Raw genomic sequence first — 57,671 nt, forward strand, 5'->3', positions numbered from 1 at the left:
GGCGTGGGCCTGCCGTACGCCCTGACTGTGTCGATCTTCGGCGGCACCGCCGAGTACGTGGCCTTGTGGTTCAAGAGCGCTGGCATGGAAAGCGGCTTCTACTGGTACGTCACCGCCTGTATCGCCTGCTCGCTGCTGGTTTACGCGACCATGAAGGACACCAAGCAACACTCGCGGATTACTACCGAGTGAATGTGAAGCTGCTGAAATGAAGAAGGGCGCACCGTTCCAGGTGCGCCCTTTTCATTTGTTCGATCAACACTCATCTCGCTGTGAGCCGATTAAACATCCTATTCGGCTCATCCTGTGAGCCGAATAGGATGTTTAATCGGCGCACTCGTGCCTCAGAGCCTGTTCAGGACATCTCCAACACCTGGCGCGGTTCCCGACGCTGGTACCAGGTTGCCATCAGCACCAGCACCAGCAGCACCCCGCCCAGCACGGCCGACGAACCGATTGTGCCGAAGTCCAGGCCGCCCTTTTCATGAGGTTTGGTGAGGAAGTCGCCCAAGGTGGCGCCGAATGGGCGTGTGAGCACGAACGCCACCCAGAACAACACCACGCCGGGGATGCGCGTCCAGTAACGGGCCACTACCACCAATGCGATGGCACTGCCGATCAGCAGCGCGCCGCCGGCAAAACCAAGCCCCGAATCATCGGCCAGGTAATCGCCAAGGGCAGTGCCAAGCGTGTTGGAAAACAGGATCGCTACCCAGTAGAACAGCTCGCCCGAACGATTCTTGATGCGGGTGACGTCCAGTGGGTTGCCGCTCAGGCGCCAGACCAGGAAGGTCAGCAGCAGGATCCCGATGAGCAGGGCCGAACCCGTGGCATAACCCAGACCCAGGGTGCGGTCCATGAAATCGGACATGGTAGTGCCAGCAGTGCTGGTGGAGAGGATCACCAGCCAGTACAGCATCGGATGGTAGCGGCGGGAGTAGAGCTGGCCGACCAAGGTTAGCAGGAACACGCTGATCAGCATCAACGAGCTGAGTGCATAGCCGATGTTCAGCGTCATCGACAGCAAGTCGCCGGCGGTTTCGCCAAGGGTGGTAGCGCAGATCTTCATGACCCAGAAGGCCAAGGTGATTTGCGGGAGTTTGTTCATTGTTGTGCCGCTCCAGTTTGAGGTGCGGCGATGGTGCTGAGCAGCGTCTGAAAAATCGGTTGGTGATGTATGAAAAAAGCGTTGATTGAACTTTGAAACAAGACATTTCGTTCTTAACGCCCCATTAATTCCCGCCCCTCAAGCTGCAAGGGCTGATGAAACGATACGCGAGAGCTTACGGCGAGTGATCGACACCGCTACCTGACTCACGCGAAGTGCGCCCTGACACATCGATATATTCGATTTTTATACGCTGTTATTTGCGCTTTTTAATCAAATTAATCAGCGTAGGATGAAACCCATAGAAACAAACAACCTCTCGCACAGATGGAGCACCGACCATGAAAAACAAACTGATCCTCACCCTGGCCCTTTCGGTTTTCGCAGCTGGCGCCTTCGCCGAAGATGGCTTCGACCGTACCAGCGCTCACACCTTTGCCGCGGCTCAAACACAGTCCGCTAGCTACGCTGAAGATGGCTTTGACCGCACTGGCGGCCAACGCTTTGCCGAAGACGGCTTCGACCGCACCGGTGGCCAGCGTTTCGCCGAAGACGGCTTCGACCGCACCGGTGGCCAACGCTTCGCCGAAGACGGCTTTGACCGCACCGGTGGCCAACGCTTCGCCGAAGACGGCTTTGACCGCACCAACGCCCACCGCATCAGCTGATACCTGATGCGAGCAACCAGCCCGGCTTTGGCCGGGCTTGATCATTTGCAGGCGAGCACAGGCTTGGCACACTAGGCACCTTGTCCATCAGGAGGTAGGGCCAACAAGCCCAGCACAGATGTATTACTACGAACCTGCCAAAGGCCACGGCCTGCCCCACGACCCGTTCAACGCCATCGTCGGCCCCCGCCCTATCGGCTGGATTTCCTCGCACGACCGCGAAGGCCGCCTGAACCTGGCGCCCTACAGCTTCTTCAACGCCTTCAACTACATCCCGCCGATCATCGGTTTCTGCAGTGTCGGGCGCAAAGACAGCCTGAACAACATCGAGCAGACCGGCGAATTCGTCTGGAACCTGGCCACCCGCCCCCTGGCCGAGCAGATGAACCAGAGCTGCGCGCCGGTTGCTGCCGAGGTAAGCGAGTTCGAATTGAGCGGCCTCACCGCCACGCCCTCGCGCATCGTCAGCGTGCCGCGTGTAGGCGAAACCCCGGTGGCGTTCGAATGCAAGGTCAGCCAGATCGTCCAGCTCAAGCGGGCCGACCAGAAGCTGGTGCCCAGCTGGCTGATCCTTGGCGAAGTGGTGGCGGTGCATATTGCCGAGCACCTGCTGAAAAACGGCATCTACGATACCGCTGCTGCCGAACCGATTCTGCGTGGTGGTGGCCCGGCGGACTATTTCGAATTGGGCAACCTGTTCAAGATGGCCCGCCCGCCGGCCTGATCACCAGATCAGTTCGCCCTCTTCGCTGACGCCTTGCAGGCGTTGCAGCTCGGCCGTGGCCGCTTCGTCGGCAGCCACGGCGCCTTTGAATACCTGCCCGTCGAGGACCTTGTGAAAGCGCGGCGCGCCGCCCATGCTCAAGGCCTTGACCGCAATGGCGGCGCTGTAGCCGCCACCTTCCACAGGCACCATCGCCGATACCGCTTCGAAATGAGTGAATTCCCTACGTGCCATGTTGCTATCCGCTTGGTTGAACAAGGGCGTCACTTTACCTCATCCACCCTCAATCGAAGGTATGCAAGTCCAGGCTGCTGACCACTTGCGCCTGCACCAGCTCGCCAAACACGTCCAGGGTCGGCGAAGCAAAGTAGCCACTCATCGCCTGCTGATCCTGCCAGCTGCCACTGAGCAACCACAGGTCGGCATCGGCCTGGGAGCGCTGCACCGTGAAACTCAGGCAACCCGGCGCACGCCGCGAGGGCTCGAGCAGGTCGCGCAGGCGCGCGCCCAGCTCTGCCGAGCGCCCGCTGCTGGCACGGATGAAAGCAAGATGGGTGACCGGTTGTTTTAGGGTCATTGCACAATCTCCTTGAAGCAGGCGGACGGAAAAGCCAGGTTGCCAAGGTTAGGGGCTCACCCGCGCGGCGCGTTAGGCCAATACTGCTCGCCGATTGCCTGATCCTGCAGCGCGGCAGGATCAGGCAATCGACGTGCAGCTTTCGACTAGCGCCCGTCTTTGCCCAAACCTATGCTGCGTCGGTCAGTAGAGGAACGCCATCATGACCACCGCCACGTCCATCGACCCGCCCCTGGAACTGCAGCGCCTGGAACTGGCCGAGCTGATCCGCCGCCACGCCGGCGACCCTCATGGCCCGGCATCCGCCATCGATGACCTGTACCTGGTGCGCTACACCGAGAACGTGCGCTCGGTGCCGACCTTGGCACAACCCGCACTGTGCATCCTTGCCCAAGGCAGCAAAACCCTGTTCCTCGGGGACGAGCAATACGCCTATGACCCACTGCATTACATGGTTGTCTCGGTGACCTTGCCGCTGAGTGGCGTGAGGCTCGACGCCAGCCCGGAGAACCCAAGCCTTGGCCTGCGCATGGACCTGGACCCGGCCGAGATCAGCCAGCTGATCGCCGAAAGCGGGCCGATGCTGGTACCCAACCGGCCCTCAGGCCGTGGCCTGTATGTGGAAAGGACCGATGCCGCATTGCTCGACGCCTTGCTGCGGCTGCTGCGCCTGCTGGACACCCCGCGCGACATCGCCATGCTCGCGCCGCTGTTCCGCCGCGAGATTCTCTATCGCCTGCTGCGGGGGCCGCAGGGTTGCCGGCTGTATGAAATTGCCTTGGCCAACAGCCAGACTCACCGGGTTTGCCAGGCCATTACCTGGCTCAACAACAACTATCAGTTGCCGCTGCGCATCGAGGATCTGGCGCGGGAGGTCAACCTCAGCACCTCGACCTTGCACCATCGCTTCAAGGCCGTGACGTCGATGAGCCCGCTGCAATACCAGAAGCAGCTGCGCCTGCAGGAGGCGCGGCGGTTGATGCTCAACGACGGGCTTGAGGCGGCGGTGGCCGCCTATCGGGTGGGGTATGAAAGCCCGTCGCAGTTCAGCCGTGAGTACAGCCGGCTGTACGGCGCACCACCGATTCGGGATGTGGCGCGGTTGCGGGCTACTGCTGGCTGAGTCCTGTTTTTCCTGTACCGGCCTCTTCGCGGGCTTGCCCGCTCCCACAGGTACAGCACAACTTCAGAGTATGTGCAGCACCTGTGGGAGCGGGCAAGCCCGCGAAAGGGCCAGTACAGGCAATAGCTTGACTTCAACCCGCCACGGTTTCCTGCCACTGATTCTGGTCAACCTGAATCAAGGTCGGCCCGGTGCGCTCCACCGCCTGCCCCAGCGCCGCTTGCAGCTGCTTCACGTCCGTCACATGCTCCGCCGCAGCCCCCAACGCCCGCGCCACGCCGAGGAAGTCCGGGGTATGGATATCCACCCCGACCGGCTCGATCGCCCGGTTGACCATGTACTTCTTGATCTCCTCGTACCCTTGGTTATTCCACAGCAGCACGATCAACGGCACCTGCGCCTCCACCGCGCTGGCCAGTTCTGGCAGGGTGAACTGCAAACCGCCGTCACCAATCAGGCACACCGCAGGCGCGCGCTGGCCGATTTGCTCCGCACTCCCCAGCCAGGCGCCCATGGCCGCAGGCAGGGCGTAACCCAGGGTGCCGTACCCGGTGGAGGCATTGAACCAACGGCGTGGCTGGTCCATGTCCAGGGTCAGGTTGCCGGTGTACACGGGCTGGGTCGAATCGCCCACCAGGACGGCATTGGGCAGTCGTTCGAGAATCGCGCTCAGCAAGCGCGTCTGGCTCAGGGTTGGCTGGTCCCAACCTGCCGCCAGAGCGTGGCGCAGGCAGGCTACGCGAGCCACACCCCAAGTGCTTTCACGCACGGGTTGCGGCAGGGCCTGCAAGGCACCGAGCAATGCATCAGCAGCCAGTCCGGCATCGGCCACCAGCGCAAGCTCGGGCAAGTAATTGCGCACGGTCTGGTCCGGGTCGATGTCGATGCGCAGCAGGCTGCCCGGGATCTCGAAACCACCCTTGAAGGTCACGTCATAATCGGTTTCGGCCAATTCGGTGCCGATCGCCAGCACCACATCGGCCTCAGCCACCAGCGCACGTGTGGCCGGCAGCGACTGGGTCGAACCGATCTGCAGCGGGTGGCTGGCCGGCAACAAACCTTTGCCATTGATGGTCAGCGCCACCGGGGCCTGAAGGTGTTCGGCCAGGCGCGCCAGCGCAGCCCCCGCGGCCAACGCACCACCGCCCGCCAGGATCAAGGGCCGCCTTGCACCTGCCAGGCGCTCGGCCATCTGCGCCACGGCCTGCGGCGCTGCCCCTGCCCGGCTGCCACGCACCGGGCGGCCCGGCAGCAGGAAGTCGGCCGGTTCGACCAGCACGTCGAGCGGGATTTCGATATGCACCGGGCGCGGCCGGGCGCTCTCGAACACGGCAAATGCTCGCGCCAGCACCTGCGGCAGGTCTGCAGCCGTCATCAAGGTGTGAGAAAACGCGGCCACACCCGACACCAGTGCCGCCTGGTTGGGCAGCTCGTGCAGCTTGCCGCGGCCACCGCCCAGCTGGTCACGGGACTGCACGCTGGAAATCACCAGCATCGGGATCGAGTCGGCATACGCCTGGCCCATGGCAGTGGTGATGTTGGTCATGCCCGGGCCGGTAATAATGAAGCACACCCCAGGTTTGCCACGGGTGCGCGCATAGCCATCAGCCATGAACCCGGCACCCTGCTCGTGGCGCGGAGTGATGTGGCGAATGGACGAGCCTGCCAGACCACGATAGAGCTCCACGGTATGTACACCGGGAATGCCGAAGACATGGTCGACGCCATAGCCTTCAAGGAGATTGACCAGTACTTCGCCGCAGGTTGCCATCGGTTTTCACCCTGAATATTGTTGGATTATGCCCTTATTGGACCCAAGCCACGGCTACCGCCACAATGCAAAAAAACACATACTAGCCATGTCCTGTCATCATGGCTCAGCACGATGAAACGCTTCCCGCCCCTGCCCGCCCTGCACACCTTTCTGGTCACCGCCCAGCACTGCAACTTCACCCGTGCAGGGCAACAGCTGCACATCACCCAAGGCGCCGTCAGCCGGCAGATCGCTGCCCTCGAAGCGCACCTGGGTTATGCGCTTTTCCAGCGCCAGGCCCGCGGGCTGAGCCTGACCCGCGAAGGCCAGGACTGGCTGCCTCGTGTACAGCAGGTATTCGCGCTGATTGAGCAAGGCGTGCGTGAGGTCGGTGGACGCAGCACTACCTTGCAGCTCAAGGCCCCAACCTGCGTGATGCGCTGGCTGTTGCCGCGCCTGATGGAATGGCAGGCACTGCGCCCGGACGTACCGGTGGAGCTGACCACCACGGTGCAGCATGGCGTGGATTTTCGTCGCGAGGGCTTCGATGCAGCAGTGGTTTATGGCGATGCGCCAAACCACGGGCTGCATGTGCGCAAGCTGTTCGATGAACAACTTACGCCCGTGTGCGCCCCCTCGTTGCGTGAGGGACCGATACCGTTGCAGCAGGTGGAAGACCTGGCGCGGCACATGCTGCTCCACCCGTCGCGGGATGAACATGACTGGCAGTTGTGGCTGCAGGCAGCGGGGGTGACGTTGGCCACTCATGGGCCGAAGCAGCATTTCGAGACACTGGACATGGCGATGGCCATGGCCTCGCAGGGGACGGGTGTGGCCATCGGCGACTGGTCGCTGATTGGCGATGACTTGCGCGGGGGGCGGCTGTGCATGCCGTTTGCGCTGAAGGTAGTGACCGGGAAAGGGTATTACCTGGTAAGCCAGGCCAGAAGCTTGCCGCCAGGGTTGATGGAGTTACTGGACTGGCTGGAGAGCCAGGCTAGCCAATAAGTGCCTCTTCGCGGGCGCGCCCGCTCCCACAGGTACAGCATGGGCCTTGGGAACTGTGCTGTAGCTGTGGCAGCGGGCATGCCCGCGAAGCAGGCGACTCAGTAGCCCACTGTAAACCGCTGCCGCGAATGCGCCGGCTTTTCCAGCTCGTCGAGCATGGCAATGGCATAGTCGGCAAAGGTGATCCAGCTTTTGCCATCCGCACCGATCAGCAGATGATCCTTGCCCACTTTGTAGCGCCCGCTGCGCTCACCTTCAACAAACTCCGCCGACGGCGAGAGGAATGTCCAGTCCAGGTCTGGGTCGCGCTGCAACGCTTCCAGAAAACGCACCCCGGCAGTGGCCTCGGCCTTGTAGGCCTCCGGGAAGTCCGGGCTGTCGATTACCCGATGCCCCGACGGCAGCAGCAAGCTGCCGGCGCCACCCACCACCAACAGGCGCTTGACCCCGGCACGCTTGACCGGCTCGATGATGGCATGCGGCTCGATCGTCGAGAAATGCGCCGCGCTCAACACGGCGTCCAAGCCTGTTACCGCCGCTTGCAGGGCCGCACTGTCCTTGGCATCCAGCGCCTTGACGGTCACCCCTTCACGGCCCTGCAATCGCGAAGGGTCGCGGGCGATGGCCAACACACTGTGGCCACGGCGCAGGGCCTCCTCCAGCAACTGGCTGCCAGCGCGGCCAGTGGCACCGATAATTGCGATCTTGCTCATGGGAACACTCTCCATTGATTGAACGGAATTACCACTTCATCTCGCCCTTGGCGACCTTGGCACCGAGTTCCAGCGAGCTTTCATCGGCCAGGCCCGGGTAACGCTGCTTCATGGCCTGGATCAACGCATTGGCGTCTTTCGCCTTGGCGGTTTCAGCGTCAAACCCACGAATGTAGTTTGCCGTGAAGCGCACGGCCTGCAGTGAACGGCTGCTGTCTCCCAGGTAATGCCCGGGGATGACCGTGCGTGGCCCCAGCGCCTCGATGTGCGCCAAGGTGCCAAGCCAATCGGCATGGGACTTGGCCGATTGAGTGTCGGCCATCCACACATGAATGTTTTCGGACACCACCACGCCACCGACCACCGCCTTGATCGAAGGGATCCACACAAAACTGCGGTCTGGTTGCGGGCCGTCCAGGCCGACCACGTCCAAGGCCTGCCCCTCCAGCGTCAGGCGCTGCCCTTCGAGCACTTGCGGCAGCACCAGCCGCTGCGGTTTGTCTGCCCCCATCTGCGGCCCCCAGTACGCCAGCTTGGCATCCCTGGTCTGGCGGATATGTGCAACCGTGGCGGCAGAGGCCAGCACCTTGGCGTTGGGGAAGGCCTGGGTCAGGGTGTCCAGGTCAAAGTAATAGTCCGGGTCGCCGTGGCTGATGTAGATGGTGGTCAAGTGTTTGCCGCCAGCCTGCAGGCGCTTTACCAGTTGCTCAGCCTGGGCTTTGCCAAACTGGGCGTCGACCAGCACGGCATCGTGCTCGCCACTGACAATCACCGAACTGACCGGAAAAATGGCCTCGTGCCCGGGGTTGTAGACCTCCAGTTGCAGCGGTTCGGCGGCCAGCGCAGGGCCGGCCAGGGTCACGCAGGCCAGTAGCAGGCCTCGCAGGGGGGTGAACAGGGACATGGGCAAGGCCTTCAGTTGAACAATGCCTAACAGCTTAGTTGCCCGATCCGTGACAAAAAATGCCATGCTTGAACATAGTTTGTTTCTAAAAACGGGCAAATCATGGACCGTCTCAACGCCATGCGCGTTTTCGTTACCGTCGTCGACCTGGGCAGCCAGTCGGCAGCGGCAGACCACCTGCAGCTTTCTCGCCCCGTGGTGTCGCGTTACCTGGCAGAGCTGGAGGACTGGGTTGGCGCGAGGCTAATGCAGCGCACCACTCGCAAGCTCAGCCTCACCGCGGCCGGCCAGGAAACCCTGCCCCGCTGCCGGCAACTGCTGGAACTGGCCGGCGACCTGCAGGCCGCGGTGCAGCAGCCGGATGACGCGCCGAAAGGCGCGCTGCGCATCAGCGTCAGCACCTCTTTCGGCCAGGCGCAGCTGGTGGACGCGGTGGCTGCCTATGTGCGGCGCTATCCTGGGGTGAAGGTGGAACTGCAAATGCTCGATCGCACCGTCAACCTGGTGGATGAGCGCATCGACCTGGCCATCCGCACCAGCAACGAGCTGGACCCCAACCTGATCGCCCGGCGCCTGAGCGTGTGCCGCTCGGTGGTGTGCGCGGCCCCGGCCTACCTGAGCGAGCACGGCGTACCGCAACGGGTCGAGGACCTGAGCCGGCACAACTGCCTGACCCATGCCTATTTCGGCCACAGCCTGTGGCATTTCGAGGTGGCCGGCCAGCAGGTCGCCGTACCGGTGGCGGGAAACATCAGCGCCAACGAAGCCATGACATTGCAAAAGGCAGCCCTGGCCAGCGCAGGAATCGCCATGCTGCCAACCTACCAGGCCGCCGACGCCCTGCGCAGGGGCGAACTGGTACGCCTGCTGCCCGAAGCGCAGCCACGTGAACTGAACCTGAATGCGGTGTACACGTCACGCAAGCACATGCCGGCGACCTTGCGCAGCATGTTGGATTTCCTGGTGCAGCGGTTCAAGGACGAGCCGGAGTGGGATCGGGATCTGTAACGCTGAAATTGGCCTACGCTGGAAGGTATCACCTATTGCTGTAACAGGAGGTGAGCACCATGGGCATCAAATCCAGAAGAGTCGCCCTTGCCATGGCCCTGACTGCGGTCGCAGGGCTGTATGGTTCAGCGTGCTGGCGCGCCGAGCTGCTACGCAGTCAGCCCAGCGCCGCAGCCAGCTGCGAGCAGGCACATTGCGTGCCTCACACTGCAACCTTGAGCGCCGTCCGTTGAGTTGACGGCGCCCTGCCGGTCACTCTTCGACGCTCATGTATTCCTTGGCCCAGCGGATGTAATCCTCGGGCTGGGTGTAGGTGTGCGAGAGTTCGGTGGCGCTCAGGTTCTGCGACTTGTTCTGCTGGCCACGCTGCAAGCGCAAGCAATCGTAAGTGGCCTTGATCGCAGCAAAGTAGGCGCCATGGCCATCGACTGCGATACGCACGCCCAGGCTCGCCAGGCGTTCATCGTCATGCAGGTTGGGGTTGCCATAGGTGACCAGCATCAGCGGCACTGTCAGGTGCTCGGCAATCTGCTCGAGGTGTTCGAAGTCCTTCACGCCTACCATACAGATACCATCGGCACCGGCCTTCTGGTAGCTCTGGGTGCGCACGATGATTTCTTCGGTGGTGAGCACACCAGCATTGGTACGGGCAATGATCGACAATGACGAGTCGACACGCGCCTCCAGGGCCGCACGAATCTTGCCGACGCCTTCCTCAACCGGGATCAGGTCGGTGGACTTGCGCCCGAACTGGGCGGGCAGCAGGGTGTCTTCGATGGTCAGCCCGGCCACGCCGGCGCGCTCCAGTTCGATAACCGTGCGCATCACGTTCAGCGCGTTGCCGTAGCCGTGGTCGGCATCAGCCAGCACGGGCAATTGCGCTACCCGGCCAATTCGGGTGGCCTGCTCGACAAATTCACTGAGGGTGATCAGGGCGAAGTCCGGCGCAGCCAGTACCTGCAACGAAGCGACAGAACCGCCCAGGATGCCGACCTCGAAGCCCAGGTCTGCGGCAATGCGTGCCGACATCGGGTCAAACACCGATGCAGTGTGGTAACAGGAACCTGAAGCGAGCAGTTCGCGGAAGGCAAAACGCAGATCTTGATGGGAAGCCTTGGGCATGATCACTCCGCAAATAAGTTGAAATTTGAACGGTAACTACCGACCCCTGTAATCGGGTCTACCTGACCTGTTCCAACCGTCGCCATCTGGGCGGTCATGCTCGACATGCAGGCAGAGGAATAAAAGGTGTGGGAGACAGCGGCCTGAAAAACCTGCGGCATATTGCTGCACCAAGCTGGTGCAAGCCCCGGTTTTCAGCCCCTGTGGCATACCAACGATATCACGCAGCCATGCATCACTGAATGAATGCGCCAATGCCGATTCGGCATAGGGGATGCAGATAGTACATAGGAAGCTACCTAACTCAGGTTACAATCCGACTTGCCCGCGAAGAGGCCGCCACACTTAATCAAGGTATTCCCGTGACCGCCGCCCTGCCCCCCACCACCCTGCGCAACGTGCTCACCGCCCTGATGCTGGCGATCTTCCTCGGCGCACTGGACCAGACCATCGTCGCCGTCTCACTGCCCGCGATCTCGGCCCAGTTCAACGATGTCGGCCTGCTGGCGTGGATCATTTCCGGCTACATGGTGGCGATGACCGTGGCCGTGCCGATCTACGGCAAGCTGGGTGACCTGTACGGGCGGCGGCGGATGATCCTGACCGGCATCAGTCTGTTCACCCTGGCGTCGATCGCCTGCGCCTTGGCCCAGGACATGCAGCAACTGGTGCTGGCGCGGGTACTGCAGGGCATTGGTGCGGGTGGCATGGTGTCGGTCAGCCAGGCAATTATCGGCGACTTTGTGCCACCCCGCGAACGCGGCCGCTATCAGGGCTATTTCAGCAGCATGTATGCAGTGGCGAGTGTCGCCGGGCCAGTGCTGGGTGGAGGGTTGACCGAGTACCTGTCATGGCGCTGGGTATTCTGGATCAACCTGCCGCTGGGGCTGGTTGCCTTGTGGGCGATCCACCGGGCCCTGGGCGGCATGCCGGCGCAACGCCGCGAGGCGCAGGTTGACTACCTCGGCGCCGTGCTGCTGATCCTCGGCCTGGGCAGTCTGTTACTGGGCATCACCTTGGTCGGCCAGGGCCACCCTTGGGCCGACCCGGCCGTACTGGCCCTATTCGCCTGCGCCGTGCTGGGCCTTGCGCTGTTCATCGCTCATGAGCGCCGCTGCCCGGAGCCGCTGCTGCCCTTGGGCCTGTTCGGCAACCGTGTCGCGGTTTGGTGCTGGGGCGTGATCTTTTTCGCCAGTTTCCAGTCCATTTCCCTGACCATGCTGATGCCGTTGCGCTATCAGGGCATCACCGGCGCCGGTGCCGACAGCGCCGCCCTGCACCTGCTGCCACTGGCGATGGGGCTGCCCCTGGGTGCCTTCACCGGCGGGCGCATGACCAGCCGCACCGGGCGCTACAAGCCGCAGATTCTGGCCGGTGCCCTGCTGATGCCAGTGGCCATTTTTGCCATGGCGCTGACCCCGCCACAGTCTGGGTGGTTCAGTGCATTGTTCATGCTGCTGACCGGCATTGCCTGCGGGTTGCAGTTCCCTACATCGCTGGTAGGTACGCAAAGTGCTGTGGACAGCAAGGACATTGGGGTGGCCACCAGCACCACCAACCTGTTCCGGTCGCTGGGCGGGGCCATGGGCGTGGCCTGCATGTCCAGTCTGCTGCTGGCACTGCTGCACCAGGGCGGGTTCGAAATGCTGGGCAACCCGTTGCTTGGGAGTCTGAAGGCAGGGGAGGTGGACCTGGTTACGCAGGCGCGGTTGACGGAAACATTCCGGCAGTTGCTGATGGGAAGTGGGCTGATTGCACTGCTCGGGCTGATTGCCGCAGTGGCGCTGCCGGATCGGCAACTGCGCGGACGCTAGAGGCAGCTCCCGCACCCTGCGCTTAATACTCTGCTAATACATAAGGGAAACAATCCCTCACAATCCTTAACAAAGTGTCATTTGCGCAGAGCCGGGCTCAAGCGCAGCATATCCAGCCCGGTGTCGACCCATTTTTCGACATCACCCAACAGATCGACACTGTCAGGCAGCAACAGCCAGCGCCCGATCAGGCCATCGACATAGGCAAACATGGCCACCGCCGCGCGCTCGACATCCAGCTCGCCAGGCAACTGGCCCCGGCGAACGGCATTGGCCAACGCCAGGGCAATGCCCTTGTGGCAATCCAGCACCGCCCCCTGGCGCTGCTGGCGAATTTCACACATGTCATCGGTGAACTCGCACTTGTGATGCAGGATTTCATTGATACGCCGGGTTCGGGCATCGAGCACCAGCTCGTTGAACACTTGCAACAGCAGCTTGCGCATGCAGCCGAGCGGGTCGACTTCGTCCTCGCTTTCGCTCGCCCGTGCCAAGTGGTCATGGGTTTCGTGCAAGCTGTCGAGCAGCGCCTGTACCAGCTCCGCCTTGTTGTTGAAGTGCCAGTAGATCGCCCCGCGCGTGACTCCCGCCAGCTCGGCGATGTCGGCCAGGGTGGTTCGCGCAACCCCGCGCTTGTAGAAGGCCTTTTCCGCCGCCTCAATGATCTGGGCGCGGGTTTCCTGGGCTTCTTCTTTGGTTCGACGGACCATGGCAGTACAACCTCATCTGGCCCGAACGCGCGGCGCGTACGGGGGACGCTTCGGGGGCACCTCTGCAGGGAGCCTCACGGATAAGCTAATCAAGAGCTGTGGCAGTACCTGAGTACAACCCAGCGGTATTTACAAACAACCATGAATGTAAGTATATTCCTTAGCAAGCTATTTATCCACCGGATAGCAATTTTTCCAGATCAAGAACTCTTCCATTACTCTTGAGCGTCTCCCTGCTCCAGCGACCCGAGGATCCTCATGCAATTCAAGCCAGCCGTTACCGCTCTGGTTTCCGCCGTCGCCCTGGCAACCCTGCTCAGTGGCTGTAAGAAAGAAGAAGCAGCGCCCGCGGCGCAGGCTCCTCAGGTCGGCGTCGTGACCATCCAGCCGCAAGCCTTCACCCTGACCTCGGAATTGCCGGGGCGCACCACTGCCTACCGCGTCGCCGAAGTGCGCCCACAGGTCAATGGCATCATCCTCAAGCGCCTGTTCAAGGAAGGCAGCGATGTCAAGGAAGGCCAGCAGCTGTACCAGATCGACCCTGCCGTGTACGAAGCCAACCTGGGCAATGCTCAGGCCAACCTGCAGGCTACCCGCTCGCTGGCCGAGCGCTACAAGCAGCTGATTGACGAACAGGCCGTCTCCAAGCAGGAGTACGACGACGCCAATGCCAAACGATTGCAGGCCGAGGCTTCGCTCAAGAGCGCACAGATCGACCTGCGCTACACCAAGGTCCTGGCACCGATCAGCGGCCGTATCGGCCGTTCTACGTTTACCGAAGGTGCCCTGGTAAGCAATGGCCAGACCAACGCCATGGCGACCATCCAGCAACTCGATCCGATCTATGTCGACGTCACCCAGTCCACCGCCGAGCTGCTCAAGTTGCGCCGTGACCTGGCGAGCGGCCAGCTGAAGAAGGCTGGCGAAAATGCAGCCTCGGTGCAGTTGGTGCTCGAAGACGGCAGCCTGTTCAAGCAGGAAGGCCGCCTGGAGTTCTCGGAAGTTTCGGTTGACGAAACCACGGGCTCGGTCACCCTGCGTGCCCTGTTCCCTAACCCCGATCACACCCTGCTCCCAGGCATGTTCGTGCATGCGCGGCTGAACGCCGGGGTTAACGCCAACGCCATTCTGGCACCGCAACAGGGCGTGACCCGTGACCTCAAAGGCTCGCCAACCGCCCTGGTGGTCAACCAGGAGAACAAGGTCGAACTGCGCCAGCTCAAGGCCAGCCGTACCTTGGGCAGCGATTGGCTGATCGAGGAAGGCCTCAACCCAGGCGACCGCCTGATCACCGAAGGGTTGCAGTACGTGCGCCCGGGCGTCGAGGTCAAGGTCAGCGAAGCCACCAACGTCAAGAAGCCGGGCAGCCCTGATCAGGCCAACGCGGCGAAAGCAGACGCCAAAGCGGAGTAAACCATGTCGAAGTTCTTTATCGATCGCCCGATCTTCGCCTGGGTGATCGCCTTGGTGATCATGCTGGTCGGCGCCTTGTCGATCCTGAAGCTGCCTATCAACCAGTACCCCAGCATCGCGCCGCCGGCCATCGCCATCGCCGTGACCTACCCGGGCGCCTCGGCGCAGACCGTGCAGGACACCGTGGTACAGGTGATCGAGCAGCAGCTCAACGGTATCGACAACCTGCGTTATGTATCGTCGGAAAGCAACTCCGACGGCAGCATGACCATTACCGCTACCTTCGAGCAAGGCACCAACCCTGACACCGCGCAGGTCCAGGTACAGAACAAGCTGAACCTGGCCACACCACTGCTGCCGCAGGAAGTGCAACAGCAAGGTATCCGTGTCACCAAGGCAGTGAAAAACTTCCTGCTGGTGATCGGCCTGGTGTCCGAAGACGGCAGCATGACCAAGGACGACTTGGCCAACTACATCGTCTCAAACATGCAGGACCCGATCTCGCGTACTGCGGGTGTGGGTGACTTCCAGGTGTTCGGTGCGCAGTACGCCATGCGTATCTGGCTCGATCCTGCCAAGCTGAACAAGTTCCAGCTCACTCCGGTCGACGTCAAGACTGCCGTGGCGGCGCAAAACGTGCAGGTGTCGTCCGGCCAGCTCGGCGGCCTGCCAGCCCTGCCTGGTACCCAGCTGAACGCCACCATCATCGGCAAGACCCGCCTGCAGACCGCCGAGCAGTTCGAGAAGATCCTGCTCAAGGTCAACAAGGACGGCTCCCAGGTACGGCTGGGTGACGTCGCGCAAGTGGGCCTGGGCGGTGAAAACTACGCGGTCAGCGCCCAGTTCAACGGCAAGCCGGCTTCCGGCCTGGCCGTAAAACTGGCAACCGGCGCCAACGCCCTGGACACCGCCAAGGCACTGCGCGAAACCATCAAAGGCCTGGAACCTTTCTTCCCGCCTGGCGTGAAAGCGGTATTCCCTTATGACACCACCCCGGTGGTCACCGAATCCATCAGCGGTGTGATCCACACCTTGATCGAAGCCGTGGTCCTGGTGTTCCTGGTGATGTACCTGTTCCTGCAGAACTTCCGCGCCACCATCATCACCACCATGACCGTACCGGTGGTGTTGTTGGGCACGTTCGGCATCCTTGCCGCCGCCGGCTTCAGCATCAACACCCTGACCATGTTCGCCATGGTCCTGGCCATCGGCTTGCTGGTGGACGACGCCATCGTCGTGGTGGAGAACGTCGAACGGGTCATGTCCGAAGAAGGGTTACCGCCCAAGGAGGCGACCAAACGTTCGATGGAACAGATCCAGGGCGCCCTGGTGGGTATCGCCCTGGTACTGTCGGCGGTACTGCTGCCCATGGCGTTCTTCGGTGGTTCCACAGGCGTGATCTACCGGCAGTTCTCCATCACCATCGTGTCGGCCATGGGCCTCTCGGTGCTGGTAGCGCTTATCTTTACCCCGGCACTGTGCGCCACCATGCTCAAGCCGCTGAAGAAAGGTGAGCACAACACCGCCAAAGGCGGGTTCTTTGGCTGGTTCAACCGCAACTTCGACCGCAGCGTAAACGGCTACGAGCGCAGCGTGGGCACTATCCTGCGCAACAAAATACCGTTCCTGCTCGGCTACGCGCTGATCGTGGTCGGCATGATCTGGCTGTTCACGCGCATTCCAACGGCGTTCCTGCCCGAGGAGGACCAGGGCGTACTGTTTGCCCAGGTTCAGACACCGGCCGGCTCCAGTGCCGAACGCACGCAGGTTGTGGTTGACCAGATGCGTGAGTACCTGTTGAAGGAAGAGGCCGACACCGTGGCATCGGTGTTCACCGTCAACGGCTTCAACTTCGCCGGCCGCGGCCAGAGCTCGGGCATGGCGTTCATCATGCTCAAGCCGTGGGGCGAACGCTCCAAGGAGAACAGTGTGTTCGCCCTGGCCGAGCGTGCCCAGCAGCATTTCTTCACCTTCCGCGACGCGATGGTGTTCGCCTTCGCGCCGCCTGCGGTGCTCGAACTGGGTAACGCTACCGGCTTCGACGTGTTCCTGCAGGACCGCGGCGGTGTCGGCCATGCCAAACTCATGGAAGCGCGCAACCAGTTCCTGGCAAAGGCCGCACAAAGCAAGATCCTCAGCGCCGTGCGCCCGAACGGCCTGAACGATGAGCCGCAGTACCAGCTGACTATCGATGACGAACGTGCAAGCGCCTTGGGCGTGACCATTGCCGACATCAACAACACCCTGTCGATTGCCTTGGGTGCCAGCTACGTCAACGACTTCATCGACCGTGGCCGGGTCAAGAAGGTGTACATCCAGGGCGAACCAAACGCGCGGATGAGCCCGGAAGACCTGCAGAAGTGGTACGTGCGCAACGGTGCAGGCGAAATGGTCCCGTTCTCCTCCTTCGCCAAGGGCGAGTGGACATACGGTTCGCCCAAGCTGTCCCGTTACAACGGCGTCGAGGCAATGGAAATCCTGGGTGCTCCGGCCCCGGGCTACAGTACCGGTGATGCCATGGCCGAAGTGGAACGCATCGCGGGCGAGTTGCCGGACGGTATCGGCTTCTCCTGGACCGGCATGTCTTACGAGGAAAAACTCTCCGGCTCGCAGATGCCGGCACTGTTCGCCCTCTCTGTACTGTTCGTGTTCCTGTGCCTGGCTGCACTGTATGAAAGCTGGTCGATCCCGATTGCCGTCGTGCTGGTCGTACCGCTGGGTATCATCGGTGCACTGATCGCCACCAGCCTGCGCGGGCTGTCCAACGACACGTACTTCCTGGTTGGCCTGTTGACCACCATCGGTCTGGCGGCGAAAAACGCCATTCTGATCGTCGAGTTCGCCAAGGAACTGCACGAGCAAGGCCGCAGCCTGTATGACGCAGCGATCGAGGCGTGCCGCATGCGTCTGCGCCCGATCATCATGACCTCGCTGGCGTTCATCCTCGGCGTGGTACCGTTGACCATCGCCAGCGGCGCCGGCGCCGGCAGCCAGCACGCCATTGGTACTGGCGTGATCGGCGGCATGATCAGTGCGACCGTGCTGGCTATCTTCTGGGTACCACTGTTCTTCGTCGCAGTGTCGTCGCTGTTCGGCAGCAAAGAGCCGGAAAAAGACGCCACCCCTGAAACTCCACGTTATGAGGCTGGGCAATGACCAAGTCTTTGTTGTCCCTGGCAGTAACCGCTTTCATCCTTGGCGGCTGCTCGCTGATCCCTGACTACCAGACCCCGGAAGCGCCGGTGGCAGCGCAGTGGCCGCAAGGCCCTGCGTACTCGCCGACGCAATCGGCGGACGTTGCTGCCGCCGAACAGGGCTGGCGCCAGTTCTTCCACGACCCGGCGCTGCAACAGCTGATCCAGACTTCGCTGGTCAACAACCGCGACCTGCGCGTCGCGGCGCTGAATATCGACGCCTATCGTGCGCAGTACCGCATTCAGCGTGCCGACCTGTTCCCCGCGGTTTCGGCCACTGGTAGCGGCAGCCGCCAGCGGGTCCCGGCAAACATGTCGCAAACCGGCGAATCCGGCATCACCAGCCAGTACTCGGCCACGGTGGGCGTGAGCGCTTATGAGCTGGACCTGTTCGGCCGTGTGCGCAGCCTGACCGAGCAGGCGCTGGAAACCTACCTGTCCAGCGAGCAGGCGCGTCGCTCCACGCAAATCGCCCTCGTAGCCAGCGTGGCCAACGCCTACTACACCTGGCAGGCCGATCAGGCCCTGTTCAAGCTGACCGAAGAAACGCTGAAGACCTACGAGGAAAGCTACAACCTCACCCGCCGCAGCAATGAAGTCGGCGTGGCTTCGGCACTCGACCTCAGCCAGGCGCGCACCGCCGTGGAAGGCGCCCGGGTCAAGTACTCGCAGTACCAGCGCCTGGTCGCCCAGGACGTCAACAGCCTGACCGTACTGCTGGGTACCGGCATTCCTGCCGACCTGGCCAAGCCCCTGGAGCTCAATGCCGACCAGCTGGCCGAAGTACCGGCCGGCCTGCCGTCAGACATTCTCCAGCGTCGCCCGGACATCCAGGAAGCCGAGCACCTGCTCAAGGCCGCCAATGCCAACATTGGTGCCGCCCGTGCAGCGTTCTTCCCCAGCATCAGCCTCACCGCCAACGCGGGCAGCCTGAGCCCCGACATGGGGCACCTGTTCGCGGGTGGCCAAGGCACCTGGCTGTTCCACCCGCAGATCAATCTGCCGATCTTCAACGCCGGCAGCCTGAAGGCCAGCCTGGATTACTCGAAGATCCAGAAGGACATCAACGTCGCCAAATACGAAAAAACCATCCAGACCGCCTTCCAGGAAGTCTCCGATGGCCTGGCCGCGCGCAAGACCTTCGAAGAGCAGCTGCAGGCACAGCGCGACCTGGTGCAGGCGAACCAGGACTACTACCGCCTGGCCGAACGCCGCTACCGCATCGGGATCGACAGTAACCTGACCTTCCTCGACGCCCAGCGCAACCTGTTCAGCGCCCAGCAGTCGCTGATTACCGACCGCCTGTCGCAGCTGACCAGCGAGGTCAACCTGTACAAGGCGCTCGGCGGTGGCTGGTACGAGCAGACCGGCCAGGCCAACCAGCAGGCATCGGTGGAAACACCGAAAGGCTGATTGCGTCATTAGCTGAATCAAGCCCACCTTCGCGGTGGGCTTTTTTTGTTATCCGCTGCCTGTTCTGCCGCGAAGCGCTCGGACCAGGAAATTAATTAACCAACTGGAACATTCCGTTCGATTATCGCCCCGTTCCGTTTGTGGCGAATTGCCTCATCCCCGCAAGACCCCGCAACATCCCCTCACGCAACGTTGCCCAAGTTCATCAAGAAAAGACCCGCACCTGCAGGCTCGATCCAGCAGTGCACCGGCTCGCCCCATAAAAACAAGAGATCCACGACAGATGAGCACTTTGCAACCCGCACGCCAGCTGCTGCCCGGCCTGTTGGCCATGTCCTGCGCCCTCCCCGTGTTCGCCGCCAACGAAGGTGGTTTCATGGAGGACGCCAAGGCCACCCTCAACCTGCGCAACTTCTACATCAACCGCAACTTCGTCGACCCGGCCCACCCGCAGGGCAAGGCCGAAGAATGGACGCAAAGCTTCATTCTCGACGCCCGCTCCGGCTTCACCCAAGGCACCGTCGGGTTCGGGGTGGACGTGCTGGGCCTTTACTCGGTGAAGCTCGACGGCGGCAAAGGCACCACCAACACTCAACTGCTGCCCGTGCATGACGACGGCCGCCCGGCCGATGACTTTGGCCGCCTGGGTGTGGCACTGAAAGCCAAGCTGTCCGAAACCGAGCTGAAAGTCGGTGAATGGATGCCGGTGTTACCCATCCTGCGCTCGGACGATGGCCGCTCGCTGCCGCAGACCTTCCGCGGTGGCCAGCTGACCTCCAAGGAAATAGCCGGCCTGACGCTGTACGCCGGCCAGTTCCGCGGCAATAGCCCGCGCAACGACGCCAGCATGGAAGACATGTCGATGAACGGCAAAGGTGCGTTCACCTCCGATCGTTTCAACTTCGGCGGCGGCGAGTACACCTTCAACGACAAGCGCACCATGATCGGCCTGTGGGATGCCCAGCTCAAAGACATCTACCACCAGCAATACCTCAATCTGACCCACAGCCAGCCGCTCGGCGACTGGACCCTGGGCGCCAACCTGGGCTACTTCATCGGCAAGGAAGACGGCGCAGAGCGCGCCGGCAAGCTGGACAACCGCACCGCCTCCGCCATGCTTTCGGCGCGCTACCAGGGCCACACCTTCTACGTGGGCCTGCAGAAGGTCAGCGGCGACGATGCCTGGATGCGGGTCAACGGTACCAGTGGCGGCACCCTGGCCAACGATAGCTACAACTCCAGCTTCGACAACGCCAAGGAGCGCTCCTGGCAGCTGCGCCATGACTTCAACTTCGCAACCGTTGGCGTGCCTGGGCTGACCCTGATGAACCGCTATATCAAGGGTGAAAACGTCACCGTGGGCAGCGTGGATGACGGCAAGGAATGGGCTCGCGAGACCGAACTGGCCTATGTGGTGCAGTCAGGCAGCTTCAAGGACCTGTCGGTGAAATGGCGCAACTCCACCATGCGCCGGGACTTCAGCACCAACGCCTTTGATGAGAACCGGCTGATTGTGAGTTACCCGCTGAATCTCCTTTGAATGCTTCGCGGGCACGCCCGCTCCCACAGGACCGGCACAGCTTTCAGACGCTGTGCTGCTCCTGTGGGAGCGGGCGTGCCCGCGAAGAGGCCAAAGGCCCTTTGAAATAACCAAAAGAAATAATCAAATCCATAAACCTTCTTGGACGACATAAGCTGTAACAGCTTGAATAGGGCCCTGATCCCCGCCCCAGAGCCGTGACATGGACCTCCGCCAGCTGCGCTACTTCATTGCCCTTACCGAATACCGCAGTTTCGTCCGTGCCGCCGAGGCCATGGGCATCACTCAACCTGCCTTCAGCCGCGCCATCCAGAGCCTGGAACACACGTTTGGCTGCCCGCTGGTAGACCGCGCCAGCAAGGCGCTGCTGCCAACGCCCGAGGGCCTGGTGGTGCTGCAACACGCCCGCCGCCTGGTGCAGGGCGCAGCACAACTGAGTAACGAAGTGCTGCAAATGACCAAGCTTGACGCCGGCGAGCTGCATTTCGGCAGTGGCCCGGCGCTGGCGGTACGCCTGGTTCCCGACGCCTTGCGCCACTTCATCGAGCACCACCCCGGCATCCGCACCTCGCTGCTGGTGGACAATGCCGAACGCCTGGGCCAGGCCCTGCGCCGCGAACAGATCGAGTTTTTCGTCGACGATATCCGACCGTTCGAAGCCGACCCCAACTTCCATACCGAGCCCCTGTCGCCACGCCCCGGCCTGTTTTTCTGCCGCCCGGGGCACCCATTACTGGCCAAGGACAGCCTCTCGACCAACGACCTGTTCAGCTATCCACTGGCCAGCGCCCTGCTCGCCCCCGGCGTGCGCAAACGCCTGGCCAACCTGAGTGGGCGCAGCGATTTCATCCCGCACCTGCAAACCGAGCACCTGGCCATACTGCGCAGCGTGGTGCAGGCCAGCAACGCTATCGGCACGGCCAGCGAGGAGGCCGTGGCCGATGACCTTGCGGCTGGCACCCTGGTGCGCCTGCACTGGCGCAACCTGCCGCCGGCGCTGGAGGTACTGAGCGTGCGTTGCGGGGTGGTCAGCCGTAGCGGTTACCGGTTGTCGCCGGCGGCGCGGGCGATGATCGAGACACTGGTGGGGCTGGATACGCCAGTGCGGGCTGCTGCCATTCGCTGAGCTGATGATAGTGGTGGCTGCGGGCTATCCTGAGCTATATGGGTTGCCAAGGCCGGCCCTTTCGCGGGTGAACCCGCTCCCACAGGGTTTCGTGGATCCCTGTGGGAGCGGGTTCACCCGCGAAAGGGCCGGCACTGGCAATACACCTAGATCAGGCACACCAGGGAGGCACAACAATGAAAACCCTCGTCGACCACCTGAGCCAATACGCCAGCTACCACCGCGACCCACGCAACATTGCCACCCACTTCGTCGGCATCCCGCTGATCGTGCTGGCAGTCACCATCCTGCTGTCACGCCCTGGCGGGGAGGTGGCTGGCATGTGGTTGTCCCCTGCCCTGCTGGCAGCGGCGGCCTCGGTGTGGTTCTACCTGCGCCTGGACCTGCGGTTCGGCCTGGTGATGGGGTTGCTGCTGGGCCTGTGCCTGTGGGTCGGCCAGGTGCTGGCCGTGCAGACAACTACGCTGTGGCTCAGCACCGGCCTGGCGGCATTCGTGGCGGGTTGGATCATCCAGTTCGTCGGCCATTACTACGAAGGCCGCAAACCTGCATTTGTCGACGATATCAGCGGCCTGATCATCGGGCCACTGTTCGTGGTGGCAGAAGCCGCGTTCATGCTGGGCCTGTGCCCGACCCTGAAACAGGCCGTAGAAAACAACGCAGGCCCGGTAGCCATGCGTTAGAAGAACACGGTTATGTAAGCATTGGATGGCCCTATCGCCGGCAAGCCAGCTCCCACGGGGAATGCACTGCCCTCAGGCCTGATGCAATCCCTGTGGGAGCTGGCTTGCCGGCGTTAGGGCCAGCGCAGGTATTACTGCTGCCGAGACTCGACACCCAGTTCATCCCACACCGACTCAGCCAGGTGGAACGTGGCGTTGGCTGCCGGAATGCCGCAATAGATGGCACTCTGCATCAGCACTTCCTTGATCTCGTCACGGGTCACGCCATTGTTGGCCGCCGCGCGCAGGTGCAGTTTCAGCTCATCGTTACGGTTCATGCCGATCAGCATGGCAATGGTGATCAGGCTGCGGGTGTGACGGGGCAGGCCCGGGCGGGTCCAGATATCACCCCAGGCGTGGCGGGTGATCATCTCCTGGAACTCGCCATTGAAGTCATTGAGCTTTTCCAGGCTGCGGTCCACGTGGGCATCGCCAAGCACCGCACGGCGCACTTGCATGCCGGCGTCGTAACGTTGTTTCTCATCCATGGCGTTTTCCTCAGTGAGCCAGCAGGAAGTCGAGCACACGGCGGCTGAACGCCTCACCGATTTCGACGTTGGACAGGTGCGCTGCCGGGAAGTCTACGTACTCGGCACCTTGGATACCGGCCTGCATGAAGCGGCCATGCTCAGGGGTGGTGACCACGTCTTGTGTACCGGCAACGATCAGCGCGGGCACCTGGATGCGGCCCAGTTGTTCACGGTAATCGGCATCACGCACCGCTGCGCAGTTGGCGGCATAACCTTGCGGGCTGGTTTGCGCCAGCATCTGGCAAATGCGCTGGGCTTGCTCAGGCTGGGCCTGGACAAAGCCTGGGGTGAACCAGCGGGCGATAGAGCCATCGCGCAGGTCGACCATGGCCTGCTGGCCACCCTTGAGCACGGTGTCGATACGGGGGTTCCACACCTCGTCACTGGCGATCTTGGCGGCGGTGTTGCACAGGGTCAGGCTGTGCAGGCGCTGGCCGGCGTTGATGCCCAGCCACTGGCCAATCAGGCCACCCATCGACAGGCCGACAAAGTGCGCTTTCTGAATGTCCAGGCCATCAAGCAGCGCCAGCACGTCACGGCCCAATTGCTCGATGCTGTAGGGGCCTTCAGTGACCAACGAGGCACCGTGGCCACGGGTGTCGTAGCGCAGTACACGAAAGTGCTGGCTCCACAAGGGAATCTGGGTGTCCCACATGCCCAGGTCGGTGCCCAGCGAGTTGGACAGGACCAGCACCGGGGCGTTTACCGGGCCATCGATCTGGTAGTTCAAAACGCCATCGGCCAGTTGCAAATGCGCCACAGCAGTCTCCTTCAGGCAGTGAAATGTTGATGTTCGGATACGGCGCGCGCCACCCAGACGCGGGCCTGGCCCAGGTAATGGGCAGGGTCGAGCAGGCGATCAAGTTCTTCGGCAGACAGCTCGGCACTGACCTGCGGTTCGTCACCCAGCACAGCACGCAAGTGGCGCTGCTCGGCCACCGCGCGCTGGCAGCATTGTTCGAGCAGGTGGTGGGCACGGTCGCGGCCCAGGCGCTGGGCAAGCACAATACTCACCGCTTCTGCCAGCACCAGCCCTTGGGTCAGGTCGAGGTTACGGCGCATGCGCGCTGCGTCCACTTCCATGCCCTCGGCAATGACCTGGGCCTGGCGCAGCGCGCCGGAGACCAGGCAGCAGATATCCGGGAGGGTTTCCCATTCTGCATGCCACAGGCCCAAGCTGCGCTCATGTTCTTGGGGCATGGCAGCGAACAGCGTCGACACCAGCCCCGGCACACGGGTAGCCGCACCAATCAGCACCGCAGCGCCCACCGGGTTGCGCTTGTGCGGCATGGTCGAAGAGCCGCCCTTGCCCGGCGCAGAAGGCTCGAACACCTCCCCCGCCTCGGTTTGCATCAGCAAGCTGATATCGCGGCCGAACTTGCCCAGGCTGCCGGCCACCAGGCCCAGCACCGAGGCAAACTCCACCAGGCGATCACGCTGGGTGTGCCAGGGTTGTTCAGGCAGGGTCAGCTTCAGCTGCTCGGCCAGGGCCTCGGCCACCGGCATCGCCTTGCTGCCCAAGGCGGCCAGGCTGCCCGACGCGCCGCCAAACTGCAGCACCAGCAAACGCGGGCGCAGTTCCCGCAGGCGCTGGCGGTGACGGGTCAATGCACCCAGCACGCCGGCCAGTTTCATGCCCAGGGTCACCGGGGTGGCATGTTGCAACCAGGTGCGACCTACCAACGGCGTATCAGCATGCTTCAAGGCCTGCTGCGACAGGGTATCGGCCAGTTTACCCAGGTCGGCTTCGATCAGGTCGAGGGCATCGCGCAACTGCAGGACCAACCCGGTGTCCATCGCATCCTGGCTGGTGGCGCCCAAGTGCACATAGCGCTCAGCCTCGGGCACGCCACTGGCAATCACCTTGCCCAACGCCTTCACCAGCGGGATTGCCGAGTTGCCAGCGGTAGCGATGGCATTGGCTAGCGCACCAACGTCATAGCGCTCGGCCTGGCATGCCGCTTCGATGGCAGCCACGGCGCTGTGCGGGACCAGCCCGGCAGCGGCTTCGGCACGGGCCAGTGCGGCTTCGAAATCGAGCATGCCCTGCAGGCGGCCACGGTCGGAGAAAATCTCGCGCATGGCCGGCGCGGTGAAGTAGGCGTCGAACAGTTGGTTGGTCATGCCACGTCCTTAGTCATCGTGGTGCAGGTACGCGGCCTGCTTGGGCAGGCGCAGGCTGAACAGGAAGGCAATTGCCATCATGGCCGTCACGTACCAGTAGAAAGTGTTTTCCATACCCAGGGTCTTCAGGCCCAGGGCCACGTACTCGGCAGAGCCGCCGAATGCCGCGTTGGCGACTGCATAGGCCAGGCCCACACCCAGTGCACGCACCTGTGGCGGGAACATCTCCGCCTTCACCAGGCCGCTGATCGAGGTGTAGAAGCTGACGATACACAATGCCAGGCTGATCAGTACGAAGGCCATGAACGGGCTGGTGACGGTTTTCAGCGCCATCAGCAGCGGTACAGTGCACAGGGTACCGAGGGCGCCGAACAGCAGCATCGAATTGCGCCGGCCGATGCGGTCGGACAGCATGCCGAAGAACGGCTGCAGCACCATGAACAGGAACAGCGCGCCGGTCATCACGTAGCTGGCGTTTTTCGCCGTCATGCCAGCGGTGTTGACCAAGTACTTCTGCATGTAGGTGGTGAAGGTGTAGAAGATCAGCGAGCCACCAGCGGTGTAGCCAAGCACGGTAATGAAGGCCGCTGCATGGTTGCGGAACAGGCCACCGATCGAGCCTGCATCCTTGTCATTGCGGGTTTCGGCGCTGCTGGTTTCGTGCAGCGAACGGCGCAACATCAGCGAGATAAGGGCGGCAATGGCCCCCACCACGAACGGAATGCGCCAGCCCCAGGCCCGCAGTTCGTCTTCGGTCAGCAGCTGTTGCAGGATGACCACCACCAGCACCGCCAGCAACTGGCCGCCAATCAGGGTGACGTACTGGAACGAAGCAAAAAAGCCGCGCTGGCCACGAAGGGCCACTTCACTCATGTAAGTGGCGGTGGTGCCGTATTCCCCCCCCACCGACAAGCCCTGGATCAGGCGGGCCAGCAACAGCAACGCTGGCGCCCAGGTGCCAATGCTGCCATAGGTGGGCAGGCAGGCGATCATCAAAGAGCCGAAGCACATCATCAGCACCGAGATCATCAGCGAATTCTTGCGACCATGTCGGTCAGCGAGGCGGCCGAAGATCCAGCCACCGATGGGGCGCATCAAAAAACCTGCGGCGAACACGCCGGCCGTGTTCAACAACTGCACGGTCGGGTCGTCGGAGGGGAAAAAAGCCGGGGCGAAGTAGATTGCGCAGAAGGCGTAGACGTAGAAGTCGAACCATTCCACCAGGTTGCCTGATGAGGCACCGACGATAGCGAAGATGCGCTTGCTGCGTTCTTCGCCGGTGTAATAGGTTGAGGTCATGACGGGTTTACTCCTGGAGGGTACTAGGTAAGTCTAGACATACCTGGTAACACACTCGTTCCGCTATCTGGCTGGCAATTGGCCTTATGTCGAAGCTACCGGCCCTATCGCGGGCAAGCCCGCTCCTACAGGGAGAGCGTGGTTCCTTGTAGGAGCGGGCTTGCCCGCGATAGGGCCGGTACAGGTCAAACCCGCTCGATGGCCAGCGCCAGACCTTGGCCGACACCTACACACATGGTCGCCAGGCCCTTGCGCCCGCCACTTTTCTCCAGCTGATGCAGCGCAGTCAGCACCAGGCGCGCACCGCTCATGCCCAGCGGGTGCCCCAGAGCGATCGCGCCGCCATTAGGGTTCACCTGCGGTGCATCGTCGGCCACACCCAGCTCACGCAGCACCGCCAGGCCTTGGCTGGCAAAGGCTTCGTTGAGCTCGATCACGTCGAAATCACTCACCGCCACCCCCAGGCGCTCGGTCAGCTTACGCACCGCTGGCACCGGGCCAATGCCCATCACACGTGGTGCAACACCGCCGCTGGCCATGCCCAGCACGCGGGCGCGCGGGGTCAGGCCGTGCTTCTTCACGGCTTCCGCCGACGCCAGGATCAGCGCCGCAGCACCGTCGTTCACGCCCGAGGCGTTGCCAGCGGTGACTGTCTTGTCCGGGCCATTGACCGGCTTGAGCTTGGTCAGCGCCTCCAGCGTGGTTTCCGGACGCAGGTGCTCGTCACGCTCCACGATGGTTTCGCCCTTCTTGTGCGCAATGCGCACCGGGACGATCTCTTCGGCGAAGAAGCCAGCAGCCTGGGCCGCTGCAGCCTTCTGCTGGCTGCGCAGGGCGAAAGCGTCCTGGTCAGCGCGCGAAACCTGGTAGTCGTCGGCGACGTTATCGGCCGTTTCCGGCATGGAGTCCACACCGTACTGGCTCTTCATCAGAGGGTTGATGAAACGCCAGCCGATGGTGGTGTCTTCAAGCTTCATGTTGCGCGAATAGCCGCTTTCAGCCTTGCCCATGACGAACGGTGCGCGCGACATCGACTCGACACCGCCAGCAATCACCAGCTCCATTTCGCCGCTTGCAATAGCGCGGAAGGCGGTACCAATGGCATCCATGCCCGACGCGCACAGGCGGTTCAGGGTGACACCCGGGATGCTTTCCGGCAGGCCGGCCAGCAGCAGCGCCATACGCGCCACGTTGCGGTTGTCTTCACCGGCCTGGTTGGCGCAGCCGAAGAACACTTCATCAACCTGGTCCCACTGCACGGCAGGGTTGCGCTCGATCAGCGCTTTGAGTGGCACGGCGGCCAGGTCGTCGGCACGCACACTCGCCAGCGCGCCGCCGAAGCGGCCGATGGGGGTGCGGATGGCGTCACAGATAAATACGTCGCGCATTAGGCTTCTCCTGCCACTGGCCATGGGCCGCGGCGGTACGTGTGGAGGCTACTGGTCAGGGTGCTTCGATGAGCCCAGATTAAGGAGACTGACGGTAGGCTTACAATCCGATAATCGACTATCCGTGCGATTATCGAACTATTTGTTACGCTGCTACCTATCTACCTGCTGGGAGCGCTGCACGCGCCCCCTCGCTATTCAGGTCGCGTCGGCGTGGCTTACCAGCCCCTTCACGATCACACCTACGGTCGCCAGTGCCGCTGGCACCAGCAACGCCGTCAGTACCTGTTCGAAGTTCCAGCCCAGGCCCAACAGCGTAGCGCCGCTCCAGGCCCCCAGAATTGCACCAAAGCGGCCGATACCCAGCATCCACGATACACCCGTGGCACGGCCCTGGGTCGGGTAGAAGCGTGCTGCCAACGATGGCATTGCCGATTGCGCGCCGTTCACGCACATACCGGCAATCAGCACCAAGGTGGCCAACACGGTGATGTTGCCCAGGCTCTGCCCCACGGCGTATGCAAACACCCCGGCCAGCAGGTAGAAAATGCCGATCACCTTGTGCGGGTTGTAGCGGTCCATGGCCCAGCCCACACCCACGGCACTCAGCACGCCGCCAAACTGGAACAGCGCGCCGATAAATGCGGCCTGCTCCATGCTCGCGCCGCTGTCACGCATCAGGGTTGGCAACCAGCTGGTCAGCAGGTAGACGATCACCAGGCCCATGAAGTAGGTCAGCCACAGCAGCATGGTGCCCAGGCCATAAGTGCCGGAGAAGATCAGCGCAAAGACGCTGCGGGCGGCTACGGCCTTTTGCTCTGGCACGCTGAAGCTGCCCGCCTCGGCCACCACCTGCGGCGCAATGGGCGAAAGGGTCTTGCGTATCTTGTCGGTACCCCTGTTGCGCACCACCAGGAACCGCGCCGATTCCGGCAGCCAGACCATCAACACCAGCGCCAGCAGCAGTGGCAGCACGCCGCCGATTACCAGCAGGCTGTGCCAGCCATAGGCCGGGATCATCTTGGCGGAAATGAAGCCACCACCGGCCATGCCCAGGTTGAAGCCGCAGAACATGCTGGTCACCAGCAGCGATTTTAGGCGCTCGGGGGTGTATTCGGACAGCAGTGTGGTTGCATTGGGCATACCGGCGCCCAGACCCAGGCCGGTCAGGAAGCGCAGTACCAGCAACTGGTCGACGTTGGTGGCATAGGCTGAGGCCAGGCTGAAACCGCCAAACACCAGCACCGCGCCCACCAGCACGCCTTTACGGCCGAAGCGGTCAGCCAACGGCCCGGAGCCCAGGGCACCGAACACCATACCGATCAATGCGGCGCTCATCACCGGGCCAAGGCTCGCCCGGTCGATGCCCCACTCCTGCGACAGCGCCGGGGCGATGAAGCCCATGGCGGCAGTGTCCAGGCCATCGAGGAAGACGATCAGGAAGCACAGCAACACGACCCGCCACTGGTAGCGGGAAAGCGGCTGCTGATTGATGAACGACTGAACGTCGAGGCTTTTGCCGACGTTGTTTTGCGCTTGGTTCATTGTTGTTGTCCAGAATGTTGGGCACAGCCAGACCACTGCACACGGGCAACCGGCACAGAGGACGATGATTGGGGGAATATGGCCTGCGTCAGCCTGGATACAAGGGTACTGCGTGCGGGTGCGGCCGCAGCAGCAAGTGGACAGTATTCATGGTAAGTGCCTCTTGTATTTTTTGTTCGGTCGGCATGGCCGACCGTTGCGAGAGACATTAATCAGCGGGCGGCGGTGGCGCAATTCGCCCGGAGCGACACTGTGCGTTTATCGCACAAGAAACCGTTTTGCCTGTTCTAAATGTGAAAGGGGGGCGCTCCGCGGCCCCCTTCAATCTCAGCCAAACAACTGATGGCAAAGGTCCCGGCTGGCCGCCAGCAGGATCGGCAGGAAGCGCTGTTCCAGCTCACTGCGTGTCACCCGCCCCACATGGGTGCTCACGTTCAACGCCGCCAACACTTGCCCCGATGCATCGTAGATCGGCACGGCAATCGAACGCAGCCCCTGCTCCAGCTCCTGGTCCACCACGCACCAGCCTTGGGCGCGTACCTGCTGGATGCAGGCGAACAGTGACTCGGGGTCATGCAAGGTACGGCTGGTACGCGCCTTCAGGTCGGCACGCTCCAGGTATTCACGCAGGCTGGTGTCGTCCATGGCCGCCAGCAGGATGCGCCCCATGGATGTGCAGTAGGCCGGCAGGCGCCCGCCCACCGACAGGTCGACCGATATCAGCCGCTCCACCGTGGCCGAACGGGCTATATAAAGAATGTCGTCGCCTTCAAGGGTGGCCATGTTGGCGGCTTCGTGCAATTGGTCACTGATACGGTCGAGATAAGGCTGGGCAGAGATCGCCAGTGGCGTAGACGACAGGTAGGCGTGCCCCAGCGTCAGCACTTTGGGCAGCAGCGAATAGGTACGCCCGTCGGAGGTGGCGTAACCCAGCTTGATCAGTGTGTGCAGGCAACGGCGCACCGCGGCTCGGGGGATTTCGGTGCGGTGGCTGATCTGGGCGATGGTCAGGTGGCGCTTGCGTTCCTGAAAGGCCTGGATCACGGCCAGGCCACGTGCCAGGGAGGTCATGAAGTCTGGATCGCCGGTAAACGCCTGGATGCGCTTGGCCGGTGAAGCCACGATCGGCGGGGCCATGGCGGCCGATGGGGGTCGCGCCGGCTCTAGATTGACCGAATCATTGACCAGGGTTTCGTCACTCATCGCACACCTCAAAAAAAAACGCCCACTCGTTCGATTATCGAACAAACGGCCGATAATCGCAATTGACCGCTGACACGTTTGCTTATACCTTTCTCATGCCACTTGTGGCTTCTTTGGAGAGACTGGTCAGGTACCCACCGTAGAAGTCCCCAGGCAACGGCCTCGCCTCTTGGCGAGGCCGTTTTTCATTCTGGCGTCGCCCTGGCATTGCGGCGAACTTTTATCCGTCATGCCTTTCAAACTTGTACGAAGCGTCCGAACTGTTTCCGCCCCTGCCACTCGTTGCGTCAGGTGCTGTCAGGGTTCGGTAAATAACGATGTTCGGCGAATTATCGGTTGCTATAATCATTGCGCAGGCCCGGGCGCTAGCATGGCAGCGGCTTATTCCGCTGTATCTAGCCGTTGCGGCCAGCCAGGCATGTGCACGCTGCACATCGCATAACAAACGTCATCACACTTAATTCAGGTACTGCATGTGACGAAAGATGAACTGCGCGCAGAACTCGAGCGCCAGGCTGAACGTTACAAGGATGTTTACGGTGGTGAAGTCACCACTTACGCCGCACAACCGGATCCGGAACGCAAACCCTGGCGCAAACGTGCCAGCGTGCGCGACCAGGCGTTCAACCAGGAACTTGAACGCATTGAAAAGGAACTGCGCAGCGACAATCCCTGACCCGGGACCATGCCAGCGCGTCGTCGCCCGGCCAGCCCGGGCGAGGTCGATCTTTACCGCCTGACCGAAGATGAAATGGATTTTCACAAATTTCATACGACCGTTTGAATGATGACGAAACGGCCATTTCTTCGCTTTTTTGCCTGATTTCGCCAGGCTTTGCGCTTTTTAGCAGACATTTTCCTGCCTGATTGCCCCAGTGCGCATCCCATGCTCACGCCATGAAGATTGCCATCGGTCTGTAGCAGGTGCATCGATTGCCAAGGTTTTCTGGCATAATCCCGCCCCCCTATACCCGCCAGACAACCTTCATGATCGATTTATTCAGCGGACTGGATGCCTGGGTGTTGGTGAGCCTGCTGCTCGCCTTGACCTTCGTACTCGCCTTCGAGTTCATCAATGGCTTTCATGACACCGCCAACGCGGTAGCTACAGTCATCTACACCAAAGCCATGCCGCCGCACCTCGCCGTGTTCTTCTCCGGTGTGTTCAACTTCCTTGGCGTTCTGCTCGGCGGTGTGGGGGTGGCCTATGCCATCGTGCACCTGCTGCCGGTAGAGCTGCTGATCAATGTGAACACCGGACACGGCCTGGCCATGGTCTTCTCGCTGCTGGCTGCGGCCATCACCTGGAACCTGGGTACCTGGTACTTTGGCATCCCGGCCTCGAGTTCGCACACGCTGATCGGCTCCATTCTCGGTGTCGGCCTGGCCAACGCCCTTATCAACGACATTCCGTTGGGTGATGGCGTCAACTGGCAGAAGGCGATCGACATCGCCATGTCGCTGGTGGTTTCGCCAATGGCCGGCTTTGCCGTGGCGGCCCTGGTGCTGATCGGCCTGAAGTGGTGGCGCCCGCTGTCGAAGATGCACAAAACCCCCGACCAGCGTCGCAAACTCGACGACAAGAAGCACCCGCCATTCTGGAACCGCATGGTACTGGTGGTTTCGGCCATGGGCGTGAGCTTCGTGCACGGCTCCAACGACGGCCAGAAAGGCATCGGCCTGATCATGCTGGTGCTGATCGGTATTGTCCCGGCCAAGTTCGTCCTCGACCTGAACAGCACCACCTACCAGATCGAGCGTACCCGCGACGCTACCCTGCACATGAGCCAGTTCTACCAGCGCAACGCCGCCACCCTGGGCGAATTCCTGGCACTGGGCAAGGCCAAGTCCAGCGACCTGCCGGAGAAGTTCAGCTGCAACCCGCAGCAGACCGAGCCGACCATCGCCGCGCTGCAGTCTTCGCTTCAGGGCGTGACCGACTACCACAGCCTGGATGCCGACAAACGTGTTGAAGTGCGCCGCTACCTGCTGTGCCTGGATGACACCGCGAAAAAGGTCGGCAAGCTGCCGGGCCTCGAGGCCCGTGAAAAGGCCGACCTGGAAAAACTCCGCAAAGACCTGACCGCCACTACCGAATACGCACCATTCTGGGTGATCGTGGCCGTCGCCCTGGCCCTGGGCCTGGGCACCATGGTTGGCTGGAAGCGTGTGGTACTCACCGTTGGCGAAAAAATCGGCAAGCAGGGGATGACCTATGCCCAGGGCATGTCGGCACAAATCACTGCCGCCTGCGCCATCGGCATGGCCAACGTGTTCGCCCTGCCGGTATCGACCACACACGTGCTGTCGTCCGGTGTAGCCGGCACCATGGTCGCCAACAAGAGCGGCCTGCAAGGCGGCACGGTGAAGACCATCCTGCTGGCCTGGGTCCTGACCCTGCCGGCTTCGATGGGCCTGGCCGCCGGCCTGTTCTGGCTGGCATCCAAAGCCATTGGCTGAGTGACACCGCAATAGAAAAAGGCGCCTCATGGGCGCCTTTTTCACAGGAGTCATTCCTGTACCGGCGATAGGGCCGGTACAGGCAAACTACCTTTTCTTGCCCCCCAGCAACGACCCCATCAGCCCTCGCACCAGCTGTCGCCCCAACTGATTGGCCGCCTGGCGCACTGCCGACTTGATCGCCTGCCCCGCCGCACTTTGCAAGAAGTCGCCGGCCTTGTCGGCAAAGCTCTCCTCGTCCACCTTCGGTTGCGGCGCCGGCTCCAACGCCTCGCCCTTGCGCTGGGTCAGCCTCTCATAGGCCGACTCACGGTCCACCGGCTTGTCATAGCGCCCCACCAGCGGCGAAGCAGCAATCAGCGCAGCTCGCTCGGCCGCACTCAATGGCCCGATACGCGACTGCGGCGGCGCAATCAGCACCCGCTGCACCATGGCAGGCGTGCCCTTTTCCTCCAAGGTACCCACCAACGCCTCGCCAATCCCCAGCTCGGTCAGCACCGCCAGGGTGTCGAATGCCGGGTTCGGGCGAAAGCCATCGGCCACCGCCCTCAGCGACTTCTGCTCCTTGGCGGTAAACGCCCGCAAGCCATGCTGTATGCGCAAACCCAACTGGGCCAGCACCGCATCCGGCAAGTCACCCGGTGACTGGGTGACGAAATACACCCCCACACCCTTGGAGCGGATCAGCCGCACCACCTGCTCCAGGCGGTCCTGCAACGCTTTTGGCGTACCGTTGAACAGCAAGTGCGCTTCATCGAAGAACAAGGCCAGCACCGGCTTGTCGGCATCTCCACGCTCGGGCAACTGCTCGAACAGCTCGGCCAGCAGCCACAGCAGGAAAGTCGCGTACACCTTAGGCGCCTCATGCACCAGCCGGCTGGCGTCGAGCAGGTGGATGCGCCCACGGCCATCCAAATCTGGCCGCAGCAGGTCCTCGAGCTGCAATGCCGGCTCGCCGAACAGCGCCTCGGCGCCCTGCTGCTCCAAGGTCGCCAGGCGCCGCAACAGCGCCTGGGTCGAGGCCGTGGTCATCAGCGCACTGTCTTCCCCCAGCAATTGTGGGTTGTCCTTCAGGTGCGCGAGCAGCGCCTTGAGGTCCTTGAGGTCCAGCAGCAACAGGCCCTCACGGTCGGCCACCTTGAAGGCTGCATACAGCGCCGCCTGCTGACTGTCGGTCAGTTCCAGCAGGTTGCCCAGCAGCAACGGCCCCATTTCACTGAGGGTAGTGCGCAGCGGGTGGCCGGACTGCCCGGCGATGTCCCAGAGGCTAACCGGGTAGGCCTGAGGCGTGTGCCCCAGCCACGGCATGCCGGCGATGCGTTCGGCCACCTTGCCCTGCGGCGCGCCGGCAGCCCCCAGCCCACACAGGTCACCTTTGACATCGGCCGCGAATACGGCCACCCCTGCGTCACTGAACGCTTCTGCCAGGTGCTGCAAGGTCACGGTCTTGCCAGTACCCGTCGCGCCCGCCACCAGGCCATGGCGGTTGGCCAGCCGCATCGCTTGCCCGACTGGCTGGCCATCTGGGCCAGCACCCACAACTATGGTCGAAGTTTCCGACATCTCTGCAATCCTCTGCTCAAGCTTTGCCTTAATTCGGCCGATACCTTTGGGTGATATTCGCCTTAATTAGAGAGGAACAACCGAAAAGGGACTTTTCGGGATGTTGCACTGCTTTGCGGCTCCACCCGTGCGAACGCCTGATATAACACCTTAGCGGAACCGATTACGCCATGAACAAAAGCCTTCGTTTCAGCCACAAGATTCTTTTGGCAGCATCATTGATCGTGATACTCGCCTTCAGCCTGTTCACGCTCTACAACGATTACCTCCAGCGTAATGCGATCCGCGCGGACCTGGAAAACTATCTCGCTGAAATGGGCGCCTCCACTTCGACCAACATCCGCAACCTGTTCGATGGCCGTATCAAGCTGGTGGAAAACCTGGCACAGAACATTGCCCAAAACCCAACCAACGCCGAAACCCTGATGGGCCAGAATGCGTTGATTTCCAGCTTCCTCACCGTTTACCTGGGCAAGGTGGACGGCGGCTTCAGCGTGCGCCCGGACGCAAAAATGCCCGATGGCTACGACCCGCGCACCCGCCCCTGGTACAAGGACGGCATGAACGCCACCGGCGCGACACTGACCGAACCGTACATCGACATGACCACCAACAAGATGGTCATTGGCATCCTCAGCAAGGTTTCCAGCAGTGTCGGCGTGGTCGGGGGCGACCTGGCCCTGGACGGCCTGGTGCAGATCATCAACTCGCTGAACTTCGGCGGCATGGGCTACGCCTTCCTGGTGAACGACCAGGGCAAGATCCTGGTGCACCCTGACCAAGACCTGGTGATGAAGTCGCTGTCGGACCTGTTCCCGCAGCACACGCCAAAGCTGACCGGTGAGCTGACCGAAGTGCAGAGCGAAGGCCAGACCCGCCTGCTGACCTTCACCCCGATCACCGGCCTGCCTTCGGCCAACTGGTACATCGGCCTGTCAGTGGACAAGGACAAGGCCTTCTCGATGCTGAGCACTTTCCGCACCTCGGCGGTGATCGCCACGGTGGTGGCGGTGGTGATCATCATCGGCCTGCTTGGCCTGCTGATCAGCGTGCTGATGCAGCCGCTGCATACCATGACCCGCGCCATGGAAGACATCGCCGAGGGTGAAGGCGACCTGACCAAACGCCTGCGCATTCACAACCACGACGAGTTCGGCATCCTGGGCACCGCCTTCAACCGTTTCGTCGAGCGTATTCACAGCTCCATCGCCGAAGTGTCCTCGGCCACCGAGCAGGTCAACGAAGTGGCCCTGCGTGTCATCAGCGCCTCGAACTCGTCGATGACCAATTCTGACGAACAGTCCAACCGTACCAACAGCGTGGCCGCCGCCATCAACGAACTGGGCGCCGCCGCCCAGGAAATCGCCGGCAACGCTGCTCAGGCGTCGCAGCACGCCAGCTCGGCTCGCTTGCTGGCCGAAGAGGGTCAACAGGTGGTCGAGCGCAACATTGCGGCAATGAACCGCCTGTCCGACCTGATCGTCAGCTCCAGCGGTCACATCGAGACGCTGAACAACAAGACCGTCAACATTGGCCAGATCCTCGAAGTGATCACCAGCATTTCCCAGCAAACCAACCTGCTGGCGCTGAACGCCGCCATCGAAGCGGCCCGCGCCGGTGAAGCCGGCCGTGGTTTTGCCGTGGTGGCCGATGAAGTGCGCAACCTGGCGCACCGTACCCAGGAATCGGCGCAGCAAGTGCAGACCATGATCGAAGAGCTGCAGGTGGGCGCCCGCGCGTCGGTCGAGACCATGGACCAAAGCCAGCGCCACAGCCAGGACAGTGTGCAGATCGCCAACCAGGCCGGTGAGCGGCTGGACAGCGTTACCGTACGCATCAGCGAGATCGACGGCATGAACCAGTCGGTGGCCACCGCCACCGAAGAGCAGACCGCCGTGGTCGAGGCGATCAACATGGACATCAACGAGATCAACATGCTCAACCAGGAAGGCGTGGAGAACCTGCAAGCCACCTTGCGCGCCTGCTCGGACCTTGAGCAGCAGGCCGGCCGCCTGAAGCACCTGGTGGGCAGTTTCCGCATCTAAGACACTGTTTCGCGGGCACGCCCGCTCCCGCAACGGCTGACACAAACCTCAAGGTCTGTGCAGTCTCTGCGGCAGCGGGCGTGCCCACAAAGAAACCACCCCCCCTCAGCCCTGGGCCGCCAAACCCCGATCGAACAAACTATCCTTCACACAGGTCAACCTGTAGGCGCGTCATCGCCGGATGACAAGCCCGAAGATGATCCTGGAGGGATGCTGATCGTGCACATCGCCGACATCACCATGTTCTATGCCCCGGCCAGCGGCGGCGTACGAACCTATCTTGATGCCAAACACCGCCGCCTCGACGCCATTCACGGCGTACGCCACAGCCTGCTGATACCCGGTGCCAGTGCACAGCACGCCGATGGCATCTATCAGGTGCCCGCCCCGCCTCTGCCATTCGGCAAGGGTTACCGCTTCCCGGTGCGCCTGGCCCCCTGGTGCAATGAACTGCGACGGCTCAAGCCCGACCTGATCGAGGTCGGCGACCCCTATCTGACCGCCTGGGCTGCGCTGGAGGCCCGGCGTCAACTCGATGTGCCAGTGATCGGCTTCTATCATTCAGACCTGCCGTTGTTGGTCAGCAACCGCATGGGCAACTGGTTCACGCCCAATGTCGAGGCCTACGTCAGCAAGCTGTACGGCAATTTCGACCGGGTGCTGGCGCCCAGCCAGGTCATGGCCGACAAACTGCGCCGCCTGGGTGTACGCGATGTGCATGTGCAGCGCCTGGGGGTGGACCTGGCCACCTTCAACCCAGACCAGCGCGACCCGCACCTGCGCGCGCAACTGGGCATCGCTGACACCAGCCGCCTGCTGATCTATGCCGGCCGCGGCTCGCGGGAAAAGAACCTGCCAGTGCTGCTCGACTGCATGCAGCAGCTGGGTAGCCCCTACCACCTGCTGCTGGTGGGTTCGAACATGCCGGCCAATGTGCCGCGCAACGTCAGCGTGATCGACCACTTCTGCCCCGCGCCGGAAGTTGCCCGGCTGCTGGCCAGTGCCGACTTGCTGGTGCACGCCGGGGACCAGGAAACCTTTGGCCTGGTCATTCTTGAAGCGATGGCCAGCGCCATCCCGGTGGTGGCTGTACGCGCCGGTGCCTTCAGTGAAATCGTCAACGAACAGTGCGGCCGCCTGTGCCGCCCCAATGATGGCCACGCCATGGCGGCAGCCGTGCGCGAGGCGTTCGAGGCCGGCGTACGTATACTCGGGGCGCAGGCGCGCCGCCATGTGGAGCAGCATTATTCATGGGACAACGTGGTGTGCGGCCTCCTGCAGCACTACCACGCGGTGCTCGGCCACCCACTGCAGGTGCGCGCCCATGGCTGAGGCATGGCCGGCGTCGCGCAGCCTGATGCTGGTGCTGCATGACGTCGCGCCCGAGACCTGGCCAGACTATCAACCCTTCGTCGAAGCAGTCGACACCCTCGGCGGCGTCCCCATGACCTGGCTTGTGGTGCCAGACTTTCACCAGCGCAACCTGCTGCTGCGTTCGCCCACCTTCTGCCGCCTCCTTGACCGGCGCCTGGCCCAGGGCGATGAACTGGCCTTGCACGGCTACTACCATGCCGACAACAGCCCACCGCCCCGCACACCCGGCGACTACTTCATGCGCCGTATCTACACCCACGAAGGTGAATTCTACGGCCTGGACCAGCAGCAGGCCCTGCAACGGCTGGAGCGCGGCCTGGCACTGTTCCACCAGCAAGGCTGGCCTGTAGCAGGCTTTGTAGCGCCGGCCTGGCTGATGAGCGAAGGCACCCGCCAGGCCCTGCGCCGCCTTCCCCTGCGCTACACCAGCACGCCGCAGCACCTGTACCGCTTGCCGGACTTCACCGCGATCGAAGCCCCGGGGCTGGTGTGGAGTGCCCGCAGCGCGTGGCGCCGAGGGCTTTCCAGGGTGCTGTGCGACTGGCAATGCCACCGGTGGCGCAATGCCGAGACCCTGCGCCTGGGCCTGCACCCGGTGGACATGCGCCACCGTTCATCCCGGGACTACTGGCTGAACACCTTGCGCAGCTTGCTGGCTCAAGGCCGCGAGCCCCTGACCAAGTCGGCCTGGCTGGACCGCAAGGCCAGCGCATGAACCGCCTGGCCTGGCTGGGCCTGACACTGCTGGCGGCGGTGCTCGTGCCGATCCTGCTCGGTGGCAGCGAGCTGCTGCCGAGGCTACAAAGCTTCGATCCTGTGCTGATGCTCACCCTGCTGGGCATGATTCTGCTGTGCTGGGCCATCAACGCCATTCGCTTGCGCCTGTTGCTCGGCCAGCAGGGAGCCAGGCTTGGGCCCCTGCGTAGCCTGGGCGTGATAATGGCCACCGAATTTGCCATCTGCACCACCCCCGGTGGTAGCGGCGGGCCCTTGACCCTGATGGCCCTCCTGGCACGTGACCGCATCAGCGCGGCACGCAGCGGCGCTGTATTCGCCATGGACCAGTTGAACGATCTGGTGTTCTTCTTCTGCGCCATGCTGGCAATAGCTGGCTACGCGCTGTTCCACAGCCTGGGCCGCAGCCAGGAAAGCATGTTGCTGGGCAGTGCGCTGCTACTGTGCACAGCACTGGCCGGGGTGGTCGGGCTGCTACGCTATCGCCGTCAGGTCATGCGCTTGAACGGCAGGCTGCTGCGGCGCCTGGGCATGAGCCAGCGGCGCAAACGTCGCTGGGCGCGCAAGCTGTTGCACTTCGTGCAAGCGCTGACGCAAACCTGGCAGCTGCCCAAGCGCACACTCAGCCTGGTGTTCACCTTGACCTGTGCACACTGGGCTCTGCGCTACAGCGTGTTGTACCTTGTCTTGAGGGGATTGGGGGTGGACCTGGCCTGGATCCCCAGTTTTCTGGTGCAGATGCTGTCGCTCAGCGCCGGCCAGCTCAGCCTGCTGCCAGGCGGCGCCGGTGCCGCCGAGCTGACCTCGGCCAGCCTGCTGACGCCATGGGTGGGCGGCTCTACCGCCGCCGCGGCCATCCTGATATGGCGGGCGGTTACCTACTACTTTTATCTGCTGGCGGGTGGGCCGGTGTTCGTGTGCCTGCTGGCGCGTCCGTTACTGGAGCGCTGGCGGCGTCAGGCGGGTTGAGCTGTTGCCAGAGTTCGGCAGCGCCGGGGAAGTCGGTGCCGTCAGTATCATCCAGGGCTTCGGGGTCGTAGCGGGCCAGGCAACCTTCGCCGAGAGTGGGAGGTGGTGAGGCATTGGGGGTGTTGCGTTGTGTGGCCATCAGTGTTCCTTTCAAGATTGCAGGGGCGCTTTGCGCCCCTGCATCATCAATCGAAAACGACAGTCTTGTTGCCATGCACCAGCACCCGGTCTTCCAGGTGATAACGCAGGCCGCGGGCCAGCACCATCTTCTCTACATCACGGCCAAAGCGGACCATGTCCTCGATGCTGTCGGCATGGCTGACACGCACCACGTCCTGCTCGATGATCGGGCCGGCGTCCAGTTCTTCGGTGACGTAGTGGCAGGTCGCGCCGATCAGTTTCACGCCACGCAGGGCGGCTTGGTGGTAAGGCTTGGCACCGACGAACGACGGCAGGAAGCTGTGGTGGATGTTGATCACTTTTTCAGCAAAGTCCCGGCACAGTTGCGGCGGCAGGATTTGCATGTAACGGGCCAGCACCACCACATCGGCGGCGTGCTCCTGAACCAGGCGCGACACTTCGGCAAAGGCCGGGGCCTTGTCCTTGGGGTCAACCGGCACGTGGAAGAAAGGAATGCCGTGCCACTCGACCATGCTGCGCAGGTCGTCGTGGTTGGAAATCACGCAAGGGATCTCGCAGTCCAGTTCATCAGTGTGCCAGCGGTGCAGCAGGTCGGCCAGGCAATGCGACTCTCGGCTGGCCATCAGAACCACACGCTTTTTCTGCGCCGAGTCGGTAATGCGCCAGGTCATGGAGAACTCTTCGGCGATCGGCGCAAACGCCTCGCGGAAGGCTTCGATACCGAACGGCAGGGATTCGGCGCGGATTTCATGGCGCATGAAGAACCAACCGCTCTGCTCGTCAGAGTGGTGACTGGCTTCGTTGATCCAGCCATTGTACAAGGCCAGGAAATTACTGACTTTCGCCACGATGCCGACACGGTCGGGGCAGGCGATCACCAGACGATAGGTGCGCATGAATGAGACTCCAGAACTTCGCAAAGGCGCCTATTCTAGCGGCACGCCAGAAAAAACGCAGTATTGATCGCAGCCACGATGGCGTATGCCGGTCGCCATACACAGCGCAGGCATTGCCTGACAGACACGTGGAAAAACAGGGTTTTTAAGTAAATTTTTGTTCACGTAGAGAAATATTGTCACAGCTTAATTAACAGTTAATCGCCCAATATCATGTTTACTTGCGACTATCGCCTGTCTATTATTGCTCCACACATTTCTGAACACGCATTAAGGAACACTCCATGTCCCTGATCAACGAGTACCGCGCTACCGAAGAAGCCATCAAGGAACTTCAGGCCCGCCTGGCCAACCTGTCGCAGGATGACAAGCTCAAAAAAGAACTGGAGTTCGAAGGCAAACTGCGCACTCTGATGGGCGAGTACTCCAAGTCGCTGCGCGACGTGATTGCCCTGCTCGACCCAGAGTCGAAACTGAGCAAGGCACCTCGCGGTGCGGTCAAGACTACTGCCACCAAACGTGCGCGCAAGGTCAAGCAATACAAAAACCCGCACAACGGTGAAGTCATCGAAACCAAAGGCGGCAACCACAAAACCCTGAAAGAGTGGAAAGCCACTTGGGGTGGTGATGTGGTTGAGAGCTGGGCAACCCTGCTGGACTGATTGTCCGCATTTGCCTTTTGCTTGTCGCAACAAAAACGCCGGCACATTGCCGGCGTTTTTGTTGCCCCGCTGTCAGCCAATTGCAAATTGTTCCTGCAGTTGCCGGGCGTGCAGTTGCCAAGCTTCCAGCACACGCCGCCCAGCCTCGTCAGCGCCTTCCCAGGCTTTTTGACGCGCCTGTTCGAAGTCGCCCAGCGTATTGGGCGCCCCCCACTGCGGGTCGCTCAGGCGCTGCTGACAAAAGCCATACCAGCGCTGACGCTCTTCGCTGGTCAAGGTTTCGGGGAAGTTGCGCGCCCGATAGCGGAACAGCAATTCCGGTAAACGCGGGTCATCGAACATCCACTGCCCACGGCCCAACTGCGCGGGTTCCAGCATACGCACTTGCTCACATAAGCGGCGGTCTCGGTCCCCTACAAAACCGTCATACAACTGTTGTTCCGGGTCTTCTGTCGGGGTGAAGTCTTCCTTGCCGTAGATGTGCTCCAGCTTGTCTTGCCATTGCGCCTGTTGATTAGCCAACTGTTCGCCGCGCAATTGTAACAACGTCAAGTCCAGGCCTAATCGTTGTTGGTCGGCCGGGCGCAATACCGACAGTGGCGCCAGTACCGGGCAGCGATTGATCTGTACCAGTTTGAGCGGCACCGGTAATTCACCCTCGGCCAGTGCTTCATGACGGGTATACAAGCGCTGGCGTAGAACCTCGGCACTTTCCCTTAGTAACGGTAGGGGTTCCTGATGCAAGTCGCAGACGATCAGCGCATTGCGATTACGTGGGTGCCACGCTAATGGCAGTACGACACCCAGGTAATTACGCGCCGCCGAAAAGCGCCCGGATATGTGCACCAGTGGCTGCAACAAACGGATCTGCTCCATCACTTTATGCTTGCTGCGCAACTGGAAGAGCCACTCATACAACTTGGGTTGTTTCTGCCGAATCAGACGGGCCAGCGCAATGGTTGCCCGCACGTCGGAAAGCGCTTCGTGGGCATGCCCATGGTCAATGCCATTGGCTTTGCTCAACAGTTCCAGGCGCAGGCTGGTGCGCCCATCCTGTTGCGGCCATTGAATACCGTCAGGGCGCAACGCATAGGCGGTTCGCACGATATCGATCAGGTCCCAGCGGCTGTTGCCGCCCTGCCACTCCCGGGCATAGGGGTCGAAAAAGTTTCGGTACAAACTGTAGCGGGTCACTTCATCGTCAAAACGCAGGGTGTTGTAGCCAGCACCACAGGTGCCCGGGTGTGCCAGTTGCGCATGCACCCGGGTCATGAACTCGGCCTCGCACAGGCCTTGCTCGGCCAGCAACTGCGGGGTAATGCCAGTTACCAGGCAAGCCGCCGGGTGTGGCAGGATGTCATCGGAAGGCCGGCAATAAAGGCTGATCGGCTCATCGATTTCGTTAAGGTCGAAATCGGTGCGCACGCCGGCCACCTGCAGCGGCCGGTCGCAACGCGGGTTGATGCCGGTGGTTTCGTAGTCGTGCCAGAAAATGCTTGAGGTCACGGGATCGTCCTGTATCAAGGTCGACCCGATTCTAGCGCAGCCTCAGACAGAAGCGTTGGCAGGCAGGAAACTGAAATAATCACGCAGTGAGCGCACGAACTCGTCGAATTCGCGAGGCGCCTGCAACAGCATGAAGCCGGAATCGTAGTGGCCTGGCGTCTGGTCTTCGCGGCACCACAGGCAACTGGCGGTCAGGTTGACGAACTGATGCCCGCCGCCAACCAGCGGCAAGCGCAATTGCAGTTCGTAATCGGGCCCTACCAGCACAGGCAGCTGGCTGATGACCATCAGCCCATCCTCGGAGGCATTACCCAGCTGGCCGATCTCCTGACCGGTAAAACGGTTGAATACCTTGAGGATACAAGGCAGCTGATGACGCTCGATGTGGCGCTTGTTGAACATGATCGCGTGTGTATTCCGTACCTGGTGCCAGGAATACAAGGTACTGGCGGTTGTTGTAACAGCTGAGTTACAGATTAGCGCAGGGCGCGCAGCAAATCCCGTGAAATAAACCACACCTTGGTGTTATCGCCAAGGTGCGGTGGTCACCGGGTTGGCCACAGCCGCTTCGCCGCTACGGGCATGCCCGAGTTTTTCAAGGGTCTGCAGGCGTGCCCGGGCACGATAGGCGTACTCGTTGCCCGGGTATTTCTGGATCAGGTACTGATAAGTCTGCGCGGCATCCACGTACAGCGCCTGGCGCTCCAGGCACTGGCCACGCAGCAGCGACACCTCGGGGTGGATGAACGGCCGCGAACGGCTGGTGCGATCGACCTGCGACAGCTCCAGCATGACCCGTGCGCAGTCGCCACGGTCGTAGGCGCGGTAGGCATTGTTCAGGTGGTGGTCCATGGACCAGCGGGTGCAGCCGACGGCGCTGGCCGCCAGGGCTAAAACGATCAGGGCTCGCATGGGGATCTCCTTTGATGCCTGTGTATCGGCCATCGCCAACAAATCTTCACAGGCTTTTGCAAGCATACCCCGACCGTTCAAATGCCACCCTGTCTTGGTCGCAGGTAGTGCAACGGAACAATGACTACAGCGAGATTCAGGAGTAGCCTTTCGCTGCGCTTCACTATAGGAGTCTGTGCATGACCATCCGCCGTACCAAAATCGTCGCCACCCTTGGCCCCGCCAGCAACTCGCCGGAAGTGATCGAGCAATTGATCCTTGCCGGCCTGGACGTGGCACGCCTGAACTTCTCCCACGGCACCCCGGACGAGCACAAGGCCCGCGCTCGCCTGATCCGTGACATCGCCGCCAAGAACGGCCGCCATGTCGCGCTGCTGGGCGACCTGCAGGGTCCAAAGATCCGCATCGCCAAGTTCGCCAACAAGCGCATCGAATTGAAGATCGGTGACAAGTTCACCTTCTCCACCGCCCACCCGCTGACCGAAGGCAACCAGGACATCGTCGGTATCGACTACCCCGACCTGGTCAAGGACTGCGGCGTCGGTGACGAACTGCTGCTCGACGATGGCCGTGTGGTCATGCGCGTCGAAACCGCCACTGCAGACGCCCTGCACTGCGTGGTGATCATCGGTGGCCCGCTGTCGGACCACAAAGGCATCAACCGCAAAGGTGGCGGCCTGACCGCGCCGGCCCTGACCGAAAAAGACAAGGCCGACATCAAGCTGGCCGCGGAAATGGACCTGGACTACCTGGCCGTTTCCTTCCCGCGTGACGCCAGCGACATGGAATACGCACGCAAGCTACGTGACGAGGCCGGCGGCAGCGCCTGGCTGGTGGCCAAGATCGAACGGGCCGAAGCAGTTGCCGACGACGAGACCCTCGACAAGCTGATCGCCGCCTCCGACGCGGTGATGGTTGCCCGTGGCGACCTGGGTGTGGAAATCGGCGACGCCGAGCTGATCGGCATCCAGAAAAAGATCATCCAGCACGCCCGCCGCAACAACAAGGCGGTGATCGTGGCGACCCAGATGATGGAGTCGATGATCCAGAACCCGATGCCGACCCGCGCTGAAGTGTCCGACGTGGCCAACGCCGTGCTGGACAACACCGATGCGGTGATGCTATCGGCCGAAAGTGCTGCCGGTTCCTACCCGATCGAAGCCGTACAGGCCATGGCGCGGATTTGCCAAGGTGCCGAAAAGCACCCGACCAACCAGAAGTCCAGCCACCGCCTGCACACCACCTTCGAACGTTGCGACGAAAGCATCGCCCTGGCGGCCATGTACACCGCCAACCACTTCCCGGGCGTGAAGGCGATCATCGCCCTGACTGAAAGCGGCTACACCCCGCTGATCATGTCGCGCCTGCGTTCGCACGTGCCGATTTTCGCCCTGTCGCCGCACCGCGCGACCCAGGCTCGCGTCTCGATGTTCCGCGGCGTGTACCCGATCGCCTTCGACCCGGCCTCGCTGCCGGCCGACAAGGTAAGCCAGGCGGCAGTCGACGAGCTGCTCAAGCGTGGCCTGGTGCAACAGGGTGACTGGGTGATCCTGACCAAAGGTGACAGCTACCACACCATCGGCGGCACCAACGGCATGAAGATCCTGCATGTCGGTGATCCTCTGGTCGGCTGATCAGCTGCTCGCAGGTCGCGTGCTACAAGAGCCCCGTACAGCTTCTGTCGGGGCTTTTTTCAACGTCACGCATCTCGCCTCTCAAAGACTTATCTAGCGCCAGCCAGCTCGCCACGTGTCCTTGAATTGGGCCTCTTCACTTCGATGACGAGAGCCTGATCATGCGTGACGCTCCACTACACTCCCAAGCCGGCAACTTTCTTGATTGCTTCAAGACCGCTGTCGACAACCGAACAGGCCAGTTCTGCTTGGCCATTGCCCTGCCCGTGCCTCCCGCCAACCAGCTGTGCGGGCCAACGCTGAGCGTGACACTGGCTTTCAGCACCCTGGCCTCTTCCTGTAACCGTGGCTATGGCCTGGGCTGGAGCCTGGGGCTGTCGGAAATCAACCTTGATCAGGATAACCCGCGTCTGAGCCTGTCTTCAGGCGAGCAGTTCGCCATTGATCTGATCAACTCCGACCCGTGCAGTGGTGGCCGGCTGGCATTCTTCGATCAGAAACTGCCAACCTTCACAGTCACGCGTCAAGCCGATGGCAATTTTCGGGTCGACAAGCAAACCGGCGAAAGCGAGATTCTTCGCCAACAGGACGACAGCACCCGCTACTTGCTTGAGGAGATGCGCTCACCCGAAGGGCGCCGCCTGTATTTCGACTGGATGCCCTTCGCCGACGGTATATCGACGCTGGCCAGGATCCGCGATGAAACCCGTACATTGCTGGCCCTGGAAACCGAAGCCAGTGAACTGCGTTTCGTGCTCAATCCACAAACGGCCCACGCCGCTACTCTGAGGGCGCTGCTGAGCAATGAGCGCTTGAGCCAGCTGTACCTCCCCGACATCGACCAGCCATTCGAAATCGAGTACGACGCCCTGAACGTGCCGGGGCAGGCGCAGCTCCTCTTGCCACGTCGCTTTATCGGCCCTCTCGGTGCCCGTGACATCGTCCACTGGTCCCAGGACAGTGAAGGCCTGCGCATGCCCGAAGGCGGCCCCCTGGCATTCCTGCCCCGCGTCATGGGATGGACCCATACCAGTGCTGGCCCGGGCAGTGAGCTCCAACGCAGCTACCAGTGGATCGGCGATCACAACCACCTGGGCTATGGCAGCGACCAGGCGTTCGAATGGCATAGCGGGCGGGACAACCTCTACCAGGTCAACAGCGACTATCAATACCAGATGGTGGAAGAACAGACCGATGGCCAGGGCAGGCTTCTGGCCACAGTCGAACGCACCTGGGACCGTTTCCACCTGCAGGTAAGTGAAGTAACCCGCCGGGGGCACTGCGAAACGCGCGAGCAAACGCTCTACGGCGTCGATCCGGCACTCAGTTGGGAGGAGCAACCGGCCTGGTGCCAGTTGCCCCACGAAGTATCGGTCACCTATCTGGATCATTCCCGGCCCGGCCAAAGCCGCAGCGAGAGCACCCGCTATGTCTATGACAACTTCGGCAACCCACTGCGCGTGCTATTCCCCAGCGGCGTCGAGGAATGTTACGAATACTACCCGGCAGAAGGTGCCGAAGGCTGCCCCGCAGACGCACTCGGCCGGGTACGTTTCCTGAAAAAAAAGACCGTTGTCCCCGTCATCGCCAAAGGCGCAGCCCCTGTTCTGGCCACTACTTATACCTACCAGGCGCTACCTTCGCTGATCGAAGGCGCATTGCCCCACATACTGGTGGCCAGCGAGCAGCTCGAAGGCCCCGAGAACCGGGTGATCGAGCATACCCGGCAGTTCTACCTGACCACTGCAGGTACCACGTATGGCCGGGAAGAAAAGAGCGTCGTCACCCTCGACGGCAAATGCACAACTACCTTTTACAGCTACAGTGCCACCGCGGATGCACTGGTGACCGAAGTCACCCTGCAGGGCTTTGAGAACGATGAAGAAAACCGCTCCAGCACCGCTCATGCACAATCGATGCTCACCGGCCAGACTCTCTGGGAGCGGCACGACAGCGGTGCCATTACCCGTTATGAATATGACCGATTAGGCCGTGTGGTATGCACCAAGTCCGCAGCAGGCAGCCCTTACCAGACCCAGCGCCTGGCCCGTTATCACCTCAACGACGAGTTCGCCAGGCAAGCCAGGCCGAACGGCCAGTACAATCCGGTATTGATCGAGCAGGTCGATATCACCGGCCGCCGACAGCGCCAATGGCTCGACGGCGAAGGCCGGGTCGTGAGCATTCACCTTGAAGACCTCGATAACAGCCCGGGCGTGTTCCGCGAAACAAGCCGCAACCAGTACGATGCCCTCGGACGCCTGGTCAGCCAGACCTCACTGGACTGGCTCAAGGCCGACAACCTGCTCACCTTGACCCGCACAGTCCGCTACGACGACTGGGGCCACGCCTGCCAGGTGACCAGCCTGGAAGGCATCGAACAGCACCTCCACCACGACCCCATCACCCGCCGCAGCGAACAGTGGCAAGCGGCAGGCAAGTTACAGGGGCCGCGCCAGGTCATCTCGCACAACGCTGCCGGCAGCCCGGTGGAACAGCAGGATTACGATACCCGCGGGCGACACACCCGCACCCTGCTACTGGTGCGCGACGGCCTCGACCGGGTCATCGAGCAGCGCATCCAGGTAGAAGGCTCACCCGACATCGTCACCCGCCTGCGCCATGACGCCTACTCACGCATCATCGAAAAGCACCTGCCGGACAATACAGTGGTGACCTGGACCTTCGCCGAGCACAGTGATGGCCATCACCCGCAAAGCATTGCTGTCAGCTCGAGCGTCGGTGAGGCGCAGGCAATGAGCGAAACCGCCTGGATACTCGGCCGCCAGACCTTCGATGGGCTCGGCCGGCAGCGCTCGGTGCAGGTCGCCGGGCGTACCACCCACTATCACTACCGCCCAGGCCAGCTGCCGCCCGTCGCCAACACCTTGGCCGATGGCAAGCACGTGACCTACCGCTACGAGCCTCAGTTGGGCAATGCCCTGCTAGGCACCGCAGCCGACGGCGAAGCCGAGCAGCAGCTGACCTATCATGCCACGCTCGGCATTCCGACCAACGCCCGCGGCGGGCTCGGCAGCCTCAGCTGGCAACTCACGCCTTCCGGGCTGCCCTTGCGCGACAGCTGGAACCTCGACGAGGTCGAGCACACCACCCATTGGCGCCATTCGCTCACCGGGTTGCCAGTGGGATTCACCGACGCTGCGGGGGCCGAACACCATCGCCATCTCGACAGGTTCGGGCGCCTGCAGCGCCTTGAGGTAGACGGCGTACAAACCGAGTTCAGCTACGACGCCCTCTCCCGCCCGCTGAGCATTACCACCCACGACCCTGCCCGTGCGCGGAGCCTGACCCGGCGAATCAGCTACGACACCATGGGCCGAGAACAGCGCAGCGTCTACACCGTGAGCGATACCGAGGGGGAGCGTAGCATCACCCTGACGCTGGCCTATTCAGCCCTCGACCAAGTGATCCAGCGCAGCATCAACGGCGCCGAAGAGTATTTCGACTACGACCGGCGGGGCCGCTTGGTACGCTACCGCTCCAGCGCCGACGGCGCGCCACTCGACCCGTTCGGCAATCCCATCGTCGAACAACGCTATACCTTCAACCCGCTGGATGGTTATCAGCGAGTGGTCAGCACCTTTGCCGACGGTAGCCAGGACGCGGCTGAGTTCAGCTACGCGGCGAACGATCCGACCCAGCTCAGCGCGGTTACCCACTCCCACCCAAGCTGGCCAGCCCGCATCGAACTGACGTACGACACCTGTGGCCGGCTCATCGCCGACAGTTTGGGCCGCACCTTGACCTGGAACAGCTCCGACCGCTTGGTACAGGTCGAGCACAGTGGCTCTAGCTGCCATTACCACTACGACGCCAGCGGTAACCTCTGCGAACGTGAACTGGACCATGGCCGGGTACGCAGTTTCTACAGCGCCGGGCAACTGACCCACGAACAGCACGGTGAGCTGCGCCTGGGGCTGATTGGTGACGGCGCCGAAGTGTTTGCCGTGAGCTGCAAGGATGGCGGGGGGTCCACCATCCGCCTGCTTGGCTGCGATGGCCAGGGCACCGTACGGTTGCAAGTCGACGAGCGACTGCGCCAGTGCCATTACAGCCCGCATGGCGCCGAACCCGAAAACGACCAGCAAGCTCCGTTCGGTTTTGCCGGGCTGCGCCGCGAACCGCTGACGGGCTGGTACATCCCTGCTGGCTACCGGCCATACGATCCTGTCCTGATGACCTTCCTCAGCCCCGACAGTGACAGCCCGTTCGACCGTGGTGGGCTCAATGCCTACGCGTACTGCGCCGGTGATCCGGTCAACCGCATCGACCCCGATGGCCACAGCTGGGTCGGCTGGACGATCGCAGGCGTAGGCCTGGCGATAGGCGCAGCGGCCGCAATCAGCACGTTGGGCGCCGCCGTGCCCGCCATTGTCGCCCTGTATGGCGGCAGTGCGCTGACCGGCAGTGCGGCGCTGGCAATCGGCAATGCCGCACTGAACGCTATCTCCCTGAGCACCGGTATCGCCAGCATGACGATGCAAGCCAGTGGCGCGGACGAAAAAGCCGCCAACGTACTGGGCTGGATATCACTGGGTACTGGCTTGGCCAGTGCCGTAATCGGTATGGCGCCTGGCTCGACCAAAGTCGCCAGCAAAGCGCTCCGCTCACCTGGCAGGGCTAATGCCAAGCGTGCGTTCGCCAACCCGATGACGCCCGCCCCCCGGCAGGTACAAAACACCGCCGTGATCTACTCGGCTGACGGCATGGCCAACGACGTTGCCATGCATTACAACTTCGTGGGGCAAGGTATCCGTGCCTTCGAAACCCACGGCAGCAAGGCTGGCCAGTTGATGAACGGCGCAGGCCAGATGGAAGATGCCGTACGTGTTGCACTGCGGGAAATCGCACCGCGCCTCGCCGGCATGGCCGACAACCAACCTATCGTCTTGCTGGCCTGTTATGGCGGCAAGAGTGGAGCAGCACAACGCATCGCCAATGTGCTGCAGCGGCCGGTACATGGCTATGACAGACCCATCTGGGTACATCGTGCCGGTTTCATGCAGTCCCTTGAAGTGACAGCTCAGACCAGCAATCTACCCAGGCAGCAAATATCAAGATGGCGCCAACTGATGGGCCAGACCGGGCCGTTTTCCGCGACTCCCGACAGAGAGCTGGCGACCGGCAGGCTGTATTTTCCTCAATAGCTTACGGCAGCATGCTTCGCCCACGGGCGGGCGTCACGGTGGCGCACGGTCAACGAAAGCATCGGCAAACAACTGGTTTCGCGGCAACCCGGCAATGAACAAGCGCCGCGCAAACTCCTCGATCCTCCCCGGTGCACCGCATGCCAAGGCCACGGTGTGCCGCGACGACAGGCGCAAGCCTTGCAGCCAAGCTTGCAGCTGCTCGGCAACGATAAACTCCACGCTCACATTCGGGTGTTCCACAGCCAACGCGGCTAGGGGCGCAGTCAGGTAATGCTGCTGCGCCGTCGCCGCCACGTGCATGACCCGGATATCCCCCTGATGCCCTTGACGCAGCGCCTCGCGCAGGATGCCCAATAACGGTGCGAGGCCGGTACCCGCCGCCAGCAACCATAGCGGCCGCGCGTGCCAGTCCTGCTCATAATGCAGCGCCCCACCCCGCAGCTCACCCAACCGCAGTACGTCGCCAACATCAAGGCTGCGAGCCTTGTCGCAAAATAAACCAGGCCGCTGGCAGTCGATATGAAATTCGAGAAAGTCGTCTTCGCCCGGCAGGCTTGCCAGTGAATACGGCCGGGCGATCGAACCGTTCCACAGAAGCACATGCTGCCCGGCTTGATAACGCAGCGCTCGCTCTGGACGCACGCGTAGGCGCAACACATCACCGTACCAGTCCAGCGCACACACCTGAGCGGGGATGCCGTCCTGCAGAGGGTCGAATACCGCTACGCGCAGGTCCCCCACTACACGGCACTGGCACGCCAGGCGCCAGCCTTGTGCATGCTTATCCAGCGCCAGTGCCTCAGGCAAGGCATCCGCCGGTTGCCCCTCCAGGCAATGCACCAGGCAAGCGTGGCAACTGCCGGCCCGGCAGCTGTAGGGCACATTCAGGCCGGCCTCGTTCAAGGCATCGAGCAAGTTGCTGCCAGTGGGCACCGCCCAGCGGCGCTCGCCCACGCAAATTTCGGGCATTGTCAGCTCTCTCTCCTGGCGCTTTATTTTGCCGGGCCCGCTTTGCGGCCCCCGTCAAGCATCCTATCTCTCGACCGAGACAGCAAGAACAGTGCCTGCCCGCTGCCGACCATCGTCCAGACCGGCCGAAGGTGTGCCCGGGACGGATGCGCGCTATACTGCCGCGCCTTTTTCCGTCGGCCTGACCTGCCGGCGCCTTGCAAGGCGTTTCGACATGCTGGTCGGCACCGTCGAGCGTCTTTATGAATGTTCCCGTCTTTAAGAGGAGCGCGCTGCATGACCGTGATCAAGCAAGACGACCTGATTCAGAGCGTCGCCGACGCCCTGCAATTCATCTCGTACTACCACCCCGTCGATTTCATCCAGGCGATGCACGAGGCCTATCTGCGTGAAGAATCGCCTGCTGCGCGCGATTCCATCGCCCAGATCCTGATCAACTCGCGCATGTGCGCCACCGGCCACCGCCCGATCTGCCAGGACACCGGGATCGTCACCGTGTTCGTGCGCGTCGGTATGGACGTTCGCTGGGATGGCGCCACCCTGAGCGTCGACGACATGATCAACGAAGGTGTGCGCCGCGCCTACAATCTGCCCGAAAACGTCTTGCGCGCCTCTATCCTGGCCGACCCGGCCGGTGCTCGCAAGAACACCAAGGACAACACCCCGGCAGTCATCCACTACTCGATCGTCCCTGGCGACAAAGTCGAAGTCGATGTGGCAGCCAAAGGTGGCGGTTCGGAAAACAAGTCGAAGATGGCCATGCTCAACCCGTCCGACTCGATCGTCGACTGGGTGCTGAAGACCGTCCCGACCATGGGCGCTGGCTGGTGCCCGCCTGGCATGCTCGGCATCGGCATCGGCGGTACCGCCGAGAAGGCCGCCGTCATGGCCAAGGAAGTGTTGATGGAATCCATCGACATCCACGAACTGAAAGCGCGTGGCCCGCAGAACCGCCTGGAAGAAATCCGCCTGGAGCTGTTCGAGAAGGTCAACCAACTGGGCATCGGCGCCCAGGGCCTGGGTGGCCTTACCACCGTGCTCGACGTCAAGATCATGGACTACCCGACCCACGCCGCGTCGCTGCCGGTGTGCATGATCCCCAACTGCGCCGCCACCCGTCACGCCCACTTCGTGCTCGATGGCTCCGGCCCGGCCGAGCTGGAAGCGCCGTCGCTGGACGCCTACCCGGAAATCGTCTGGGAAGCCGGCCCAAGTGCCCGCCGCGTCAACCTCGACGACATCACCCCTGAAGAAGTCGCCAGCTGGAAACCGGGCGAGACCATTCTGCTCAACGGCAAGATGCTCACCGGCCGCGACGCCGCACACAAGCGCATGGTCGAAATGCTCAACCGTGGCGAAGCGCTGCCGGTGGACCTGAAAGGCCGCTTCATCTACTACGTAGGCCCGGTTGACCCGGTCGGTGACGAAGTGGTGGGCCCAGCAGGCCCGACCACCGCCACCCGCATGGACAAGTTCACCCGCCAGATCCTCGAGCAAACCGGCCTGCTGGGCATGATCGGCAAGTCCGAGCGTGGCCCGACCGCCATCGAAGCGATCAAGGACAACAAGGCCGTGTACCTGATGGCCGTTGGCGGCGCTGCCTACCTGGTGGCCCAGGCCATCCGCAAGTCCAAGGTCCTGGCCTTCGCCGAGCTGGGCATGGAAGCGATCTACGAGTTCGAGGTCAAGGACATGCCGGTTACCGTCGCGGTAGACAGCAATGGTGAATCGGTGCACATCACAGGCCCTGCCCTGTGGCAGAGCAAGATCGCCGAAAGCCTGGCAGTAGAAGTTAAGTGAGGCAGCCTTGAGGCTTGAGTAACCGTTTCTCGAAGGTCGGTTGCTCGCGATTGAAACCAACACCCTGCGATGGCTACGCTTTCGCAGGGTGTTTTTTTTGTGCAGGGCATAGGCAAAAAATCGCCGTTTCAGTGTTGCTGCAACAGGGGGCAAACGCTGAACTGATTCATTTATGTACCATCCGGTAGCGATTGGAATGGCTTTAACTGGGCACTCCCCCCTCAACGAGTGTCTCAAAATGAAAGGGTTCAAGCTCGACAACCAATGGCTCACCCGCTTTCGCCTGGATATCACCTCAAGCTCCAATCGCCTTTATGCCAATGGTCGGCAGCAAGTGGAAGTGACTGTCACCCTGGAGCCACGTAAAGGGGAAACCCTCAGCGAAGAGAGCCTCAATAGCCTGTCGCTGGTGTTAATTGATGAAGACGGCGAACCACGCCTGCTGGATCACCCCGACCTGTTTGCGTCCAAGGCGCGCGATAAACGGTTTGTTTATCATGCCGCCTACGGAGGCGCCCCCAGCGCGCTCACCGAAAAAACCGCAAACAGCATTCGCCGCATCTTCTACGTCACGTCCCAACGCCCTGGCGGCACGCTCACCCAGATCTACGCATTAATGTTGAAAGATGAGAATACCTACGCCATAACCAACACCAGCCCCTTCGTGTCATCGGTGGTCATTGAGTCCATCACGCCACCGCCACCGCACGACAAGGTGTTCCACCTTGAGCCGGGCACGCCCTTCAAATACAAGTCGAACAATGCCGATAGCCATTGGGACGACGAAGTCGAAGAGACAGTCAGCTATTTTGGTTTTGCCGATCCCAAACTCATCATGGTAGAGAGCACCGCACTGGAGACGCCCTCGAACACGCCATTTTATGAGCGGCACAATCATGACTACGCGCTTATCTCATTCCAGCTGACTAACGACTACAGCCAAGCGTCAACAGTAACAGCCCTGGGGGTGGGAGAAGCGTTCGAGGCGGTCTCCCCTGATTCAGGCGAAGCCTATGTACAGCGCCCTAACCACATGACGCTTCATCATTACTACAGACGCTTTTACGCAAAGCATTACAACTCGCTCAATGAAGCGCCCAGTGTGTGGCTGCTACTCGACCAACACGGCAACCCGTACCACGTCGAATTCCTCGTCAGCAATGGCGGCCACGCACTGAAATACCATGTCAGCGAAAACAAGCTGAACCTTGGCCCCTGACGACAGGTTCATGCCATCAGTGCCTTCATCCAGAACGACATGATTTTCTCGGAAGTGGCCTGCTCACCCAGGTCGCGCCAGGCACACGTGGTGCGTAACGACGGCTCGTGCAAAAAACCCCGGTTGCGCCAGAAACCCTGCAAGGGTTTGTAACCGGCGGGGCGCCTTGGATGCACGCCCGGGCGCTCGACGGCACAGAAAACGCAGTAATCGAACGCGGCAAGTGTGTGCGCATAGGATTCACGCTCGATAAAAAAACGCACCCCGAGGCCTTGCCCGCGGTACTGCGGCAGGACAAACGACTCACCGAACAGATAGACGCTCGCAGGATCGCGGCCCTGAGCCCGGAACAGCTGAAGGAATTCAGGAGCTCCATCCATCAGCGGCAAAGCGGTTGAGGCTCCGACTACCTGGCCGTCGTCCACGGCCAGCACGACCAGGCTGCGCCCGGAGCGGACATGGCTGGCCAGATAGTCGACGTCAGAGTCCGGGCTGCCGTCGTACAGGTAGGGAAATTCGCGCATTACGGCCAGGCGCAGGCGAGCGAGGTCATCGATGTATGGCGCGATAGCGGCGCCGTGCAACAGGCGTATTTCCATGCTTGGCGGTCGTTTTGTCGATGTGGATGACGCGCTCGGCTAAGCCGGGCTTGAGGGGAAACCCTATCATCCGAGGCAACGACCCGCCTTTTCCGTACACGACAGGTACTGTTCCATGACCGCTACCGAACGGGTAAATGCCTACTCTGCCACGTTCAACGCCGGCGGCAGTCGCGCGGTGGCGGCGTTCACCGTGCATGGCGAATACCTGGTTCCCCCGCGAAGACGCCGTATCAGGCAATACGGGTGCCCAGCACCTTCAGAAATGCCGCCAGCCAAGCCGGGTGCGCTGGCCACGCCGGTGCGGTCACCAGGTTGCCATCCACATGGGCCTGGTCCACGGCGATATCGATGAACGTGCCGCCCGCCAGACGCACTTCCGGGGCACACGCCGGATACGCGCTGCATTCGCGCCCCTCCAGCACACCCGCCGCCGCCAGCAGCTGGGCACCATGGCACACCGCCGCAATCGGCTTGCCAGCCTGGTCAAATGCCCGCACCAGCGCCAGCACTTTTTCATCCAGGCGCAAATACTCCGGCGCACGGCCACCCGGGATCAGCAGGGCGTCGTAACTCTCGGGCCGCACCCGCACAAAGTCATAATTCAAGGCAAAGTTGTGCCCCGGCTTTTCGCTGTAGGTCTGCTCACCCTCAAAATCATGGATGGCAGTGCGCACTGTCTGCCCCGCCAGTTTCTCCGGGCACACCGCGTGCACCGTGTGGCCCACCATGCTCAAGGCCTGAAACGGCACCATCGCCTCGTAATCCTCGACGTAGTCGCCTACCAGCATAAGAATCTTCTTCGCCGTCATCGCACCCACTCCTTCGGTTAACCGTAAACAGTCAATGCACGATAGCCGCTGTCAGTCACGGCGGTCGAGCACGTTGACTACCAGTCGGTCGATCCAGCCCCAGATTCGTTGTTTAACCCGGCGCCACAGGGGGCGGGCATGCCAGTGGTCGAGGTCGACTTCCTCGCTCAAGGCAAAGTCGCGCTCGAAGCTGGCCACCACCGCGGCCGTCAACGGCGGGTCCAGCGCCTCAATGTTGGCCTCAAGGTTGAACCGCAGGTTCCAGTGGTCGAAGTTGCACGAACCGACGCTGACCCAGTCGTCCACTACAACCATCTTCAGGTGCAGGAAGCACGGTTGGTACTCGAAAATCCGCACACCGGCGCGCAGCAGGCGGGGGTAGTAGCGGTGCCCGGCGTAGCGGACCGACGGGTGGTCAGTGCGTGGGCCGGTCAGCAACAGCCGCACGTCAAGCCCCTTGCTGGCAGCACGGCGCAAAGAACGGCGCACGCTCCAGGTCGGCAGAAAGTATGGCGTGGCCAGCCATACCCGCTGCTTGCCACTGTTCAGCGCCCGCACCAGCGAATGCAGGATGTCCTGATGCTGGCGGGCGTCGGCATAAGCTACCCGCCCCATGCCCTGGCCCTGCGCAGGCACCTTGGGCAAACGGGGCAGGCCGAAGCCCTCGGCAGGGCGCCAGGCGGTGCGGCGGTTGTTGGCGCCCCACTGGCGGTCGAACAGCAACTGCCAGTCGGTTACCACCGGCCCCTGAATCTGCACCATCACCTCATGCCATTCGCTGGTCGCGTTGCCCGGGGTCCAGAACTCGTCGGTAACCCCTGTGCCGCCCACCACCGCCCAGCGTTCGTCCACCAGCAGCAGCTTGCGGTGGTCGCGGTACAGGTTGCGCAAGCCGCGCTTCCAGCGCAGACGGTTATACCAGCGCAGGTACACACCAGCCTCCAGCAAGCGTTGGCGCAGGGCGCTGTTGAAGGCCAGCGAGCCGTAATCATCGAACAGGCAGCGCACCCGCACGCCACGCCGTGCGGCCTGCTCCAGCGCCTCGACCACCGCCTCGGCACAGGCGCCGGCCTCGACCAGGTACAGCTCCAGGTCAACCTGGAACTCGGCACGCACGATGGCTGCGAGCATGCGCGGAAAGAACTCGGGGCCGTCGATCAGCAGTTCGAACTGGTTGCCATCCCGCCAGGGGAAGACCGGGCCCGGCATGTCAGCGGGCGGTGAAAATCAGCACCGCGCTAACCGGCACCGACGGGTTGATGGACGTGAGCCCGGCAAACTTGCGCAAGGTTTGCAGCCCTGGCAGCAGCCCGAAATCCTCGGCACGCAATACCAGGGGTTCGAGTGTCACGACCTGAAAGCGCCGCTCGTCCAGGCGGGTGGCCAACAACAGGGCGTTGTAGCTGTGCGACTGGCCATGCAGGGTAACGGTGAGCGGCAGGCGCAGTTCGATCTGGGCACCGTTGGCCAAGTCG

At 62.2% G+C, this 57,671-nt stretch carries 49 protein-coding genes and 1 pseudogene (2 of these 50 cut by a window edge); 25 read left to right on the forward strand and 25 right to left on the reverse strand.

Annotated features, from left to right (window positions below):
* Nucleotides 1-192, forward strand: partial view of an MFS transporter gene (locus CKW35_RS12065; RefSeq protein ID WP_024717451.1) — the 3' portion only. 1,128 nt of this gene lie to the left of the window's left edge; only the last 192 of its 1,320 coding nucleotides appear in the window; its start codon lies off the left edge, out of view; it ends in the stop codon at nucleotides 190-192.
* 163 nt (nucleotides 193-355) lie between these two features.
* Here the strand turns inward: CKW35_RS12065 and CKW35_RS12070 are convergent, their stop codons facing one another.
* Nucleotides 356-1,108, reverse strand: a complete 753-nt coding sequence (locus CKW35_RS12070; protein ID WP_023047319.1) for a membrane protein — start codon at nucleotides 1,106-1,108, stop codon at nucleotides 356-358.
* 341 nt (nucleotides 1,109-1,449) lie between these two features.
* Here CKW35_RS12070 and CKW35_RS12075 point away from each other — a divergent pair, with 341 nt between their 5' ends.
* Both CKW35_RS12075 and CKW35_RS12080 read left to right on the forward strand, forming a co-directional pair.
* Nucleotides 1,450-1,776, forward strand: a complete 327-nt coding sequence (locus CKW35_RS12075; protein ID WP_023047320.1) for a hypothetical protein — start codon at nucleotides 1,450-1,452, stop codon at nucleotides 1,774-1,776.
* A 118-nt stretch (nucleotides 1,777-1,894) separates the two neighbouring features.
* Nucleotides 1,895-2,500, forward strand: coding sequence for a flavin reductase family protein (locus CKW35_RS12080; protein ID WP_095116000.1), 606 nt, complete (start codon nucleotides 1,895-1,897; stop codon nucleotides 2,498-2,500).
* On the opposite strand, the gene CKW35_RS12085 is transcribed toward CKW35_RS12080, so the two are convergent.
* Nucleotides 2,501-2,767 (reverse strand): hypothetical protein, encoded by a 267-nt coding sequence (locus CKW35_RS12085; RefSeq protein WP_016488862.1) that lies wholly within the window; start codon nucleotides 2,765-2,767, stop codon nucleotides 2,501-2,503.
* A gap of 16 nt (nucleotides 2,768-2,783) precedes the next feature.
* Nucleotides 2,784-3,077, reverse strand: coding sequence for a putative quinol monooxygenase (locus CKW35_RS12090; RefSeq protein ID WP_016488863.1), 294 nt, complete (start codon nucleotides 3,075-3,077; stop codon nucleotides 2,784-2,786).
* Nucleotides 3,078-3,279: 202 nt separating this feature from the next.
* Between CKW35_RS12090 and CKW35_RS12095 the strand changes: the two genes are divergently transcribed.
* Nucleotides 3,280-4,200, forward strand: a complete 921-nt coding sequence (locus tag CKW35_RS12095) for an AraC family transcriptional regulator (RefSeq protein ID WP_060517525.1) — start codon at nucleotides 3,280-3,282, stop codon at nucleotides 4,198-4,200.
* A gap of 133 nt (nucleotides 4,201-4,333) precedes the next feature.
* Here the strand turns inward: CKW35_RS12095 and CKW35_RS12100 are convergent, their stop codons facing one another.
* Nucleotides 4,334-5,971 (reverse strand): 5-guanidino-2-oxopentanoate decarboxylase, encoded by a 1,638-nt coding sequence (locus CKW35_RS12100; protein WP_095116002.1) that lies wholly within the window; start codon nucleotides 5,969-5,971, stop codon nucleotides 4,334-4,336.
* A gap of 114 nt (nucleotides 5,972-6,085) precedes the next feature.
* On the opposite strand from CKW35_RS12100, the gene CKW35_RS12105 reads away from it, so the two are divergent.
* Complete coding sequence (locus CKW35_RS12105) at nucleotides 6,086-6,961, forward strand: LysR substrate-binding domain-containing protein (RefSeq protein WP_016488866.1); 876 nt, start codon at nucleotides 6,086-6,088, stop codon at nucleotides 6,959-6,961.
* Between the two features lie 98 nt (nucleotides 6,962-7,059).
* Here CKW35_RS12105 and CKW35_RS12110 read toward each other — a convergent pair whose 3' ends face one another.
* Nucleotides 7,060-7,674, reverse strand: a complete 615-nt coding sequence (locus CKW35_RS12110) for an NAD(P)-dependent oxidoreductase (protein WP_023048879.1) — start codon at nucleotides 7,672-7,674, stop codon at nucleotides 7,060-7,062.
* 28 nt (nucleotides 7,675-7,702) lie between these two features.
* Entirely contained in the window at nucleotides 7,703-8,578 is an 876-nt protein-coding gene (locus CKW35_RS12115) for an MBL fold metallo-hydrolase (protein WP_095116004.1), read from the reverse strand.
* A 102-nt stretch (nucleotides 8,579-8,680) separates the two neighbouring features.
* On the opposite strand from CKW35_RS12115, the gene CKW35_RS12120 reads away from it, so the two are divergent.
* Complete coding sequence (locus CKW35_RS12120; protein ID WP_060517521.1) at nucleotides 8,681-9,586, forward strand: LysR family transcriptional regulator; 906 nt, start codon at nucleotides 8,681-8,683, stop codon at nucleotides 9,584-9,586.
* Nucleotides 9,587-9,838: 252 nt separating this feature from the next.
* Here the strand turns inward: CKW35_RS12120 and CKW35_RS12125 are convergent, their stop codons facing one another.
* The gene (locus CKW35_RS12125) at nucleotides 9,839-10,708 is read right to left on the reverse strand and encodes an oxaloacetate decarboxylase (RefSeq protein ID WP_016488870.1); all 870 of its coding nucleotides are present in this window, start codon (nucleotides 10,706-10,708) and stop codon (nucleotides 9,839-9,841) included.
* Nucleotides 10,709-11,070: 362 nt separating this feature from the next.
* Between CKW35_RS12125 and CKW35_RS12130 the strand changes: the two genes are divergently transcribed.
* Nucleotides 11,071-12,522 carry an MDR family MFS transporter gene (locus tag CKW35_RS12130; protein WP_095116006.1) on the forward strand — a complete coding sequence of 484 codons (1,452 nt, stop codon included), beginning with the start codon at nucleotides 11,071-11,073 and terminating at the stop codon, nucleotides 12,520-12,522.
* A 77-nt stretch (nucleotides 12,523-12,599) separates the two neighbouring features.
* On the opposite strand, the gene ttgR is transcribed toward CKW35_RS12130, so the two are convergent.
* On the reverse strand, nucleotides 12,600-13,232 hold the full coding sequence (gene ttgR / locus CKW35_RS12135) for an efflux transport transcriptional regulator TtgR (protein ID WP_016488872.1): 633 nt from the start codon (nucleotides 13,230-13,232) through the stop codon (nucleotides 12,600-12,602).
* A gap of 258 nt (nucleotides 13,233-13,490) precedes the next feature.
* Here ttgR and ttgA point away from each other — a divergent pair, with 258 nt between their 5' ends.
* From ttgA to CKW35_RS12165, 6 genes are all read left to right on the forward strand, one after another.
* Nucleotides 13,491-14,645: a toluene efflux RND transporter periplasmic adaptor subunit TtgA gene (gene ttgA / locus CKW35_RS12140; RefSeq protein WP_016488873.1), complete on the forward strand. Its 1,155-nt coding sequence runs from the start codon at nucleotides 13,491-13,493 to the stop codon at nucleotides 14,643-14,645.
* Nucleotides 14,646-14,648: 3 nt separating this feature from the next.
* Entirely contained in the window at nucleotides 14,649-17,801 is a 3,153-nt protein-coding gene (gene ttgB / locus CKW35_RS12145) for a multidrug efflux RND transporter permease subunit TtgB (protein WP_095116008.1), read from the forward strand.
* Nucleotides 17,798-19,252 (forward strand): AdeC/AdeK/OprM family multidrug efflux complex outer membrane factor, encoded by a 1,455-nt coding sequence (locus CKW35_RS12150; protein ID WP_023048881.1) that lies wholly within the window; start codon nucleotides 17,798-17,800, stop codon nucleotides 19,250-19,252. The genes ttgB and CKW35_RS12150 overlap by 4 nt, the downstream gene beginning before the upstream one ends.
* A 283-nt stretch (nucleotides 19,253-19,535) precedes the next feature.
* A complete protein-coding gene (locus tag CKW35_RS12155; protein WP_016488876.1) occupies nucleotides 19,536-20,792 on the forward strand; it encodes an OprD family porin in 1,257 nt (418 codons plus the stop codon).
* Between the two features lie 202 nt (nucleotides 20,793-20,994).
* Complete coding sequence (locus CKW35_RS12160) at nucleotides 20,995-21,918, forward strand: LysR family transcriptional regulator (RefSeq protein ID WP_016488877.1); 924 nt, start codon at nucleotides 20,995-20,997, stop codon at nucleotides 21,916-21,918.
* 176 nt (nucleotides 21,919-22,094) lie between these two features.
* On the forward strand, nucleotides 22,095-22,601 hold the full coding sequence (locus tag CKW35_RS12165; RefSeq protein WP_060517515.1) for a DUF962 domain-containing protein: 507 nt from the start codon (nucleotides 22,095-22,097) through the stop codon (nucleotides 22,599-22,601).
* Nucleotides 22,602-22,732: 131 nt separating this feature from the next.
* Here CKW35_RS12165 and pcaC read toward each other — a convergent pair whose 3' ends face one another.
* The 7 genes from pcaC to pcaR form a co-directional block, all read right to left on the reverse strand.
* Nucleotides 22,733-23,128, reverse strand: a complete 396-nt coding sequence (pcaC, locus tag CKW35_RS12170; protein WP_016488879.1) for a 4-carboxymuconolactone decarboxylase — start codon at nucleotides 23,126-23,128, stop codon at nucleotides 22,733-22,735.
* 10 nt (nucleotides 23,129-23,138) lie between these two features.
* Nucleotides 23,139-23,930, reverse strand: a complete 792-nt coding sequence (gene pcaD, locus CKW35_RS12175; protein WP_095116010.1) for a 3-oxoadipate enol-lactonase — start codon at nucleotides 23,928-23,930, stop codon at nucleotides 23,139-23,141.
* 11 nt (nucleotides 23,931-23,941) lie between these two features.
* Nucleotides 23,942-25,294, reverse strand: coding sequence for a 3-carboxy-cis,cis-muconate cycloisomerase (locus CKW35_RS12180; RefSeq protein ID WP_070086944.1), 1,353 nt, complete (start codon nucleotides 25,292-25,294; stop codon nucleotides 23,942-23,944).
* A 9-nt stretch (nucleotides 25,295-25,303) separates the two neighbouring features.
* On the reverse strand, nucleotides 25,304-26,593 hold the full coding sequence (locus tag CKW35_RS12185) for an MFS family transporter (protein ID WP_016488882.1): 1,290 nt from the start codon (nucleotides 26,591-26,593) through the stop codon (nucleotides 25,304-25,306).
* 185 nt (nucleotides 26,594-26,778) lie between these two features.
* Complete coding sequence (gene pcaF / locus CKW35_RS12190; protein ID WP_016488883.1) at nucleotides 26,779-27,981, reverse strand: 3-oxoadipyl-CoA thiolase; 1,203 nt, start codon at nucleotides 27,979-27,981, stop codon at nucleotides 26,779-26,781.
* 198 nt (nucleotides 27,982-28,179) lie between these two features.
* Nucleotides 28,180-29,526: an MFS transporter gene (locus tag CKW35_RS12195; protein WP_016488884.1), complete on the reverse strand. Its 1,347-nt coding sequence runs from the start codon at nucleotides 29,524-29,526 to the stop codon at nucleotides 28,180-28,182.
* A 327-nt stretch (nucleotides 29,527-29,853) separates the two neighbouring features.
* Nucleotides 29,854-30,729 (reverse strand): pca regulon transcriptional regulator PcaR, encoded by an 876-nt coding sequence (pcaR, locus tag CKW35_RS12200; RefSeq protein WP_095116012.1) that lies wholly within the window; start codon nucleotides 30,727-30,729, stop codon nucleotides 29,854-29,856.
* Between the two features lie 475 nt (nucleotides 30,730-31,204).
* On the opposite strand from pcaR, the gene CKW35_RS12210 reads away from it, so the two are divergent.
* Together CKW35_RS12210 and CKW35_RS12215 are read left to right on the forward strand one after the other, a co-directional pair.
* A complete protein-coding gene (locus CKW35_RS12210; RefSeq protein ID WP_016488886.1) occupies nucleotides 31,205-31,405 on the forward strand; it encodes a hypothetical protein in 201 nt (66 codons plus the stop codon).
* A 311-nt stretch (nucleotides 31,406-31,716) separates the two neighbouring features.
* Nucleotides 31,717-33,189 (forward strand): inorganic phosphate transporter, encoded by a 1,473-nt coding sequence (locus tag CKW35_RS12215; protein WP_024717454.1) that lies wholly within the window; start codon nucleotides 31,717-31,719, stop codon nucleotides 33,187-33,189.
* A gap of 87 nt (nucleotides 33,190-33,276) precedes the next feature.
* Here the strand turns inward: CKW35_RS12215 and CKW35_RS12220 are convergent, their stop codons facing one another.
* A complete protein-coding gene (locus CKW35_RS12220) occupies nucleotides 33,277-34,752 on the reverse strand; it encodes a helicase HerA-like domain-containing protein (protein WP_023048374.1) in 1,476 nt (491 codons plus the stop codon).
* Nucleotides 34,753-34,922: 170 nt separating this feature from the next.
* Here CKW35_RS12220 and CKW35_RS28855 point away from each other — a divergent pair.
* The 5 genes and pseudogenes from CKW35_RS28855 to CKW35_RS12240 all read left to right on the forward strand — a co-directional run.
* Nucleotides 34,923-35,939 (forward strand): annotated as a pseudogene (locus tag CKW35_RS28855) (cache domain-containing protein); the annotation flags it as partial.
* Nucleotides 35,940-36,032: 93 nt separating this feature from the next.
* Nucleotides 36,033-36,797 carry a methyl-accepting chemotaxis protein gene (locus tag CKW35_RS28860; protein ID WP_371262295.1) on the forward strand — a complete coding sequence of 255 codons (765 nt, stop codon included), beginning with the start codon at nucleotides 36,033-36,035 and terminating at the stop codon, nucleotides 36,795-36,797.
* 210 nt (nucleotides 36,798-37,007) lie between these two features.
* A complete protein-coding gene (locus tag CKW35_RS12230) occupies nucleotides 37,008-38,129 on the forward strand; it encodes a glycosyltransferase family 1 protein (protein WP_016488891.1) in 1,122 nt (373 codons plus the stop codon).
* Nucleotides 38,122-38,886, forward strand: coding sequence for a DUF2334 domain-containing protein (locus CKW35_RS12235; protein WP_016488892.1), 765 nt, complete (start codon nucleotides 38,122-38,124; stop codon nucleotides 38,884-38,886). Before CKW35_RS12230 ends, CKW35_RS12235 begins: the two co-directional genes overlap by 8 nt.
* Entirely contained in the window at nucleotides 38,883-39,875 is a 993-nt protein-coding gene (locus CKW35_RS12240) for a lysylphosphatidylglycerol synthase transmembrane domain-containing protein (RefSeq protein ID WP_095116014.1), read from the forward strand. The genes CKW35_RS12235 and CKW35_RS12240 overlap by 4 nt, the downstream gene beginning before the upstream one ends.
* Before the next feature lie 185 nt (nucleotides 39,876-40,060).
* On the opposite strand, the gene purU is transcribed toward CKW35_RS12240, so the two are convergent.
* On the reverse strand, nucleotides 40,061-40,912 hold the full coding sequence (gene purU, locus CKW35_RS12250) for a formyltetrahydrofolate deformylase (RefSeq protein WP_016488894.1): 852 nt from the start codon (nucleotides 40,910-40,912) through the stop codon (nucleotides 40,061-40,063).
* 284 nt (nucleotides 40,913-41,196) lie between these two features.
* Between purU and mvaT the strand changes: the two genes are divergently transcribed.
* On the forward strand, nucleotides 41,197-41,574 hold the full coding sequence (gene mvaT, locus CKW35_RS12255; RefSeq protein ID WP_012273998.1) for a histone-like nucleoid-structuring protein MvaT: 378 nt from the start codon (nucleotides 41,197-41,199) through the stop codon (nucleotides 41,572-41,574).
* Between the two features lie 72 nt (nucleotides 41,575-41,646).
* On the opposite strand, the gene sbcB is transcribed toward mvaT, so the two are convergent.
* The 3 genes from sbcB to CKW35_RS12270 all read right to left on the reverse strand — a co-directional run bounded on the left by sbcB (nucleotide 41,647) and on the right by CKW35_RS12270 (nucleotide 43,992).
* Entirely contained in the window at nucleotides 41,647-43,080 is a 1,434-nt protein-coding gene (gene sbcB / locus CKW35_RS12260) for an exodeoxyribonuclease I (protein ID WP_095116016.1), read from the reverse strand.
* 42 nt (nucleotides 43,081-43,122) lie between these two features.
* On the reverse strand, nucleotides 43,123-43,482 hold the full coding sequence (locus tag CKW35_RS12265; RefSeq protein WP_016488896.1) for a PilZ domain-containing protein: 360 nt from the start codon (nucleotides 43,480-43,482) through the stop codon (nucleotides 43,123-43,125).
* Nucleotides 43,483-43,605: 123 nt separating this feature from the next.
* Nucleotides 43,606-43,992, reverse strand: a complete 387-nt coding sequence (locus tag CKW35_RS12270) for a tol-pal system YbgF family protein (RefSeq protein WP_016488897.1) — start codon at nucleotides 43,990-43,992, stop codon at nucleotides 43,606-43,608.
* Between the two features lie 179 nt (nucleotides 43,993-44,171).
* Here CKW35_RS12270 and pyk point away from each other — a divergent pair, with 179 nt between their 5' ends.
* The gene (gene pyk / locus CKW35_RS12275; protein ID WP_016488898.1) at nucleotides 44,172-45,626 is read left to right on the forward strand and encodes a pyruvate kinase; all 1,455 of its coding nucleotides are present in this window, start codon (nucleotides 44,172-44,174) and stop codon (nucleotides 45,624-45,626) included.
* Between the two features lie 161 nt (nucleotides 45,627-45,787).
* The gene (locus tag CKW35_RS12280; protein WP_095116018.1) at nucleotides 45,788-50,794 is read left to right on the forward strand and encodes an RHS repeat domain-containing protein; all 5,007 of its coding nucleotides are present in this window, start codon (nucleotides 45,788-45,790) and stop codon (nucleotides 50,792-50,794) included.
* 33 nt (nucleotides 50,795-50,827) lie between these two features.
* Here CKW35_RS12280 and CKW35_RS12285 read toward each other — a convergent pair whose 3' ends face one another.
* Nucleotides 50,828-51,766: an iron-sulfur-binding ferredoxin reductase gene (locus CKW35_RS12285; protein WP_023049233.1), complete on the reverse strand. Its 939-nt coding sequence runs from the start codon at nucleotides 51,764-51,766 to the stop codon at nucleotides 50,828-50,830.
* 276 nt (nucleotides 51,767-52,042) lie between these two features.
* On the opposite strand from CKW35_RS12285, the gene CKW35_RS12290 reads away from it, so the two are divergent.
* On the forward strand, nucleotides 52,043-53,566 hold the full coding sequence (locus CKW35_RS12290; protein ID WP_016488901.1) for a fumarate hydratase: 1,524 nt from the start codon (nucleotides 52,043-52,045) through the stop codon (nucleotides 53,564-53,566).
* A 238-nt stretch (nucleotides 53,567-53,804) separates the two neighbouring features.
* Entirely contained in the window at nucleotides 53,805-54,785 is a 981-nt protein-coding gene (locus CKW35_RS12295; protein WP_095116020.1) for a hypothetical protein, read from the forward strand.
* 8 nt (nucleotides 54,786-54,793) lie between these two features.
* Here the strand turns inward: CKW35_RS12295 and CKW35_RS12300 are convergent, their stop codons facing one another.
* The 4 genes from CKW35_RS12300 to CKW35_RS12315 all read right to left on the reverse strand — a co-directional run.
* Nucleotides 54,794-55,384 (reverse strand): GNAT family N-acetyltransferase, encoded by a 591-nt coding sequence (locus CKW35_RS12300; RefSeq protein ID WP_016488903.1) that lies wholly within the window; start codon nucleotides 55,382-55,384, stop codon nucleotides 54,794-54,796.
* Between the two features lie 233 nt (nucleotides 55,385-55,617).
* Nucleotides 55,618-56,196: a DJ-1/PfpI family protein gene (locus tag CKW35_RS12305; protein WP_016488904.1), complete on the reverse strand. Its 579-nt coding sequence runs from the start codon at nucleotides 56,194-56,196 to the stop codon at nucleotides 55,618-55,620.
* Nucleotides 56,197-56,247: 51 nt separating this feature from the next.
* A complete protein-coding gene (locus tag CKW35_RS12310) occupies nucleotides 56,248-57,405 on the reverse strand; it encodes a phosphatidylserine/phosphatidylglycerophosphate/cardiolipin synthase family protein (RefSeq protein WP_095116022.1) in 1,158 nt (385 codons plus the stop codon).
* 1 nt (nucleotide 57,406) lies between these two features.
* Nucleotides 57,407-57,671, reverse strand: partial view of a YceI family protein gene (locus CKW35_RS12315; protein WP_016488906.1) — the 3' end only. Its footprint extends 317 nt past the window's final position; only the last 265 of its 582 coding nucleotides appear in the window; its start codon lies beyond the right edge, outside the window; its stop codon occupies nucleotides 57,407-57,409.

The sequence above is a fragment of the Pseudomonas sp. Irchel 3F3 genome (assembly GCF_900187545.1).
Lineage (GTDB): Bacteria > Pseudomonadota > Gammaproteobacteria > Pseudomonadales > Pseudomonadaceae > Aquipseudomonas > Aquipseudomonas fortuita.

Bases quoted from the DNA above. Each gene is read 5' to 3' on its own strand.
- CKW35_RS12070 (WP_023047319.1), bottom strand. From the start codon at position 1,108: ATGAACAAACTCCCGCAAATCACCTTGGCCTTCTGGGTCATGAAGATC.
- CKW35_RS12075 (WP_023047320.1), top strand. From the start codon at position 1,450: ATGAAAAACAAACTGATCCTCACCCTGGCCCTTTCGGTTTTCGCAGCT.
- CKW35_RS12080 (WP_095116000.1), top strand. From the start codon at position 1,895: ATGTATTACTACGAACCTGCCAAAGGCCACGGCCTGCCCCACGACCCG.
- CKW35_RS12090 (WP_016488863.1), bottom strand. From the start codon at position 3,077: ATGACCCTAAAACAACCGGTCACCCATCTTGCTTTCATCCGTGCCAGC.
- CKW35_RS12095 (WP_060517525.1), top strand. From the start codon at position 3,280: ATGACCACCGCCACGTCCATCGACCCGCCCCTGGAACTGCAGCGCCTG.
- CKW35_RS12100 (WP_095116002.1), bottom strand. From the start codon at position 5,971: ATGGCAACCTGCGGCGAAGTACTGGTCAATCTCCTTGAAGGCTATGGC.
- CKW35_RS12105 (WP_016488866.1), top strand. From the start codon at position 6,086: ATGAAACGCTTCCCGCCCCTGCCCGCCCTGCACACCTTTCTGGTCACC.
- CKW35_RS12110 (WP_023048879.1), bottom strand. From the start codon at position 7,674: ATGAGCAAGATCGCAATTATCGGTGCCACTGGCCGCGCTGGCAGCCAG.
- CKW35_RS12115 (WP_095116004.1), bottom strand. From the start codon at position 8,578: ATGTCCCTGTTCACCCCCCTGCGAGGCCTGCTACTGGCCTGCGTGACC.
- CKW35_RS12120 (WP_060517521.1), top strand. From the start codon at position 8,681: ATGGACCGTCTCAACGCCATGCGCGTTTTCGTTACCGTCGTCGACCTG.
- CKW35_RS12125 (WP_016488870.1), bottom strand. From the start codon at position 10,708: ATGCCCAAGGCTTCCCATCAAGATCTGCGTTTTGCCTTCCGCGAACTG.
- ttgR (WP_016488872.1), bottom strand. From the start codon at position 13,232: ATGGTCCGTCGAACCAAAGAAGAAGCCCAGGAAACCCGCGCCCAGATC.
- ttgA (WP_016488873.1), top strand. From the start codon at position 13,491: ATGCAATTCAAGCCAGCCGTTACCGCTCTGGTTTCCGCCGTCGCCCTG.
- ttgB (WP_095116008.1), top strand. From the start codon at position 14,649: ATGTCGAAGTTCTTTATCGATCGCCCGATCTTCGCCTGGGTGATCGCC.
- CKW35_RS12150 (WP_023048881.1), top strand. From the start codon at position 17,798: ATGACCAAGTCTTTGTTGTCCCTGGCAGTAACCGCTTTCATCCTTGGC.
- CKW35_RS12155 (WP_016488876.1), top strand. From the start codon at position 19,536: ATGAGCACTTTGCAACCCGCACGCCAGCTGCTGCCCGGCCTGTTGGCC.
- CKW35_RS12160 (WP_016488877.1), top strand. From the start codon at position 20,995: ATGGACCTCCGCCAGCTGCGCTACTTCATTGCCCTTACCGAATACCGC.
- CKW35_RS12165 (WP_060517515.1), top strand. From the start codon at position 22,095: ATGAAAACCCTCGTCGACCACCTGAGCCAATACGCCAGCTACCACCGC.
- pcaC (WP_016488879.1), bottom strand. From the start codon at position 23,128: ATGGATGAGAAACAACGTTACGACGCCGGCATGCAAGTGCGCCGTGCG.
- CKW35_RS12180 (WP_070086944.1), bottom strand. From the start codon at position 25,294: ATGACCAACCAACTGTTCGACGCCTACTTCACCGCGCCGGCCATGCGC.
- CKW35_RS12185 (WP_016488882.1), bottom strand. From the start codon at position 26,593: ATGACCTCAACCTATTACACCGGCGAAGAACGCAGCAAGCGCATCTTC.
- pcaF (WP_016488883.1), bottom strand. From the start codon at position 27,981: ATGCGCGACGTATTTATCTGTGACGCCATCCGCACCCCCATCGGCCGC.
- CKW35_RS12195 (WP_016488884.1), bottom strand. From the start codon at position 29,526: ATGAACCAAGCGCAAAACAACGTCGGCAAAAGCCTCGACGTTCAGTCG.
- pcaR (WP_095116012.1), bottom strand. From the start codon at position 30,729: ATGAGTGACGAAACCCTGGTCAATGATTCGGTCAATCTAGAGCCGGCG.
- CKW35_RS12215 (WP_024717454.1), top strand. From the start codon at position 31,717: ATGATCGATTTATTCAGCGGACTGGATGCCTGGGTGTTGGTGAGCCTG.
- CKW35_RS12220 (WP_023048374.1), bottom strand. From the start codon at position 34,752: ATGTCGGAAACTTCGACCATAGTTGTGGGTGCTGGCCCAGATGGCCAG.
- CKW35_RS28860 (WP_371262295.1), top strand. From the start codon at position 36,033: ATGACCAATTCTGACGAACAGTCCAACCGTACCAACAGCGTGGCCGCC.
- CKW35_RS12230 (WP_016488891.1), top strand. From the start codon at position 37,008: ATGCTGATCGTGCACATCGCCGACATCACCATGTTCTATGCCCCGGCC.
- CKW35_RS12235 (WP_016488892.1), top strand. From the start codon at position 38,122: ATGGCTGAGGCATGGCCGGCGTCGCGCAGCCTGATGCTGGTGCTGCAT.
- CKW35_RS12240 (WP_095116014.1), top strand. From the start codon at position 38,883: ATGAACCGCCTGGCCTGGCTGGGCCTGACACTGCTGGCGGCGGTGCTC.
- purU (WP_016488894.1), bottom strand. From the start codon at position 40,912: ATGCGCACCTATCGTCTGGTGATCGCCTGCCCCGACCGTGTCGGCATC.
- mvaT (WP_012273998.1), top strand. From the start codon at position 41,197: ATGTCCCTGATCAACGAGTACCGCGCTACCGAAGAAGCCATCAAGGAA.
- CKW35_RS12265 (WP_016488896.1), bottom strand. From the start codon at position 43,482: ATGTTCAACAAGCGCCACATCGAGCGTCATCAGCTGCCTTGTATCCTC.
- CKW35_RS12270 (WP_016488897.1), bottom strand. From the start codon at position 43,992: ATGCGAGCCCTGATCGTTTTAGCCCTGGCGGCCAGCGCCGTCGGCTGC.
- pyk (WP_016488898.1), top strand. From the start codon at position 44,172: ATGACCATCCGCCGTACCAAAATCGTCGCCACCCTTGGCCCCGCCAGC.
- CKW35_RS12280 (WP_095116018.1), top strand. From the start codon at position 45,788: ATGCGTGACGCTCCACTACACTCCCAAGCCGGCAACTTTCTTGATTGC.
- CKW35_RS12285 (WP_023049233.1), bottom strand. From the start codon at position 51,766: ATGCCCGAAATTTGCGTGGGCGAGCGCCGCTGGGCGGTGCCCACTGGC.
- CKW35_RS12290 (WP_016488901.1), top strand. From the start codon at position 52,043: ATGACCGTGATCAAGCAAGACGACCTGATTCAGAGCGTCGCCGACGCC.
- CKW35_RS12295 (WP_095116020.1), top strand. From the start codon at position 53,805: ATGAAAGGGTTCAAGCTCGACAACCAATGGCTCACCCGCTTTCGCCTG.
- CKW35_RS12300 (WP_016488903.1), bottom strand. From the start codon at position 55,384: ATGGAAATACGCCTGTTGCACGGCGCCGCTATCGCGCCATACATCGAT.
- CKW35_RS12305 (WP_016488904.1), bottom strand. From the start codon at position 56,196: ATGACGGCGAAGAAGATTCTTATGCTGGTAGGCGACTACGTCGAGGAT.
- CKW35_RS12310 (WP_095116022.1), bottom strand. From the start codon at position 57,405: ATGCCGGGCCCGGTCTTCCCCTGGCGGGATGGCAACCAGTTCGAACTG.